The sequence below is a fragment of the Shewanella halifaxensis HAW-EB4 genome (assembly GCF_000019185.1).
In the GTDB taxonomy this organism is placed as follows: Bacteria; Pseudomonadota; Gammaproteobacteria; order Enterobacterales; family Shewanellaceae; genus Shewanella; species Shewanella halifaxensis.
The window spans coordinates 2,767,139-2,824,809 of record NC_010334.1 but is presented as its reverse complement, the minus strand read 5'-3'; the positions used below and the strand labels follow the sequence as shown (position 1 = coordinate 2,824,809).

At 42.4% G+C, this 57,671-nt stretch carries 56 protein-coding genes (2 of these 56 running past the window's edge); 21 read left to right on the top strand and 35 right to left on the bottom strand.

Annotated features, from left to right (window positions below):
* From SHAL_RS12185 to sodB, 3 genes are all read right to left on the bottom strand, one after another.
* Positions 1-573: the start of a YeaH/YhbH family protein gene (locus tag SHAL_RS12185; RefSeq protein ID WP_012277426.1), read on the bottom strand. Its footprint begins 696 nt before the window's first position; only the first 573 of its 1,269 coding nucleotides appear in the window; the start codon lies at positions 571-573; the stop codon falls past the left edge of the window.
* 49 nt (positions 574-622) lie between these two features.
* On the bottom strand, positions 623-2,557 hold the full coding sequence (locus tag SHAL_RS12180) for a PrkA family serine protein kinase (protein ID WP_012277425.1): 1,935 nt from the start codon (positions 2,555-2,557) through the stop codon (positions 623-625).
* Between the two features lie 229 nt (positions 2,558-2,786).
* Complete coding sequence (sodB, locus tag SHAL_RS12175; RefSeq protein ID WP_012277424.1) at positions 2,787-3,371, bottom strand: superoxide dismutase [Fe]; 585 nt, start codon at positions 3,369-3,371, stop codon at positions 2,787-2,789.
* Between the two features lie 225 nt (positions 3,372-3,596).
* Between sodB and SHAL_RS12170 the strand changes: the two genes are divergently transcribed.
* A complete protein-coding gene (locus tag SHAL_RS12170; RefSeq protein WP_012277423.1) occupies positions 3,597-3,938 on the top strand; it encodes a Grx4 family monothiol glutaredoxin in 342 nt (113 codons plus the stop codon).
* 122 nt (positions 3,939-4,060) lie between these two features.
* Here SHAL_RS12170 and SHAL_RS12165 read toward each other — a convergent pair whose 3' ends face one another.
* Positions 4,061-5,317, bottom strand: a complete 1,257-nt coding sequence (locus SHAL_RS12165) for a uracil-xanthine permease family protein (protein WP_012277422.1) — start codon at positions 5,315-5,317, stop codon at positions 4,061-4,063.
* Between the two features lie 176 nt (positions 5,318-5,493).
* Here SHAL_RS12165 and SHAL_RS12160 point away from each other — a divergent pair, with 176 nt between their 5' ends.
* Entirely contained in the window at positions 5,494-6,606 is a 1,113-nt protein-coding gene (locus SHAL_RS12160) for a DUF2066 domain-containing protein (RefSeq protein WP_012277421.1), read from the top strand.
* A gap of 73 nt (positions 6,607-6,679) precedes the next feature.
* On the top strand, positions 6,680-7,390 hold the full coding sequence (hda, locus tag SHAL_RS12155) for a DnaA inactivator Hda (protein WP_012277420.1): 711 nt from the start codon (positions 6,680-6,682) through the stop codon (positions 7,388-7,390).
* Positions 7,391-7,469: 79 nt separating this feature from the next.
* Here hda and SHAL_RS12150 read toward each other — a convergent pair whose 3' ends face one another.
* The 4 genes from SHAL_RS12150 to bepA form a co-directional block, all read right to left on the bottom strand.
* On the bottom strand, positions 7,470-9,407 hold the full coding sequence (locus tag SHAL_RS12150; RefSeq protein ID WP_012277419.1) for a hypothetical protein: 1,938 nt from the start codon (positions 9,405-9,407) through the stop codon (positions 7,470-7,472).
* 242 nt (positions 9,408-9,649) lie between these two features.
* Entirely contained in the window at positions 9,650-10,018 is a 369-nt protein-coding gene (locus SHAL_RS12145) for a DUF2069 domain-containing protein (RefSeq protein WP_012277418.1), read from the bottom strand.
* Between the two features lie 12 nt (positions 10,019-10,030).
* Positions 10,031-10,381 (bottom strand): arsenate reductase (glutaredoxin), encoded by a 351-nt coding sequence (arsC, locus tag SHAL_RS12140; RefSeq protein WP_012277417.1) that lies wholly within the window; start codon positions 10,379-10,381, stop codon positions 10,031-10,033.
* A gap of 76 nt (positions 10,382-10,457) precedes the next feature.
* Entirely contained in the window at positions 10,458-11,915 is a 1,458-nt protein-coding gene (gene bepA, locus SHAL_RS12135; protein ID WP_012277416.1) for a beta-barrel assembly-enhancing protease, read from the bottom strand.
* Between the two features lie 111 nt (positions 11,916-12,026).
* Between bepA and SHAL_RS12130 the strand changes: the two genes are divergently transcribed.
* Together SHAL_RS12130 and SHAL_RS12125 are read left to right on the top strand one after the other, a co-directional pair.
* Entirely contained in the window at positions 12,027-12,242 is a 216-nt protein-coding gene (locus tag SHAL_RS12130) for a sulfurtransferase TusA family protein (protein WP_012277415.1), read from the top strand.
* A 90-nt stretch (positions 12,243-12,332) separates the two neighbouring features.
* On the top strand, positions 12,333-13,454 hold the full coding sequence (locus SHAL_RS12125; RefSeq protein ID WP_012277414.1) for an AI-2E family transporter: 1,122 nt from the start codon (positions 12,333-12,335) through the stop codon (positions 13,452-13,454).
* A gap of 61 nt (positions 13,455-13,515) precedes the next feature.
* Here the strand turns inward: SHAL_RS12125 and SHAL_RS12120 are convergent, their stop codons facing one another.
* The gene (locus SHAL_RS12120) at positions 13,516-14,406 is read right to left on the bottom strand and encodes a LysR family transcriptional regulator ArgP (RefSeq protein ID WP_012277413.1); all 891 of its coding nucleotides are present in this window, start codon (positions 14,404-14,406) and stop codon (positions 13,516-13,518) included.
* A gap of 129 nt (positions 14,407-14,535) precedes the next feature.
* On the opposite strand from SHAL_RS12120, the gene SHAL_RS12115 reads away from it, so the two are divergent.
* Positions 14,536-15,150 carry a LysE/ArgO family amino acid transporter gene (locus SHAL_RS12115; protein ID WP_012277412.1) on the top strand — a complete coding sequence of 205 codons (615 nt, stop codon included), beginning with the start codon at positions 14,536-14,538 and terminating at the stop codon, positions 15,148-15,150.
* Positions 15,151-15,234: 84 nt separating this feature from the next.
* Here the strand turns inward: SHAL_RS12115 and bcp are convergent, their stop codons facing one another.
* Positions 15,235-15,705 carry a thioredoxin-dependent thiol peroxidase gene (gene bcp / locus SHAL_RS12110; protein ID WP_041416414.1) on the bottom strand — a complete coding sequence of 157 codons (471 nt, stop codon included), beginning with the start codon at positions 15,703-15,705 and terminating at the stop codon, positions 15,235-15,237.
* A 21-nt stretch (positions 15,706-15,726) separates the two neighbouring features.
* A complete protein-coding gene (locus SHAL_RS12105) occupies positions 15,727-16,263 on the bottom strand; it encodes a glycine cleavage system transcriptional repressor (RefSeq protein WP_012277410.1) in 537 nt (178 codons plus the stop codon).
* A 239-nt stretch (positions 16,264-16,502) separates the two neighbouring features.
* Between SHAL_RS12105 and dapA the strand changes: the two genes are divergently transcribed.
* The 4 genes from dapA to SHAL_RS12085 all read left to right on the top strand — a co-directional run bounded on the left by dapA (position 16,503) and on the right by SHAL_RS12085 (position 22,838).
* Positions 16,503-17,387 carry a 4-hydroxy-tetrahydrodipicolinate synthase gene (dapA, locus tag SHAL_RS12100; protein WP_012277409.1) on the top strand — a complete coding sequence of 295 codons (885 nt, stop codon included), beginning with the start codon at positions 16,503-16,505 and terminating at the stop codon, positions 17,385-17,387.
* A 3-nt stretch (positions 17,388-17,390) separates the two neighbouring features.
* Entirely contained in the window at positions 17,391-18,488 is a 1,098-nt protein-coding gene (bamC, locus tag SHAL_RS12095; RefSeq protein WP_012277408.1) for an NlpB/DapX family lipoprotein, read from the top strand.
* Between the two features lie 181 nt (positions 18,489-18,669).
* Entirely contained in the window at positions 18,670-19,749 is a 1,080-nt protein-coding gene (locus SHAL_RS12090) for an efflux RND transporter periplasmic adaptor subunit (RefSeq protein WP_012277407.1), read from the top strand.
* Positions 19,746-22,838 (top strand): efflux RND transporter permease subunit, encoded by a 3,093-nt coding sequence (locus tag SHAL_RS12085; protein ID WP_012277406.1) that lies wholly within the window; start codon positions 19,746-19,748, stop codon positions 22,836-22,838. Before SHAL_RS12090 ends, SHAL_RS12085 begins: the two co-directional genes overlap by 4 nt.
* Before the next feature lie 147 nt (positions 22,839-22,985).
* On the opposite strand, the gene SHAL_RS23460 is transcribed toward SHAL_RS12085, so the two are convergent.
* The 14 genes from SHAL_RS23460 to SHAL_RS12015 form a co-directional block, all read right to left on the bottom strand.
* A complete protein-coding gene (locus tag SHAL_RS23460) occupies positions 22,986-23,219 on the bottom strand; it encodes a DUF2897 family protein (RefSeq protein WP_012277405.1) in 234 nt (77 codons plus the stop codon).
* Positions 23,220-23,232: 13 nt separating this feature from the next.
* Positions 23,233-23,970 (bottom strand): 3-deoxy-manno-octulosonate cytidylyltransferase, encoded by a 738-nt coding sequence (kdsB, locus tag SHAL_RS12075; protein ID WP_012277404.1) that lies wholly within the window; start codon positions 23,968-23,970, stop codon positions 23,233-23,235.
* Between the two features lie 68 nt (positions 23,971-24,038).
* On the bottom strand, positions 24,039-25,109 hold the full coding sequence (kdnB, locus tag SHAL_RS12070) for a 3-deoxy-alpha-D-manno-octulosonate 8-oxidase KdnB (protein WP_012277403.1): 1,071 nt from the start codon (positions 25,107-25,109) through the stop codon (positions 24,039-24,041).
* 80 nt (positions 25,110-25,189) lie between these two features.
* The gene (gene kdnA / locus SHAL_RS12065; RefSeq protein ID WP_012277402.1) at positions 25,190-26,374 is read right to left on the bottom strand and encodes an 8-amino-3,8-dideoxy-alpha-D-manno-octulosonate transaminase KdnA; all 1,185 of its coding nucleotides are present in this window, start codon (positions 26,372-26,374) and stop codon (positions 25,190-25,192) included.
* A 201-nt stretch (positions 26,375-26,575) separates the two neighbouring features.
* Positions 26,576-27,190, bottom strand: a complete 615-nt coding sequence (gene can / locus SHAL_RS12060; protein WP_012277401.1) for a carbonate dehydratase — start codon at positions 27,188-27,190, stop codon at positions 26,576-26,578.
* A gap of 250 nt (positions 27,191-27,440) precedes the next feature.
* Positions 27,441-28,289, bottom strand: coding sequence for an alpha/beta fold hydrolase (locus SHAL_RS12055; protein ID WP_012277400.1), 849 nt, complete (start codon positions 28,287-28,289; stop codon positions 27,441-27,443).
* Positions 28,290-28,317: 28 nt separating this feature from the next.
* Positions 28,318-29,019: a M15 family metallopeptidase gene (locus SHAL_RS12050; RefSeq protein WP_012277399.1), complete on the bottom strand. Its 702-nt coding sequence runs from the start codon at positions 29,017-29,019 to the stop codon at positions 28,318-28,320.
* The gene (gene dapE, locus SHAL_RS12045) at positions 29,010-30,155 is read right to left on the bottom strand and encodes a succinyl-diaminopimelate desuccinylase (protein WP_012277398.1); all 1,146 of its coding nucleotides are present in this window, start codon (positions 30,153-30,155) and stop codon (positions 29,010-29,012) included. The genes SHAL_RS12050 and dapE overlap by 10 nt, the downstream gene beginning before the upstream one ends.
* Positions 30,152-30,496 carry an ArsC family reductase gene (locus SHAL_RS12040; RefSeq protein ID WP_190273600.1) on the bottom strand — a complete coding sequence of 115 codons (345 nt, stop codon included), beginning with the start codon at positions 30,494-30,496 and terminating at the stop codon, positions 30,152-30,154. Before SHAL_RS12040 ends, dapE begins: the two co-directional genes overlap by 4 nt.
* Before the next feature lie 172 nt (positions 30,497-30,668).
* The gene (crr, locus tag SHAL_RS12035) at positions 30,669-31,178 is read right to left on the bottom strand and encodes a PTS glucose transporter subunit IIA (protein ID WP_012277396.1); all 510 of its coding nucleotides are present in this window, start codon (positions 31,176-31,178) and stop codon (positions 30,669-30,671) included.
* A 61-nt stretch (positions 31,179-31,239) separates the two neighbouring features.
* Entirely contained in the window at positions 31,240-32,943 is a 1,704-nt protein-coding gene (ptsP, locus tag SHAL_RS12030; protein ID WP_012277395.1) for a phosphoenolpyruvate--protein phosphotransferase, read from the bottom strand.
* Positions 32,944-32,952: 9 nt separating this feature from the next.
* Positions 32,953-33,210 (bottom strand): HPr family phosphocarrier protein, encoded by a 258-nt coding sequence (locus SHAL_RS12025; protein WP_012277394.1) that lies wholly within the window; start codon positions 33,208-33,210, stop codon positions 32,953-32,955.
* 71 nt (positions 33,211-33,281) lie between these two features.
* A complete protein-coding gene (locus SHAL_RS12020; RefSeq protein WP_012277393.1) occupies positions 33,282-33,668 on the bottom strand; it encodes an ACT domain-containing protein in 387 nt (128 codons plus the stop codon).
* Between the two features lie 102 nt (positions 33,669-33,770).
* On the bottom strand, positions 33,771-35,411 hold the full coding sequence (locus tag SHAL_RS12015) for a methyl-accepting chemotaxis protein (RefSeq protein WP_012277392.1): 1,641 nt from the start codon (positions 35,409-35,411) through the stop codon (positions 33,771-33,773).
* 388 nt (positions 35,412-35,799) lie between these two features.
* Between SHAL_RS12015 and SHAL_RS12010 the strand changes: the two genes are divergently transcribed.
* Positions 35,800-36,495: a DUF3334 family protein gene (locus tag SHAL_RS12010; RefSeq protein ID WP_012277391.1), complete on the top strand. Its 696-nt coding sequence runs from the start codon at positions 35,800-35,802 to the stop codon at positions 36,493-36,495.
* A gap of 228 nt (positions 36,496-36,723) precedes the next feature.
* Here the strand turns inward: SHAL_RS12010 and SHAL_RS12005 are convergent, their stop codons facing one another.
* Positions 36,724-37,365 (bottom strand): 3'-5' exonuclease, encoded by a 642-nt coding sequence (locus SHAL_RS12005; protein ID WP_012277390.1) that lies wholly within the window; start codon positions 37,363-37,365, stop codon positions 36,724-36,726.
* A 196-nt stretch (positions 37,366-37,561) separates the two neighbouring features.
* Between SHAL_RS12005 and SHAL_RS12000 the strand changes: the two genes are divergently transcribed.
* Entirely contained in the window at positions 37,562-38,707 is a 1,146-nt protein-coding gene (locus tag SHAL_RS12000; protein ID WP_012277389.1) for a ribosomal protein uL16 3-hydroxylase, read from the top strand.
* A gap of 107 nt (positions 38,708-38,814) precedes the next feature.
* Here the strand turns inward: SHAL_RS12000 and SHAL_RS11995 are convergent, their stop codons facing one another.
* Positions 38,815-39,771 (bottom strand): transporter, encoded by a 957-nt coding sequence (locus SHAL_RS11995; protein WP_223296188.1) that lies wholly within the window; start codon positions 39,769-39,771, stop codon positions 38,815-38,817.
* Between the two features lie 232 nt (positions 39,772-40,003).
* Between SHAL_RS11995 and SHAL_RS11990 the strand changes: the two genes are divergently transcribed.
* Both SHAL_RS11990 and SHAL_RS11985 read left to right on the top strand, forming a co-directional pair.
* Entirely contained in the window at positions 40,004-40,501 is a 498-nt protein-coding gene (locus SHAL_RS11990) for a GreA/GreB family elongation factor (RefSeq protein WP_012277387.1), read from the top strand.
* Between the two features lie 139 nt (positions 40,502-40,640).
* The gene (locus SHAL_RS11985; RefSeq protein WP_150102088.1) at positions 40,641-41,000 is read left to right on the top strand and encodes a hypothetical protein; all 360 of its coding nucleotides are present in this window, start codon (positions 40,641-40,643) and stop codon (positions 40,998-41,000) included.
* 110 nt (positions 41,001-41,110) lie between these two features.
* Here the strand turns inward: SHAL_RS11985 and SHAL_RS11980 are convergent, their stop codons facing one another.
* Entirely contained in the window at positions 41,111-42,646 is a 1,536-nt protein-coding gene (locus SHAL_RS11980; RefSeq protein ID WP_012277385.1) for a DUF3612 domain-containing protein, read from the bottom strand.
* A 150-nt stretch (positions 42,647-42,796) separates the two neighbouring features.
* Between SHAL_RS11980 and SHAL_RS11975 the strand changes: the two genes are divergently transcribed.
* Together SHAL_RS11975 and SHAL_RS11970 are read left to right on the top strand one after the other, a co-directional pair.
* The gene (locus SHAL_RS11975) at positions 42,797-43,312 is read left to right on the top strand and encodes an aldolase/citrate lyase/malate synthase family protein (protein ID WP_012277384.1); all 516 of its coding nucleotides are present in this window, start codon (positions 42,797-42,799) and stop codon (positions 43,310-43,312) included.
* Between the two features lie 131 nt (positions 43,313-43,443).
* The gene (locus SHAL_RS11970) at positions 43,444-44,658 is read left to right on the top strand and encodes an RsmB/NOP family class I SAM-dependent RNA methyltransferase (RefSeq protein ID WP_012277383.1); all 1,215 of its coding nucleotides are present in this window, start codon (positions 43,444-43,446) and stop codon (positions 44,656-44,658) included.
* A 105-nt stretch (positions 44,659-44,763) separates the two neighbouring features.
* Here SHAL_RS11970 and SHAL_RS11965 read toward each other — a convergent pair whose 3' ends face one another.
* The 7 genes from SHAL_RS11965 to SHAL_RS11935 form a co-directional block, all read right to left on the bottom strand.
* Positions 44,764-45,720 (bottom strand): lysylphosphatidylglycerol synthase domain-containing protein, encoded by a 957-nt coding sequence (locus SHAL_RS11965; RefSeq protein ID WP_012277382.1) that lies wholly within the window; start codon positions 45,718-45,720, stop codon positions 44,764-44,766.
* Complete coding sequence (locus SHAL_RS11960) at positions 45,717-46,769, bottom strand: glycosyltransferase family 9 protein (RefSeq protein WP_012277381.1); 1,053 nt, start codon at positions 46,767-46,769, stop codon at positions 45,717-45,719. Before SHAL_RS11960 ends, SHAL_RS11965 begins: the two co-directional genes overlap by 4 nt.
* Entirely contained in the window at positions 46,766-47,857 is a 1,092-nt protein-coding gene (locus SHAL_RS11955) for a polysaccharide pyruvyl transferase family protein (protein WP_012277380.1), read from the bottom strand. Before SHAL_RS11955 ends, SHAL_RS11960 begins: the two co-directional genes overlap by 4 nt.
* Positions 47,838-48,554, bottom strand: a complete 717-nt coding sequence (locus SHAL_RS11950; protein WP_012277379.1) for a class I SAM-dependent methyltransferase — start codon at positions 48,552-48,554, stop codon at positions 47,838-47,840. The genes SHAL_RS11955 and SHAL_RS11950 overlap by 20 nt, the downstream gene beginning before the upstream one ends.
* Before the next feature lie 176 nt (positions 48,555-48,730).
* The gene (locus SHAL_RS11945) at positions 48,731-49,762 is read right to left on the bottom strand and encodes a glycosyltransferase family 2 protein (RefSeq protein WP_012277378.1); all 1,032 of its coding nucleotides are present in this window, start codon (positions 49,760-49,762) and stop codon (positions 48,731-48,733) included.
* Between the two features lie 37 nt (positions 49,763-49,799).
* Positions 49,800-51,548: an ArnT family glycosyltransferase gene (locus SHAL_RS11940; RefSeq protein ID WP_190273599.1), complete on the bottom strand. Its 1,749-nt coding sequence runs from the start codon at positions 51,546-51,548 to the stop codon at positions 49,800-49,802.
* Between the two features lie 128 nt (positions 51,549-51,676).
* Complete coding sequence (locus tag SHAL_RS11935) at positions 51,677-53,731, bottom strand: sulfatase-like hydrolase/transferase (RefSeq protein WP_012277376.1); 2,055 nt, start codon at positions 53,729-53,731, stop codon at positions 51,677-51,679.
* A 577-nt stretch (positions 53,732-54,308) separates the two neighbouring features.
* Between SHAL_RS11935 and SHAL_RS11925 the strand changes: the two genes are divergently transcribed.
* The 5 genes from SHAL_RS11925 to SHAL_RS11905 form a co-directional block, all read left to right on the top strand.
* Complete coding sequence (locus SHAL_RS11925; protein WP_012277375.1) at positions 54,309-55,643, top strand: L,D-transpeptidase family protein; 1,335 nt, start codon at positions 54,309-54,311, stop codon at positions 55,641-55,643.
* Positions 55,636-56,037: a helix-turn-helix domain-containing protein gene (locus tag SHAL_RS11920; RefSeq protein WP_012277374.1), complete on the top strand. Its 402-nt coding sequence runs from the start codon at positions 55,636-55,638 to the stop codon at positions 56,035-56,037. Before SHAL_RS11925 ends, SHAL_RS11920 begins: the two co-directional genes overlap by 8 nt.
* 546 nt (positions 56,038-56,583) lie before the next feature.
* Positions 56,584-56,781 (top strand): Flp family type IVb pilin, encoded by a 198-nt coding sequence (locus tag SHAL_RS11915; RefSeq protein WP_012277373.1) that lies wholly within the window; start codon positions 56,584-56,586, stop codon positions 56,779-56,781.
* 75 nt (positions 56,782-56,856) lie between these two features.
* Positions 56,857-57,423: an A24 family peptidase gene (locus tag SHAL_RS11910; RefSeq protein ID WP_012277372.1), complete on the top strand. Its 567-nt coding sequence runs from the start codon at positions 56,857-56,859 to the stop codon at positions 57,421-57,423.
* Positions 57,424-57,433: 10 nt separating this feature from the next.
* Positions 57,434-57,671: the 5' end (the start) of a DUF8689 domain-containing protein gene (locus SHAL_RS11905; protein ID WP_012277371.1), read on the top strand. 1,085 nt of this gene lie beyond the right edge of the window; 238 of the gene's 1,323 nt are visible here — the first part of the coding sequence; it begins with the start codon at positions 57,434-57,436; its stop codon lies off the right edge, out of view.

Genomic DNA, 57,671 nt, shown 5'->3' with positions numbered 1-57,671 from the left:
TTCTAGCGCTTTTAATTTTGACCTTTTCGTTGAAGTCATAGCCGTTCTTCGTGCGAGTGATGAACGAAGAGAGCGAACAATATTGATATTTGCAGGCACGCCATCATTAGTGAAACCCGCTCTGTACACTTGGTACTCGACCAGTTTATTTAAACGGTTGTTTTGTAGGTTGGGTAATTCAAGATCTTCAAACAATAGCTCCAAATACTCATCTTTCGATATTTGAAATACAAAGTCATCTTGACCCTCACCAGAATCCGATGCCTCGCCAGGGCCCGAACCTTGACCTTGTCCTGAAGGTGGGCGCTCTATTTGGTCGCCCTTTGCAAACTTATCATTCCCGGGGTGCACTCGCTCACGTACGCCACCATTACCCTGATGAAAAGTGGGTTCAGTAATGTCTCGGGTCGGAATACTAATTTTCTCGCCTTTATCAACATCGGTAACGCTACGATGCGTCACTGCGTCGCTGACCGCCTTTTTAATTTGTTTCTTATACCTATTGATAAAGCGCTGTCGATTAACAGTGCTTTTCCCTTTGGCATTGAGTCTTCTATCAATGAAACTTGTCATGCGCACCTCCTAGCCTAATAGGAGGGGAGTAAACTCCCCTCAGGGCTTTCTAAGAAGACTTTCTAACTCTTAAATACCATTCTGAGAGTAGTCTTACTTGTTTTTGGGTGTAGCCTTTCTCCATCATTCGATTCACAAAGTCATCGTGCTTACGTTGATCATCTGTAGAGGTTTTACCATTGAAAGAAATGACGGGTAACAGATCTTCAGTATTTGAGAACATCTTTTTCTCAATGACCGTCCTGAGCTTTTCATAACTTGTCCATAATGGATTAGTGCCTTCGTTATTGGCTCTAGCACGAAGTACAAAATTGACGATCTCGTTTCTAAAGTCTTTAGGGTTACTAATTCCAGCTGGTTTCTCTATCTTTTCAAGTTCGGAGTTAAGCGCTGATCTGTCGAATAGTTGACCAGTTTCTGGATCGCGGTACTCCTGATCTTGGATCCAAAAATCAGCATAAGTCACGTATCTATCGAAGATATTTTGACCGTACTCGGAGTAGGACTCCAAATAAGCTGTTTGGATCTCTTTACCGATAAATTCCACATATTTGGGTATGAGATAGCCTTTTAAAAACTCTAAATAGCGTTCAGCTGTCTCGGCAGGGAATTGTTCCTGCTCAATTTGTCGTTCTAATACATAGAACAGGTGAACAGGGTTTGCGGCAATCTCGGTATGATCAAAGTTAAATACTCTAGAGAGGATCTTAAAGGCAAAACGCGTTGATAAACCTTGCATCCCTTCATCTACACCCGCGTAATCTCGATACTCTTGATACGACTTAGCTTTAGGATCGGTGTCTTTTAGGCTTTCTCCGTCATAAACCCGCATCTTTGAATATATTGATGAATTCTCTGGTGCGATGACACGAGATAGGACACTAAATTGCGCTAAGGTTTCTAGCGTACCAGGTGCACAAGGCGTGTTAGCAAGTTCTGAATTAGATAGCAGTTTTTGGTAAATCCGCACCTCTTCAGTCATTCTGAGACAATAAGGCACCTTAACAATATAGACCCTGTCTAAAAATGCTTCGTTGGTTTTGTTGTTTCTAAAGGTGATCCACTCAGATTCATTAGAGTGGGCAAGAATAATTCCACTAAAGGGCAGGGCTGATAAACCCTCCGTTCCGTTGTAATTACCTTCCTGTGTAGCCGTTAGCAGTGGGTGCAGTACCTTAATGGGGGCCTTGAACATCTCCACAAATTCCATCATACCTTGGTTTGCTCGACATAATGCGCCCGAATAAGAGTAGGCGTCTGCGTCATGCTGAGCAAAGTGTTCTAACTGACGAATGTCGACCTTACCTACTAACGATGAAATGTCCTGATTGTTTTCATCGCCAGGCTCTGTCTTAGCAATCGCGAGTTGGTCTAAGATAGAAGGGTAGACCTTTACCACTCTGAATTTGGATAAATCACCGCCAAATTCATGCAATCGCTTGACGGCCCAAGGCGACATGATTGTTTTTAGATAACGCTCGGGGATGCCATACTCTTCTTTTAAAAGTTGTCCATCTTCATCAAGGTTAAATAAACTAAATGGGTGATCGTTAACAGGGCTACGTACGCCGTTAGCAGTAAGTACATATACAGGTACATCTTGCATTAACGCTTTAAGCTTTTCAGCAAGCGAAGATTTACCGCCACCTACAGGTCCAAGTAAGTAAAGGATCTGTTTCGACTCCTCTAGACCTTGAGCCGAGTGTTTTAGGTATGCGACGATCTGTTCAATCGCTTCTTCCATACCATAAAAATCTTTAAATGCTGGATATCGAGAAATCAGTCGATTAGAAAATAGCCTACTGAGAATGGGATCTTTAGACGTGTCAATGACTTCTGGATCTCCAATCGCCATCAATAAGCGCTCTGCAGCAGATGCATATGCACTTCTATCTTTTTTACAAATGGTTAAAAAGTCTTCTAATGAATATTCTTCATCAAGCTTTCTCTCATAGCGCTGTTGGTAATGCTCAAATATACTCATAATCGGCCCCCAGAAACGTACAAATGGTAAGATTAGAGGTTAATGCACTTATCCTCCTATCTTTAATGTTAGACGTTAAATATGAACCATGTATTAAAAAAGTAAATAAAAACAATAAGAAATAGTTGCATTTGCAATAGTTGCACTTGAGATAAAACTCAGAAACAATAAAAATAAGCAATAAAAAAGGAGCCTAAAGGCTCCTCTCGATGTACCGAAAATTAAATGATTAACCAGCGAAATTTGTGTTAACAAATTCCCAGTTAACTAATTCCCAGAAGTGCGCTAAATAATCAGGACGCACATTACGGTAATCGATGTAGTAAGCATGTTCCCATACATCTACTGTCATGATTGGTGTTACACCTTCATCTGTAAGAGGTGTTGCAGCATTGCTAGTATTAACAATAGCAACAGTGCCGTCAGCCTTCTTAACTAACCATGTCCAGGCACTGCCAAAGTTGTTTACCGCAGCATCCGTAAACTGAGCTTTAAATGCCTCAAATGATCCAAATGCAGCAATGATTGCATCGGCTACAGGGCCAGTTGCTTCGCCGCCACCATTTGGTGATAGACAGTTCCAGTAGAAGGTGTGATTCCAAATTTGAGCAGCATTGTTAAAGATGCCACCAGTAGAGGTCTTGATGATCTCTTCTAGGCTCTTTTGTTCAAGATCCGTGCCTTCAATTAAACCGTTAAGCTTAACAACATAAGTGTTGTGATGCTTACCGTAATGGTAGTTAATCGTTTCTTCTGAGATATGTGGCTCAAGTGCGTTTTGTGCGTAAGGTAATGCAGGTAATTCAAAAGCCATTAGTTTTCTCCGTTAACTCTAGATTGTTATTTTGTGCGTTCTTGCTCACTATGAGATATTTTACCTAATAAAGTTGTGAAGTGTATCATTGTTTATTCAAATTGATCGATTATCTTAATCGATAATTTCTATTAGATATTATCCCTATAAAAAGTAGGTTTTTGTTCTGCTACAGACTGGCGTACAATGGCGCGATTGTAATGAAGTTCTAATCAGGAATAAAAAATGGAAACTGTAGAAAAGATTAAACAGCAAATAGCCGAAAATCCAATTATCCTATATATGAAGGGCTCGCCAAAGTTACCTAGCTGTGGTTTTTCTTCTCAAGTGGCTCAAATCATGATTAATTGCGATGAGCAATTTGCATTTGTCGATATCCTCCAGCATCCCGATATCCGTGCTGAGCTGCCAAAATACGCTAACTGGCCAACGTTCCCACAACTGTGGGTTGAAGGCGAGCTAATCGGTGGTTGTGACATTCTTACTGAAATGTTCCAAAAAGGTGAGCTACAAACGCTTATCAAAGAAACCGGTGCTAAATATAAAACAGAAGACGATCAAGCTTAATATTGATTGTGTCAGTAAAAAGCCCCTAACGATGTGAGTCGTTAGGGGCTTTCTTATATCAATAGTACTAAATATGTGATTGGTATTATTACTTCAACATTTACCAATAAACAATTAGGCCATTATGATTGAGGATTAATTTCTTCACTCACAATTTTCGCATGTGACGCTGCGTTGTCAGGTAGTATGAGGTTCATGGCGATTGCAAGGATACCGCAAAGACTGATCCCGGTTAAGCTAAATGAACCGATACCAAATGCCATGCCACCAATACCGAATACTAACGTCACACCAACAATACTTAGGTTGCGTGGCTCATTCATGTCAACGTGATTCTTAATTAAAGAGCTTAGACCGACAGCTGCAATAGAACCAAATAGTAAACACATGATCCCGCCCATAACAGGTACAGGAATCGTTTGCAGTAAAGCGCCTAACTTGCCAACAAAAGAGAATAAAATGGCTGTAATAGCTGTCCATGTCATTACAACTGGGTTGAAGTTCTTGGTAAGTGTTACTGCGCCAGTTACTTCTGAATAAGTTGTATTTGGTGGACCACCAAATGCTGAAGCTGCAATGGTAGCGACACCATCACCAGCAAGGGTACGGTGTAATCCAGGTTTTTTAAGGTAATCCTTACCGGTTACATTCGAGATAGCTAAGATATCACCAATGTGTTCAACCGCTGGAGCTATTGCGACTGGGATCATAAATAAAATTGCGTGCCAGTTAAATTCAGGTGCGACAAAATTTGGCAACGCTAACCATGGTGCGTCTCTTACAGGTGTAAAGTCTACAATGCCAAAAGCTAAACTTAATCCATAACCGACAGTGATACCGGCTAGGATTGGCATTAGCTTTAATATACCTTTGGCAAAAATAGCGACGGCGATGGTGGTAAATAAAGACGCTAGAGAGATAAGTAACGCAGTATTTTGTTCGATAAGAATAAGACTACCATCACCGCTTTTACCTACAGCCATATTGACGGCAACAGGGGCTAAGCCTAAACCGATTACAATAATCACAGGGCCGACGACGACAGGTGGCAGTAAACGTTTAATGAAGCCACCACCTCTAACTTTAATGACAGCAGCTAAAATCACATAAACGACACCTGCGGCCATTAGGCCACCCATGGTTGATGGGATCCCCCAAGTTTGCACACCGTACATAATAGGTGCGATGAAGGCGAAAGAGGAAGCGAGAAAGATAGGGATTTGACGCTTAGTGATAAACTGGAAGAGCAGTGTGCCGATACCGGCGGTAAAGAGTGCAACGTTAGTATCTAGGCCTGTTAGCAAAGGCATTAATACCAGTGAGCCAAAGGCTACGAACAGCATTTGCGCTCCTTGCAAAGGCATTGTCAGGTTTTTCATTATTTCTCTCTTATTTTATATAAACCTATCAATTATGACTGCTTTCCATGCTGCTGTATGTGATGCAGGTCCAAAAGCTTGCTTTAACTATTGCGGTGGCATATCTCTTTATCTCGGCAAAAGTTATTAGAGATGTGATACAATTTTATCTATTGAGCCGTCTTTGAATCTTAAACATGTTGAAACTCATTTTACGTACTTTTATTACAGTCTCTTTTCTGTCAGGTTTCTCAACGTTTGTTGCTGCAGCCGAGGTTAAGCAACTCGATGAAGGTGTTGTGTCAATCGCCTCTAGAACGACTGCACTTAGAAGCCAAGGGATCAAGCAAGCCTTTGAAGAAGTTATTTTAAAAAACTCTGGTACTCAGAGTGCACTCTTAAATGAAACGATCAAGAAACAGCTAGGTAATGCTAGCTCACTAATGACTCAATACGGTTATTTTGAAGATGATGGAAAGTTATTCTTAAAAGTTAACTTTGACCATAAACATATTATTTCACTGTTACGAGAAGCTGGACTACCCGTTTGGGGAAAACAGCGACCCTTGACCTTAGTTTGGTTAGTTATCAATGATAATGGTCAACGCGAAATAATAAATGATGCGTCGAGAGATCCTAGCCGACAAGTTTTTAATCAAGAGTCAGCGACTCGTGGCGCTCCATTGTTATTCCCGTTAATGGATCTTGATGATTCCATGAAGGTCGGTGTAAATGATATTCGTGGTAACTTCACCGACAATGTGGCAGATGCTTCTCTGCGCTATCAATCAAATTACTTCATCATGGCGACTATCGAGCCACAAGGAAGTGTTTATCGTTACCAGATGAGTCTTTATCCACGAGAGAAATCAGCGCAATCTCTGCAATTAACGTCTGTTATTAATACGAGTGGAGAAACCGCCACGATCGATGAGGCCGTTGCGGCCATTGTCGCTGCCACCAGCGAGTACTATGTTGGTCAGTATGCGATAGCCGACTCAGGAGAGCAGAAAACCACTAAGCTTTCTTTTGCTGACGTAACGGATATGAAGCAGTTAGTTGCTATCGAACGTTATTTAGATCAGCTAAGTGCAATCAAATCGGCAAGTATCGGTCGTATTGAAGGGCAGACGATTGAGTTTAATTTAAGCCTTTTTGGTAATGAAGCCGATCTTCATCGATTAATGGCTCTTGACCCTCGAATTGAAACTGTGACTACGAATAGCCAACAAAACTTGGACTATTCAGCAATCGGTACACAAGTTGAAGCTCATAAAGAGACACAGATCTATTATTGGAAAGGTCAATAGCTCCCAATCAATTGACACACATGCTACCATGTGTGTCTAATATAGATATATTGCGTCGTTGAGAAGCACCTGAGTGAAGTCAAACTCTCCTTTACAGTTATCATTACCAGTTCATCTACCTGATGATGAAACCTTCAATAGTTATTATCCGGCAGCGGGTAATGATGAGCTTATTCAAAGTTTACAAGCTTGTGCCGAGGGTAGAGCAGAAGGTGCAGTATTTTTATGGGGTCCAGAAAAGTCTGGACGTACCCACCTTATGCATGCCGCCTGTGCTCACGCGAATGATCTTGGGCGTAGCAGCTTCTATATTCCTTTAGGGATCCATGCGAGTATTTCTACAGCGTTATTAGAAGGCTTAGAGAAACTCGACCTCGTCTGTATTGATGATGTCAATGCCATTGCAGGGCACCCCTTATGGGAAGAAGCGATATTTGATCTTTACAATCGAATTTCTGAGCAGAAGACTTGCTCGCTTATTGTCAGTGCGAGTGTCTCGCCAAGTGATAGTGGTTTCTCTTTACCGGATTTAGTCTCTCGAATGCAATGGGGGCTTAATTATCAGCTACAACCCATGGCTGATGAAGAAAAACTTGCGGCACTGCAACGCCGTGCGGCGATGAGAGGCTTACAGTTGCCAGAAGATGTAGGTCGCTTTCTATTAAACCGCTTAGCAAGAGACTTAAGAACACTATTTGACGTGTTAGATAGGCTCGATAAAGCCTCTATGGTTCACCAACGTAAGCTGACAATCCCTTTTATTAAAGAGATGCTGCGACTGTAAGTACTTTGATAATTATATAAGATAAAAGCCCAGATATTCATCTGGGCTTTTGCGTTTTCAGAGTCGAGAAAGTTTACGATTAATCGACAGGTTTTACGTGCCTATCACCACTTAAGCGTAGCTCTGGAGAATAGCTTGTCTGAGGTGCGATTCTATTCAGCTGTGGGCCATTAACGGGAGAAATAGTTAAATTATCGGACCAAGATTGGCCTTGCTTCATTTCAATTGGCGCAGGTAAATTGTTCACTAATACAGTGCCATTGAGCTCTGGCATTATTTGGTTGATAACAAACGCCGCGCGGTTTTCGAGTTTTATATCACCAATTCTTCCACGTTGCCCCCAGTCAACCGTTATGCTGCTCGCCGTAGGGTTATCAGGTTTATCGGTTACGGCCACATCGCGCTGTATTGCATATCTATGACTCATTAAAGCTTCCTCAAACAGCATGGCAGCATCTTCGCGCCTGGTCGAGTAGGCATAATAGTCACTGGCTCTATCGGGAGAGAAGAAACTTGTGATATCCGCAGCAGTGTAGGCTTTTTGGCTATCGCTGGCCGTCTGTCCTTTAAAGCTGACCTCTGCCAAGTTTGTCATTTCTTGGCTATTGAGCGGATAAAAAGCAATAAGTTGATCAGAGACTAACTGCTCAGCATCACTTCGACGCAGGTAGTCATCGAGTAAGGTTGGGCCTATAAGATCTCCGTGTACGCTTCTAGGGAAAAAGTCATTGGCATGAGCCAACTCATGGTAAAGCAATGAAGCAAGATCTGGCATCATCTCCTCAGTTGTACGGTCGGTTCGCACGCCTCTAGGTATGACATAGGAGGTGTAACTGTTATTTTTAACGTAACGCCAGGGCATTAAAAAATTCAAATCATTACCAAAGCCACTTCTATAATCTGGAGCTTCATTAATCGTGTCACGTTCCTGTGCCAGTAACCATAGATCATTCGGGTCTAGATAAATTGCCCCCGTTACGACCCAATAAAATGAAGGCCTTACATCATAACTAATGACGATAGCGGTTACTGACTGTAATAGCGTTGCAAAATCACTATTAGGGTCAAGGTTTTCAAGAAAGTGTTCGAAATTCTCTCCCATCCATTGGTGTGAAACTAAGACTCTGTCTAAGATTGCTTGTTTATCGATACCCGGCGTTTGGCCAATCAGTGGCAGACGAGAAATGGTGCAGCTTTGCAGTAATTGATTTGAGTATACGCATGGCTGCAAATCGTTTTTATAGGGGGAGTCGGTATTATAGGCAAAGGTCTTCGCTACTCTTTCATCGAAGTAAGGTGAGGTAATGGCAGCTTCTTTAGTGATAAGAAGTTGCACATCATCTGTTACGGCTTCGCCGTTGATGACTGCCGTCGCTCTAAGCGTGCTAATGGTGTCTACGTTGACACTAGGGGCGGTGAGCAAGGCTTTTTGAGGCGTACTAATGTCGACGGATAAACTTGGACCCGCCGCAACACACCAGCTAATTTGAGAGGGGCCATTTGTGTCAGGGGTGTCGACTCGGAAGCTAACAGAGTTTCCTGTACTGGCTTGATGGTCGACACGAGCAGATAACTGATTTGTACTGGCGGCACCTAAGTTTATCTCTATCGACTCTGTATAATTGACGCCACTCTTGCTGGCTGATAATTCGAATTTGTAATTACCACTTTCACTCGCCGTAAAAGCCAATACAGGGCTCTTAATACTCTTTAACGTTAACGCAGGGCCGGACATTTGAGTCCAATTAAAGGTAAAATCACTCACATTTTGCTCGCTAAGCTTTACGATTATCGCACCAGGCTGCCTAGCGAGGTAATTATCTTCAATATAAAAGGTGACAGCAGATGTGGTTGCAACTTGATTGAGTTCAGTTTGGATATCGCACCTAACTAGGCCATCAGGTATAACGGGAGGCGGCGTGGTATCACCACCCGAGGAGTCATTACTATCACTACTGCCACCGCATGCAGTAAGACCTATGACACAAATCAATGCGTAGCTTAAGGATCGCTTCATGTATTTATCCTTTGTTTTTATTGCGTTCTGCGACAAATTTGGATCTGAATATAGCACAGTGCTTGTTGCATAAACAAAGGGTTGTTTAATGGTTTGTTAACGGTTTGCTGGTGGTTTTTTGAGGGAGGCTTACTTAGTTACACCTATCAAGAATAGGTTATTTAATAAACGGTTTATTTTTTGGACTAATAGCATGAGGATATCACTGACGAATGACAATATATCCGCCAGTGAACAATGGATTATTTTTTCTTTTTCAACCCAAGGCCTAGCTCACGGCCACGAACTCTGGCGTAAAAAGGGAATCCAACCAATAAACTTCCAATCAGCAGGGATTCAACGACGGCAAATAGAGTGTCAGTTTCGGTGACATAAACCAAAGTCAGAGCATGCAACATATAAAGGCATAGTATAAAACTAGCCCAAGCATAGGTATAAGGCTTTCCTGTCAGGATCCCCTTCAGTGGCAACAACAGTGGCACAATCCAGAGTAGGCTAAACAACATGGAGTACTCGCCAGTTAATCCTTGGCGGATGAACCATGCCCCTAACAACATGACCAATGCCATATAACCTGTGCGGCAAAGTTTAAATAGGGTGGTCGAGTTCATTAACTTCCTCGTTTATAGAATAGTAAGCACATTTTCGGGAGGTCGACCTATTACGGCTTTATCATTAGCTAGCACGATAGGGCGCTCAATCAGTTTAGGAGTGTTGATCATTGCTTGGATTAATTGCTCCTGAGTTAAAGTGGGGTCGCTTAATCCCAACTCTTTGTATTCAGGTTCTTTAACTCGCATCATCTCTCTCGGCGGGATATTGAGCTTAGTTAAGATGTCGGTGATCTCGCTTACTGTTAGCGGTGTTTTTAGATACTCAATAATCTTAACTTCACAGTTGTTATCTTCTAATAACGCCAAAGTCTGACGGCTTTTTGAACATCTTGAATTATGATAAATACTTACTTTTGGCATAGTTATTTTATTGTTATTAAATTTTGTGTATATGATACGCTAATTTGTGACCAGAGTCACAAATTAGCTGAGGGTATTATAGCTGTTCCAATGCTCTATCTGCTTGTCTAAACTGTCTGATTCGGGCTTCAATTCGAGCAAGCTGTAAAGCGTCACCCTTAGCTTCTTGGTATGCAAAATTGAGCTGATCAATAGCCGTTTTATAATCGGCAATCAGTGCTAATGACTCTGCCTTAACAAAGTGCTCCATCGTCTTATTGCCGTTTTTCTTGTAAGCCTCATTTAACAATATGTAAGCGAGTTGGTCTTGTTTATCGAGGAAAATTAAGTCCTCTAGTAATGGAATTGCCTTATTCACCTGATTATCTTCAAGGTAGATATTGGCGAGATTGGTATTCACGACCGGAGACGTTGGTTTTAGCTGTTTTTGCGCCAATAAAAGGCTAATTGCGTCCTTGTTTGCTCCCCTTTGATTGAGGAGATCCGTTTTAGTATCAATAAAAAACAGATTATTCGGGCTCTCGGCTAACAGCTCATCAATAATTTTTTCTGACTCTGCATATTTATTTAATCTAAATAGCGCCAATGCCTTGCCATATTCAGCAGCACTTTTGAAGGTATATCGATTATGCTTTAATTGTTTCTCAAAGATGGAAAGCGCAGCTTGTTCACTGTAGCCTGAAAACCTAACTTGAATTCGTGCCTTAGCCAGTTGGAAGTTTAGGTTGTCGGGTATATGCCTTAATGGATAACGCTCAGCGCGAATACGGGCCTCTGAAATACGTGACTCGGGTAAGGGGTGAGTCAATAGCATTTGCGGTGGTTTAGTTGTGAAGCGATATCGGGTGGCAAGTTTACCAAAGAAGTCGGCAGCCCCATTTGGGTCAAAGCCTGCATCGACCATGACCTGCATACCGATGCGGTCAGCTTCTTTTTCATGTAGGCGAGTGTAGTTAATCTTCGACTGGGTGGCTAATGCTTGAGTCGTTGCCAATGCCGCCATACCCGCTTGTGGAGAGGCGATGGTTAACAAAATTGCCCCTAACATACCAGCAATGGTTGCTGGGGATGTTTTCTGCTGCGCTTCAATAGATCGTGCTAAATGGCGCTGGGTAACGTGAGTAATTTCGTGACCAATCACCGAGGCGAGCTCGCTTTCGGTGTCGGCATTAAGAAAAAGTCCGGTATGTACACCGACATGACCACCGAAAAATGCAAATGCATTAATCTCATCGTTTCTTAATAAGAAGAAGTAAAATGGGGTTTTGACCCCTGTAGCATTAGCAACTAGCTTATTACCTAGCTCTGTTAAATATTGGTTTAGCACCGGATCATTGAGCATCGGCGCAGAACCACGGATCACGCGCATATACGCATCACCCACTTGAGTTTCTTTTTCTAAGCTGAACGTATTTACAGCCGCTGTACCCAAGTCAGGTAAATCGTTATTTGCATAACTAACAGGTGAACTCGTGCATAAAATAAAAGAGAGGGCACCTGCAATGACGGATTTAGATAATGTTAATTTACTCAAGCGGATCCTTAATTTGGGCTATGCTTCTGTTATCACCTAGTCACAATGCTTGCTTGTGGTTTGCGTCGCTTATTAGGATAATAGTCTTAGATTGGTTATAGCAAGTTCATTATGATTATTATTGATTTAACACCATATCGTTGTCCGTTGCCGTTAGTAAAAGTTAAACTTGCTCTAAAGCAACTTTCTGTGGGTGACTGCATTCTTGTTGTATTATCTGACCCCGGCTCTAGGCAAGATGTTCCCCGTTATCTAAAAAAAGCGGGTTATAGTCATGCCGTCGTTGAAGATAATGACACTATCATGTCGTTAACCGTGAATAAGTAAAAGAGACTTTATACAATTTTACAGTGAGTGAAATATCATTTTAGTGATGGCTGCAAGGGATTAAAACGGTCGTCGAACTAGGGAGTTTGAATGTTATCAGTTTTAAGCCGTTGGTATAAAGAACGTTTTAGTGATCCACAAGCCGTAACGTTAGTGCTTATTTTGTTAGGATTTGCACTGGCAATCTATTTTGCAGGGGGCTTGTTAGCGCCATTATTAATTGCATTAGTGCTAGCATTCTTATTGGAGTGGCCCGTCGCACAGATGGCCCGAATCGGGATCAATCGCCCTACAGCTGCCTCTTTAGTTCTGGTACTGTTTATCGGTTTAATGCTGTTAATTAGTTTTGGCCTGGTTCCGAGTCTTTGGCGCCAAGGGGTGAGTCTAATGGGGGACTTACCGAGTATGATAGACAAAGGCTTAAACACCGCTCAGCTATATATCAATCAATATCCCCAGTTTGTGAACCCAAGTCAGCTAGATACCATGGTCGCCGAGCTTAAGAAGATGCTCGATACTCAACATCTACTCGACATTGGTAAGCAGATTTTGGGGTATTCGGCGTCGCTTTTAGTACTGATGGTCTATGCGATTTTAATCCCTTTATTAGTGTTCTTCTTTTTAAAAGATAAAGATGAACTGATAAAAGGCAGTAAACGCTTCTTTCCTACTAATCGAGATTTAGCGCGTAAAGTCTGGAGTGAGATGCACCAACAGATTTTTAATTACATTCGCGGAAAAGTCATCGAGATTGTTATCATCGGGGTGGTCAGTTATATCTTCTTTGCTGTAATGGATCTGCGTTATGCGGCACTGCTCGGTGTTTTGACAGGGCTGTCGGTACTGATCCCCTATGTTGGTGCGACATTAGTGACACTCCCTATAGCCTTAGTCGCATTTGTTCAGTGGGGAATAAGTCCTGAATTTGGCTATCTAATAGTGGGTTACGGCATAATTCAAGCCTTAGACGGTAATGTATTAGTACCGATTTTATTCTCGGATGCTGTCGATCTACATCCGGTATTTATTATTGCAGCTGTGCTGATATTTGGCGGTTTATGGGGCGTTTGGGGGGTATTCTTTGCGATTCCGCTGGCCTCCTTGGTCAAGGCGGTGATTAATGCTTGGCCAGTACCAAACGCACAGGGCTTACAGCAACAAGACTCTGCAGCGCTCAATTTATCGCAAGCCGTAGAGCCAGAAACGAAATAGTTGTGGCGAGATAAAGTAAAAAGGAGCTCAATGCTCCTTTTTATTTGGGCTGAATTTTTGGTTACGAATTCAGCACATGCTTTGCACTTGCCGCTAACGCACGATAAATCACACTAGTTTGTTTTGCTTTTATATTCCAATGTTGCCAGTAAAGCGGCACATGCATTCGTTTATCTGGGAATATTTCGACTAACTCACCGTTATCTAGCAGAGCTTTAGCCTGAGGCTGGGCGACTAAACCATAACCTAGTCCCATTTTTATCGCCTCTAGAAAGCTTTCGGAAGAGGGGATCTTGTGCTCTCGCCATCTCTTATCTTTGATATCAAAATAAAAGTTTAAGAATTTATCATGCAGTTTATCTTTAGTTGAAAATACAACTGCCGGAGCTTGGGTGATGTCATTTACGGTAAATTCTGAAGTAAAGTAAGTTTGGATAAATTGTGGCGTGGCGACGCAAAGGTATTCCATGTTGCCAAGAAACTCACTACTGCAGCCGGATAGCGCGGTTTGCGTAGTCGTTACACAACCCACGGCTTCACCATTTTTGAGTAAATGGTGGGTGTATGCCTCATCATCGACGATTAACTCCAGCAGCCATTTATGCTGTTTGAAGGTATCGGCTAAAGCGGGCAAAAACCAAGTCGCTAAACTGTCGGCATTGACTGCTATTTTCACGATTGTCGGTAAAGAGGGATCATCAACATCCATTTCAGATCGTAGCTCACTCTCAAGTAACTGTACCTGTGCATAGTGGCGCAGTAACCGCTTTCCGGTTTCAGTTGCTCTGATAGGGTTTGATCTGACGAGCAGGGATTGGCCAACCTTTTCTTCTAGCTGTTTGATCCGTTGAGATACGGCAGATTGACTGATGTATAGGTGTTTTGCCGCTTTATCAAATCCCCCCTGAGAGACGACAACGGATAGCGCCTTAAGGTGTGCGTAATCAAACATGTTATTTTCCTTCATAACCGATAAACAGGTATAAGTTTAACTTATACATTATTAGGTTTATTAGTTGTACTTATTTGTCGGTGACGATTAAGCTTGCGACCAATAAATTGAAGTCGTTTTGAGGTTGGCATGCAAACAGCATTTATACAAGGAATGGGGATAGGCGGAAGCCTAATTATGGCGGTAGGCGCACAGAACGCCTTTGTTTTAAAGCAAGGACTTAAGCGTTCACATTCGTTGCCTATAGCTGCAATTTGTTCATTTATCGACGCGATAATGATCACCGCTGGTGTTGCGGGTCTTGGCCACCTCATTCTGGCTTTTCCGATAATTAAAGATATTGCCAGTTTCGGTGGGGCCATATTTTTGCTTCTCTATGGCTATTGTGCACTAAAGTCATCGTTTAGTGACAGTAGAATGGAGAGCGATGAAGCGCTCGCCGCGGATACATTAAAAAAAGCGGTATTAACGACTCTCGCAATTAGCTTGTTAAATCCACACCTTTATTTAGATACCGTTGTTTTACTGGGGAGTATTAGCGTGCAATTTGAGGGAACTGAAAAGCAGTGGTTTGGTGCTGGCGCAGTATTGGCATCATTTGTGTGGTTTTTTAGCTTAAGCCTAGGTGCTAAATATTTGAGCCCAGTGTTTCGAAAGCCTAAAGCTTGGTGTTATCTCGACAGGTTCATCTGCATTACTATGTGGTCCATTGCTGGGGCGTTAATGTATCCATACCTCTTTTAACTAAGTGTCTATAACAAAAAAAGGAGCCATAGGGCTCCTTTTTACAATGTGAACGAACAACTTATCAAGTTAGTTTGATAATGGTTAGCGACTCTTTAAATGAGCGAGGATAACTTCATGATGATCTTTCGTTTTAAACTTATTGAATACATGTGCCACTTTGCCGTCTTGACCAATCAAGAAGCTTAAGCGATGTATACCGTCATAAATTTTACCCATGAACTTCTTTTCACCCCATACGCCAAAAGCGTCGGCAATGGCATGATCTTCATCGCTAAGTAGAGAAAAGTTAAGCGACTGCTTATCTGAAAACCTAGCAAGCTTGGCCACAGGATCGGGACTTACCCCAAATACTGTAACACAGAGGCTATTGAGCTCTTCTTTACTATCTCTTAACCCACAGGCCTGTACCGTGCAACCAGGAGTCGAAGCCTTTGGATAGAAGTAAACCAGCACTGGGCCAGTTTTTAGCGCCTCAGTTAAGCTAACGGTTTCGTCTTTTTGGTTTTGTAGGGTAAAAAGCGGCGCAATATCGCCAACGGTTAAGGTTTTCATATTTTTATCCATTCTGAAAATTTAACTTTCAACGCCTTGCATACGCTCAATGGTACATTCTAGAGTTAGCTCGGCTGCTAGATCATTTAAGCTGACTTCGAGTTTATCTAAGTCGACTTTTTCTGGCACATTAATGGTTAGACTAATGTTTTGTGTTGGCTCGCCAGTCGCATCTTCTTCCGCATGAGATTTAACTGCAGCCAGATCGAGCGACCTGTCCGCTAAAAATTGTGTTATTTTTCTCATTGTTCCACGTTGGTCATGACCGCTGAAGTTAACTTCTAAACGGGAGATATAGTTTTGTGGAGTATGTTTTGAAGTACGCTTCATTACCGTTAATAACTCAAGTTCAACACTTAAGCTCGGTAATGTGGTTTCCATCTTAGTAATCGACGCCCACGAACCTGAAAGCATCATAATTAAGGTAAATTCATTACCAAACAGTGCCATGCGACTATCAACGATATCGCAGTCACACTCACTAGCGAGTCGTGCAAACTTACTCACAATACCTGAGCGATCGGCTCCCATTGCAGTAACGACCAAGTGATTGGACATTTCATACCCCATATTCTTATTGTTTAGGCTGAAAAATAGACGATGTGATGACGTATTTTCCTTGTGGTCAGTCATGCTATCACAAGTTAATCAGTTTGCGATCCTTGTCATTGTGATCCTCTCACTTATTTAATATGTTTCAAGTTGATGATGAATATGCTTAAGTCTTGCGTTGTAGTGCTTGTTTTTAGTGGATTGCATCAGTACCATAGCCAGTCCTGAACCCTTGGGGAATACACATGATATACGGAAGCATCGTTGCCTTAATCACACCAATGAATAGTGATGGCACAGTAGATTATAAGAGTCTTGAAAGTTTAGTTGAGTACCATATCGCCCAAGGTACAGATGCCATTGTTGCCGTTGGCACAACCGGTGAGTCTGCAACACTGCCTGCGAAAGAGCATATTGCTGTTGTCGAACAAACGGTAAAATTTGCAGCGGGTCGAATCCCAATTATTGGTGGGAATGGCGCTAACGCAACGGCAGAAGCGATTGAGTTAACTAAAGGCCTCACAAATACAGGTGTGGCTGCAATGCTAGGTGTTACACCTTATTACAACAAGCCAACACCAAAGGGGCTTATTGCACACTATAGCGCTGTTGCAGCGAGTACCGATGTACCACAAATCCTATATAACGTACCAGGACGCACCGCTGTCGACATGCTGCCAGAAACCGTAGCTCAACTCGTCGGTGTAAAAAACATTATCGGTGTTAAAGAAGCGACTGGCGATCTGTCTAGGGTTAAAGAGTTACGTCGTTTATGTGGCGATGATTTCTTGCTGTATAGTGGCGATGATGCAACAGCAAGAGAGTTCCTAACACTTGGTGGCAATGGCGTTATTTCTGTTGCGAACAATATTGTTCCAAAACAGTTTAAAGCTATGTGTGACGCTGCGCTAGCGGGTAATATTCCTGCTGCATTAGCTGCTGAAGAGTCGATTAAAGAATTATTTAGCGTACTGTTCTGTGAAGCCAATCCTATCCCAGTAAAATGGGCTGCTCACCGAATGGGACTGATTAGTAGAGGTGATATTCGTTTACCTTTAACTGAACTTTCTACAGAGTTTCATGGTCTGTTGCTAGAAGCGATGAAAAATGCCCGAATCGAGGTTGAATAATAAATGCTAAAGCAAATATCTCCACTTATTTTAGTTGCAGCTGTTACTGCATGTAGTACGCCAATTGACAGAAGACAGGCTAATGACACGGATCAGAACTATCAAGATCTCGTGGTCGCGCCTGAATTAGTGATCCCAGACGGATTGAATAAACCAACTTATAGTAAGGAATATGACATTCCTGCTGTAGGCAGTAAGGCTGACCAAAGTTTAGTTGGTCGACAGCTTGATATTCGACCACCACTGCAAGTGCTGCCTATGGCCGAGGGGACGCGTGTCGAAGAGGGCAGTGACAATATCAAGATCGTAGTTGAATCGATTGATAATGATATTGATCTAAAGCAAGAGTTATTTAATGTTTTAAAAGAGTACTTTGCGAGTAAGTCTATTCCACTGCGCAGTGAAAACTATGAGCAAGGCACGCTGGAAACTGATTGGATCGAAAGTTCGCAAGTGATTGAATCTAGTTTTTGGGGAAGTGACAAAGTTTATACGCTAAAACAGCGTTACTTGTATAAGGTTGATGTTCGTCCTCATGGGCGTAGTGGCAACTTGATGATTGACTTGATTGAACATGAAGAAAGCTATGATGGCGATCGACAAGATATTCTATTAAGCGGAGAAGATAAGCGTCGTTACACTATTGATAGATTGAATGACTCAATCAGTTATATCAGTATCGAACGTGCTAAAGCGCTGAAAGCTAAACGCTTGAAGCAAAGTCTCGGCATAGATGTCAATCTTATTGCAGATGCTGAAGAACAAGCTTATTGGTTAGCCGATGCTAAGTTTAAACGTACTTGGGACCGCTTACGTATCGTGTTACCAGAAATGGGCTTTGAAATCGTCGATATGGACAGTAACAAAGGACTATTGTACATCAATGTGACTGATGATTCAGGCTTCTGGAGCTCGTTATGGAGTGAAAAAGAGCTACCGATTGAAGCGGGTTCTTATCGTATTGAACTTAAAGACGGTGTTGATGATAAGACTGAAATACATCTCTTAAACGGCAAAAACGAGCCACTTTCTAACGAAGTTGTTACTGCCGTTTATGATGGTTTCTCTGAATTGATGCAAGAAGATCGTAAAGTGCGTTAATCAAAATTATTAACTGCGAATTATTAATTGCAAAAGGAGCCTCAGGGCTCCTTTTTTGTTTGTGATGAAAAGAATTGGATGTAACTCAGTTGTATAATTTGTAAGAAAAGGTAAAACGTATTGAAGCAAATCTGTGTCTCGGTAAACTAACGATAATAAAAAGTAGTTTGTTAAGGCAATCATGAAAAAAATAATAATAATCCTTACATTGCTAGTAGTCGGCGCATATTTGTATTTTCAGCAACCTCCAGCAGAACAAGTAAAAAAATCTCGACCTATACCTAATGTGGTTGTTACTAAGGCTGAGATACAGCCGATACGTGACGAAGTAGAAGCGCTGGGAACGAGTAAGGCTAACGAGTCAATTACTGTTACGCCAAAAGTCACTGAGGTGGTGACAGAAGTCAATTTTAATGATGGCGAGTTGGTCCAGAAAGGTCGTTTACTGGTTCAACTTCAAGACAGTGAGCAGCTTGCGCGTGTTACCGTCGCAAAAGTAAAAGTCAAAGATCACCAACGAGAACTTGAACGCATTCGCACCTTAGTCACCAGCCAAACAATTGCAGAGCTTGAGCGCGATAGGTTACAAACCTTAATCGATACCGCCAAAGCAGAGCTTGCACAGGCACAATCGGCTTTGAAGGATCGCCGTATTAGTGCCCCGTTTTCAGGTGCGTTAGGATTACGTCAAGTCAGTGTCGGCGCGCTCGTTTCTCCTGGTAACGCCATTACTACTTTAGATGACATCTCTGTTATCAAATTGGATTTTTCAGTGCCTGAGCGCTTTTTACAAGCCTTAGCGCTAGGTAAACAAGTTGAAGCTACTGCAGTAGCATTTGACGGTGAAGTGTTTGAAGGAAAGGTGGTGTCAATTGATAGTCGCATTAACCCTAAGACACGCGCGGTAATCGTTCGCGCCAAGATCCCCAATCCAAAGCAAAGGCTCCTTCCAGGCATGTTGATGAAAGTAAAACTGATTAAGACGAGCCGCGATGCACTCATATTGCCAGAATCTGCCATTATTCCCATTCAAGATAGGCATTATGTCTATGTGGTCAATGACGAAGGCGTTATTGAACAAAAACAAGTGTCTTTAGGCCTGCGTAAGCGTGGTTGGGTCGAAATTATTGACGGCGTAGTACTTAACGAACATGTCGTGATCCGGGGGCTTTTAAAAGTACGTCCTGGCGATAAAGTCAAAGTGACCTTTAGCGAACGTTTTAGTTTTCTTAAGCAGGCGAGTGTGGAGCCTGTCGTATGATCTTAACTGATATCTCGGTTAAGCGACCGGTTTTCGCTTCTGTTATTAGTATTTTATTGATTGTTTTTGGATTAGTGGCGTTTGAGAAGCTGCCGTTAAGAGAGTACCCCAATATTGACCCTCCAGTAGTCTCAATTCAAACTAACTATCGCGGCGCGAGTGCTGCAGTAGTCGAAAGCCGAATCACTCAATTAGTCGAAGACAGAATTAGCGGTGTTGAAGGTATTAAACACATTAGTTCATCGAGCAGTGATGGCCGTTCAAATGTCACGTTAGAGTTTGATGTTGGGCGTGATATTGAGGCGGCCGCCAACGATGTGCGAGACAGAGTCTCTGGTCTACTCAATAATTTACCTGAAGAAGCCGAACCGCCAGAAGTTCAAAAGGCAAATGGCGGTGATGAAGTCATCATGTGGCTTAATCTTGTGTCAGAGCAGATGACCACACTGCAGTTAACCGATTATGCTAGGCGTTATCTGATTGACCGTTTCTCGGTTATCGACGGCGTAGCGAACATGCGTCTGGGTGGCGGTAAGGTATACGCCATGCGAGTTTGGATTGATAGACAAGCGCTAGCGGCAAGGAACTTAACCGTTGCAGATATTGAGTCTGCACTGCGTTCGGAAAATGTCGAACTGCCAGCGGGTAGCGTGGAGTCAAAAGAGCGCCACTTTACCGTAAGGCTTGAGCGCAGCTTTAAAACATCTGATGATTTCGCTAATTTAGTATTAGCTGAGGGGGAAGATGGCTACCTTATTAAACTGGGTGATGTCGCAAAAGTTGAAATAGGCTCAGAAGAGGAGCGTATAACCTTTAGAGGTAACCGCGAAGCCATGATTGGCCTAGGTGTATCAAAGCAATCAACCGCTAACACTCTCGATGTTGCTCGCGCGGCGAATAAATTGGTCGATCAAATTAATCCAACATTACCGGCAGGCATGGAGATAAAACGTTCTTACGATAGCTCCGTATTTATTGAAGCTTCGGTCAAAGAGGTTTACCAGACGCTGTTTATCGCCATGTTTTTAGTTATCGTGGTGATTTATCTCTTCCTTGGCAGTGTGCGCGCCATGCTTATTCCTGCGTTAACCGTGCCAGTGTCTTTAATGGCAACATTTATTGTGCTGTATGCACTGGGTTACACCATTAACCTATTAACCTTGTTAGCCATGATTTTAGCAATTGGAATGGTGGTTGATGATGCCATTGTGGTACTTGAAAACATCCATAGACGAATAGAGGAGGGGGACTCGCCGTTAAAGGCAGCTTTCCTTGGCGCCCGTGAAGTGGCGTTTGCTGTAGTGGCCACCACCTTGGTTTTAGTTGCGGTATTTATGCCAATCACCTTCCTAGAGGGGGATTTGGGTAAATTATTTAAAGAGTTTGCAGTTGCCATGAGTGCGGCGGTCATTTTCTCAAGTATTGTGGCGTTAACGCTTAGCCCAATGATGTGCTCCAAGGTGCTTAAGCCTTCAGGGCAAGACTCTTGGCTGGTGCGACAAATCGATTCGGGAATGGATAGCCTGTCTCGTCATTATCGCATGATTTTATTGAAGGCGATGAAGCACCCGTTTTTAGTGTCATCACTGATCCTCGTTGCACTCGTGAGCAGTGCGTTTTTGGCCAAACAAGTCCCGCAAGAGTTTGCGCCAAGAGAAGATAGAGGCTCAATGTTCTTGATAGTCAATGGGCCACAAGGTGCAAGCTTTGAATATATTGAGTCCTACATGGATGAGATTGAAAACCGCTTGATGCCATTAGTTGAGTCTGGAGAGATCAAACGATTACTCATCCGCGCACCGAGAGGCTTTGGCCGAAGCGCTAATTTCTCCAATGGTATGGCCATTATCGTGCTTGAAGATTGGGCGGTTAGGCGCAGCGCATTTGAAATTATAGGCGATATACGTGGGCGATTGTCAGACTTAGCAGGAGTGCGTGCTTTTCCTGTCATGAGACAGGCCTTTGGCCGCGGTGTGGGTAAGCCTGTGCAATTTGTATTGGGCGGACCAAGTTATGAAGAATTGGCGAGATGGCGTGATATTATTATTGAAAAGGCTAAAGAGAATCCTAATCTTGTCGGTTTAGATCATGACTATAACGAGACTAAACCTCAACTTCGAGTGGTGATCGATAAAGACAGGGCATCAGATCTCGGTGTGTCTATTTCTCACATTGGGCGCACGCTGGAGTCGATGTTAGGTTCTAGGCTGGTCACAACCTTTATGAGAGACGGTGAAGAGTATGATGTGATTATTGAAGGTAATCGTGATAATCAAAATACTGCCAATGATCTTGAAAACATCTATGTTCGCTCAGATAGAAGTAAAGAATTGATCCCTTTATCAAATCTGGTACATGTTGAGGAATTTGCCGATGCAAGCCAGCTTAATCGCTACAATCGTATGCGTGCCATTACTATCGAAGCAAATCTGTCCGACGATTATAGCTTAGGAGAGGCGCTAGACTATCTGAATGATTTAACCCATGAATACCTGCCAGCGGAGGCTATTGTGAGTTACAAAGGTCAGTCATTGGATTATCAAGACTCAGGTAACTCTATGTATTTTGTTTTCATTTTAGCGCTGGGGATTGTGTTCTTAGTATTAGCCGCGCAATTTGAAAGCTATATTCACCCATTGGTGATCATGCTGACAGTGCCGCTGGCAACGTTGGGAGCATTAATCGGTCTCTGGTTAACGGATCAGAGTCTTAATATCTACAGCCAGATAGGCATTATCATGCTGGTGGGTTTAGCCGCTAAGAATGGCATTTTGATTGTAGAGTTTGCTAATCAATTAAGAGACAAGGGCGTTGAGTTTCAACAAGCGATTATACAAGCATCTAGTCAGCGACTCAGACCTATTTTAATGACAGGGATCACGACCGCTGCAGGAGCTGTACCTCTGGTGCTTTCAGAGGGAGCGGGGGCTGAAACCCGCTTTGTGATTGGTGTGGTTGTGCTATCTGGCATTACGCTCGCAACCTTTTTTACCTTGCTTGTGATCCCGGTTGCTTATTCTTTATTAACTAAGAATACGGGCTCGCCAGAGATGATAGCTAAGCAACTTGAAAAAGAACTAGCTGAATAACGTTAGTCGTTTGATTGCTGGCTTCATACCGTATTGAGTCTGCTTTCAAATCAAAAGAAAAGGCGCTGATAGCGCCTTTTTTGTGAGTTTTATTCGAAGTGTCTATTATTACTTGCCTATTATGACTTGCCTATTATGACTTGCCTATTATGACTTGTCAGTCTTATCACTCTGGCTAGATTGGCCATTAGTAGGTTTATCAATACTTGCCGTGGTATCACTGCTTTTATCACTTTTTTCGTTTTCAGAAAGTTTTTTGCCGTGATGGTTTTTACCAAATTGCGTCATCTTGTGTTTAGCACTGTACTTTAAGACCGCAAGATTACTGGCGATCACTCCGAGCACCAATAAAATTAATAAACCCACTTCAAGATCTGACATCACTTAACCTCAATTAGTCAACGGCAAGTCTGGCTTCGCAGATACGGATATCTTCCGGTGTATCCACTTCCGGTGAATCGAATGCGCTGATGGCAACTTTGATTTTGTAGCCGTATTCGAGTGCTCTAAGCTGTTCAAGTTTTTCGAGATCTTCTAGGCGGCCAAGTGGCAGCTTAGCGAAAGTCTGAATAAATTTACGCGTATATGCGTAAATACCGAGATGCTTGTATACCGGGTAATCGCTGCTCTCTCGACCAAAGGGAATCGTTGCACGAGAAAAATAGAGGGCATTAAAATTGTTATCGAATACCATTTTCACATGGTTTGGATCATTAATTTGAGCTTCGTCTCTAATTTCAACACCTAATGTCGCCATATCAAATTCGCCTGGGTGGCGCTCACAAAGGCTAACAAGTTGTTCAATAGAGATGGGGTCGATAAGGGGTTGATCGCCTTGCAAGTTAATCACAAGATCGTCATCAGCTAGCCCTAGTTGGGTGATTGCATCGTCGATACGGTCAGTACCCGATGCGGCATCTGCACCTGTCATAACAACTTTGCCACCAAAACCTTCTACGGCGTTTTTAATGCGCTCATCATCGGTGGCGACATAGATGTCTTTAAGCCCTTTTGCTAAAGCAGCGCGCTCGTAGACATGCTGGATCATTGGCTTGCCGTTAATAGGCGCCAATGGCTTGCCAGGGAAACGGCTAGAGCCGTAACGAGCAGGGATTAATAAGGTTACATTCATTCAATTTACCTACTTAAAAAAGTATCATGGGCTTCTTTTTGAAGCCCATTCTATGCTTACGCTAGAGTTTAGATACGACGAAATAGTTTAGTTAGCATCTCGTCGGTGACTTTTTCTTCCCAGCCTTCACCGTAAACATTATCCCAAAGTGGGCCCATGCTCTTGGTGACGGCAACCATCTTAGCAATAGTTTCGTCAGGAAGATCTTTACAGATGTTCTTCGGCAGAACGATATTGTGCTTGTCCATCATCTGACGGAACTCAGCAACACCTTCTGGGTAGAACTCTTCAAGTACATCAAATGCTAAGCAATTACCGAGCCCGTGATGGTAGCCTAGTACATAGCCTAGACCATAAGAAACCGCATGACATGCGCCAACTTGGCTATAGGCAATACTCATACCGCCCATATAGGACGCCATCATCAGCTTGTCATCTTTTTCTTCATGATTGTCTATGAAGACTTCACGACAAAGCGCCATCGATTTCTCGGCAAAGGCTTTAGCAAATTCGTTTAAATAGGTGCCTTCTAGTGATTCAACGCAGTGGATATAACAATCCATGCCTGTGTAGAACCACTGGTCTGTCGGCACGCCAGCGATTAGTTCAGAATCCATAATGATCTGATCAAACACTGTGTAATCAGAGTTTAAGCCTAACTTGCGTACTGGGCCGCAAAGTACAGCCGTACGGGACGCTTCGGCACCTGTTCCCGAAACGGTTGGAATACCAATATGGTGAATGGCAGGGTTCTTAATCAGATCCCAACCTTGGTACTCGGCGCTGCCGCCTGAGTTGGTTAGCATCAGCGATACCGCTTTTGCGAGATCCAATGTCGAACCGCCGCCAAGGCCGATAACACTGACGGGTAACTTGCTATTAAAGGCTTGAACTTGCTCGGTTAAAGCATCAACTTGTTTTGTCGTGGGTTCGTCATCCACATTGACATAAATGAGTAAGTCTTGTGCTTTGGCTGGAACACGATGACCTAATGGTTTTGATTGATGTGCATCATCAACTAAAAACACCACAAAATCATCTTCTAGCTTACGCTCTTCTGCTAGCACTTGATCTAGCTGAACAAATGAACCGCGACCAAAAATCATTTTTGGTACACATTTGAAATTCTTAAAACTCATTCCGACATTCTCCGTTGGGCCATTAATTTAAAATGTGCCATCGCGTCGAAATCCTCGGCGCGACGGATACTCGTTGTTGCTTAAACGAAAGCGCGTTTAATATTTTCGATGCGCTGCTTAATTTCTTCCTCAGTCCATGACAGCTTGATAAGCATTGAGATAGTACGACTCATAATTGCATCAGACTTAGGCACAGACACGTTAGTATAATCCGGTCTGTCTTCAATAAGTGTTATCGGCAGCGCAGAAGGAGATTTAAGCTCCTGGATATGCTTCCAATTTGATAAATAGTGCCAGTTGTTGATATACCAGTAGAAACAACCATCGACGCCATTTTCAGCCAATTTCTTATTGATCTCGATAGTACGCGCTTCAGTTGGCATAAAGAAGGTTAGGAAACCTGCAGAATCACCTTCAACATCAGGGATCTCGCGAAAAGACACTTCAGGGATCTCAGCCATCGCATCTTTAATGAGCTTTTTGTTGCTACGTTGAATGTCGATGATCTTGTCCAGCTTACGGAGTTGCGCCAGTCCCATAGCCGAGTTCATCTCAGAAATACGGAAGTTAAGGCCCATAATTGGGTGGCCTTCGGCGCCGCGGTCATTACCCACATGGTCGTGGCCATGATCTGAAAACATATGGGCATAGTTGTAGATGGTTTCGTTGTTGGTGATGACGGCGCCGCCCTCACCACAGGTGATAGTCTTTACCGAGTCAAAAGAGTAACAGCCAACATCACCAATAGTACCGAGTGCTTGACCTCTGTAACTACCACCAATGGCTTGGCAAGCATCTTCGAGTAGCACTAAGTTGTGCTTGGCACAGATGGCTTTTATCTCATCCATTTTAGCCATAGAGCCGCACATATGAACTAAGTTAACCGCCTTAGTTTTTGGTGTGATTGCCGCTTCGATACCTTCTGGAGAAAGACATAGTGTTTCATCGATCTCGGCAAATACCGGGACAGCCCCCGCCATAAATACGGCTTCAACTGATGCGACGAACGTAAACGGCGGCACGATAACTTCGTCACCGGCACCAATACCAGCTGCAGCCATCGCCGTTTGTAAGGCTGCTGTACCACTAGAGACTAAATGCGCATGCTTGGCATTCATCTTTTCGCATAGCAAGGCTTCCATTTCACGGGTTTTCCAGCGGTCGTTGCGCATATGATCAAAGTTATAACGGAAGGTAAAGCCATTCTCCATTACATCCGCGACTTCTTGTTTCTCTTCAGGACCAAATAATTCAAAACCAGGCATGGATATTTCCTTAGTGTTCACTGCGCTAAATTACGCCAAAAATAAATAACCGATTATAACTGTGAAGGGGAGGTAACTGCGAGAATTCTTACGATTTTTCTCATATTTGGTAAAAATTTAGTAACGATTGCTAAAAAAAAGGGCTATCTCAGCAAATCGCTTGAGATAACCCTTTTTATTATGTTTAAAAACTAGGCGTTGCTAGCTATCTTGTTTAGCGGTTTCTTTATTAACGGTAACATCTAAATCGGATAGCAAACCGTTTTCTACGCTGTAGATCCAACCATGGATGGCGACATCTTGACCTCTTGCCCACGCTTCTTGAACAATAGTGGTGCTGGTTACGTTGGCAACCTGTTCCATAACGTTCAGTTCGCACAAACGATCGAAGCGCTCAGACTCGTCCATATTATCAAGATCAGCGCTATGCAAGCGATATACATCGCGGATATGACCCAGCCAGTTATCGATAAGACCTAATCTGTCGGTGCCCATCGAAGCTTTAATGCCGCCACAGCCATAGTGGCCAACAACCATGATATGCTTTACTTTGAGTACTTCGACAGCGTACTGCAGTACAGATAAGCAGTTTAAATCGGTATGAATGACCATGTTGGCGATATTACGGTGGACAAAAACTTCGCCTGGCATCAAGTCAATGATCTGATTGGAAGGGACACGACTATCGGAGCAGCCTATCCATAAATACTCAGGCGTTTGCTGTTTGGCTAACTGCTCGAAAAATTTAGGATCTTCTTCTAAGATCCGGCCTGCCCAGCGACGATTATTTTCAAAAAGCGGTTTTAGTAGTTTCATTTGGGCCTTATATTTGCTCAGTTAATATTAACTAAAGTGCAGGCTAAGTTTATCACTGTTACCTAACCTTGCTGGTCTATTCAGTACTATAGAAAAGTAATCTTAAGTAATTGTTAAAAGTGTTGCTGCAAATGAGGTTGCGTTGCAATATTCCTGCTTGTGCGTTGTCATTAGGTTGATTTGAACATGTGTTGCTGAAGCCTAAGCACTGAGTCAGATCTATGAGTTTGAGCGCTGAGTCCTGGCTCATTTATGCTCGTGCATTAGCGGATAAAAAGCTGCTAAGACGTTGATTGATAAATTCGGCTTGCTCTAAGGTTGAAATATGGCCGCAATCGGGAATATGTACGTATTCGCTACCATCGATGGCATCATGCATCAAATAGCCTTCTAATACGGTGCGCGCTTTATCTTCGACTCCAGTCATGATTAAGCAGGGAAGTGTTAGTAAATGCACATCATCCATGGTATCGCGACGGCCGAAAATCATTCTGCCTATCTGATATAGGTTGTCGATATTACTGCTGTCAAAATGTTTTAGCTTTTGTTTGAAAACTTCGACCAATTCGGCGTTGGGATGATTTGCAAAAAAAAGAGGCGTAATCGTGTCGATGATTTTGTCTGAAATGATTTGTTCATTCTTGATGACTTCGAGCATGGCATAATATTTATCGCGGGTGATCTCTGGCTCATATCCGATAAAACTACCTAACATGACGAGGTGTTGTACTCGCGTAGGAGCCTTAAGGGCAAGCTCCGCTCCCCACATTGCGCCAACAGATAAGCCTATCACAGAAAATTTATCTACGTTTAGTTTATCCATGAGCTCAAGCATTTGAGCTGCAATATCACGCAGGTTGCTTGTTTTTGCAGGTAAGTTAGCCGATAAACCATGGCCCCATAGATCTGGCACTATACAACGATAGTTTTGACTCAAGTGGGCTATCTGTGGCGCCCACATCTTGGCATCCCAAAGATAACTATGGCCCATTAATAACACGGGCCCTTGGCCAATATCTAGATAGCTTAGCGTGCTACCGCCAATGTTGAGTTGGTGTCTGTTTGCTGCAAAATTGTTGGTTAAGTCGGTAATGTTCACAGTGTTATCTCTAATATGTGTGAATAAATCAGGTTTCAGTGAGTGGCTGTTTCAGTGTGGGTACTGGAGCGACACGTAACACATACTCATTAACGAGTGGCGCTATGCGCTCGAGTATTTCGTCTTTGTGTAAAATATCACAACAGGCTAAGACTGTTTTTACTGAGTCTATATCGTAACTATTGATATAATCTTTTGAAATTGGAAAGTAGCTTAAGTGCCACGGTTCTGGGCTCACGCCACTTAATCCCTGTTGGTAAGGTAGGTAAAAGCCGTATTTTTCTGCGTGGGAGTGTAACCATTGGCTTAACGCTAAACAAGGTCCACCGTGCTGATATTCAGCGGGTACGAGCTGTAGCTCCGGCTTTTTTATACGATTGCCATCAAATATATCGATATCTGTACCCCAGTGGTGTCTAGACATACCCGGTAGAGCAGACCATAAAAGTATGGTATCGATTAATTCGTTTGAACAGAGACTTTCAATTGATACAGGCTTAGAGGCTTTGTCTAATACAGCCCGTCGACCACTGGCTTTGGCATTCCAAATTGATAGCTGCTTATCAAAGTCTCGATACCCTGAGCAGATCTGAATATCAATACCTGCCGTTGACGCCGCTTGCTGCATGTTAAAAAATGCAGCCGCAGTGTTTGCTTCTAACAGGTATCCTAAGCATTCGACTAAGTGTTGATCCTCAAGGCCGTATAGAAAGGGATGTTCTACTTGCACAGCAGGTTTTCCAAAATGGCTTCATAACAATCGGTGAGTAACTCAAGGTCTGATACTTTGACACACTCGTTCACTTTATGAATGGTAGCATTAACAGGGCCAAGCTCAATAACCTGTGCCCCGGTTGGAGCAATAAAACGACCATCTGACGTGCCACCCGATGTTTGTGGATCGGTATTCGTTCCAGTAACTTTTTTGATTGCAGCTTTAGTTGCTTCTAATAAAGGTCCATCGCCAGTTAGAAAAGGCAAGCCATTGAAGACCCAATCGATATCGTACTCTAAGCCGTGAGCATCGAGAATATTGAGCACTCGCTCTATTAATATTTCGGCGGTAACTTCGGTGGAGTAGCGAAAATTAAACATCACCTCTAAAGCACCTGGTATAACGTTTGATGCGCCTGTACCGCCGTTGATATTTGCGATTTGAAAGCTAGTCGGCGGGAAAAACTCATTACCATTATCCCATTTCATTCTCGCAAGCTCATCTAGCGCAGGAGCGGCTTTATGAATAGGGTTATCAGCAAGGTGTGGGTAAGCCACGTGCCCTTGAACTCCTTTAACCGTTAAATTACCTGTGAGACTGCCTCGGCGCCCATTCTTAACGATATCACCTAGCTTATGGGTGGATGAAGGTTCTCCCACGAGCGACCAGGTGATTTTTTCGTTACGTGCTTCAAGGGTATCGATGACTCGAGTTGTGCCATTAATAAAAGGGCCTTCCTCATCACTGGTGATCAGAAAGGCGATTGAGCCTTGATGATCCGGAAACTTTTTAATGAAGCGCTCGGTAGCCACCAGCATCGCCGCCAATGAGCCTTTCATATCTGCAGCGCCGCGCCCATGAAGATAATCATCAATAACAACTGGCTCAAACGGTGGTGTGTGCCAACGATTTAGATCTCCAACTGGGACAACATCGGTATGGCCTGCAAAACAAAAGACGGGAGATTGCGTGCCTCTGCGAGCCCACATATTGGTGGTATCTTCAAATACCATTGACTCAATATTAAAGCCTGCGTCGGCTAATCTGTCAGCCATGAGTTGCTGGCAACCTTCATCTAAAGGTGTGACCGATTGACGAGAAATAAGGTCTTTGGCTAATGAAAGTACTGGAGAGTCTGTATTTTGGCTCATAGGTTGAACCACGTTCGATAGTCAGCTTCTTTAAAACCCACCTGGACTTGTCCATTCATCGCTAAAACGGGGCGCTTGATCAAGGTTGGGTATAGTGCCATCAAGGCTACAGCCTTCTTCTCATTGATGTCATTCTTTTCAGTTTCGGTAAGATTTCTATAACTGGTACTTCTCTTATTGAATAAGGCTTCCCAGCCGATTGCACTGACCCATTGTTCTATTTGCTCTGTACTGAGCCCATCTTCACGAAAATCATGAAAAGCAACTTCAAGTTGATTAGCTTCAAGCCATTTACGTGCTTTACGTACAGTATCGCAATTCTTAATTCCGAAAAGTGTCAAAAGGGTACTCCAATCTGTTTTTATAAGTTGTTTGCATTGTGTCATTGCTTTTGGCTCTGCTCAAGGGGGAAAACCCTTGTTGAGTGTTATTCAATGCTTGATATGAACTCTGGTTTGCGTTGATGAAAAAGCCTAATAAAAATTAGGCTTTTATTGATAGTACGGTAAGGGCTTACAGTCTTACTGAGAAAATCACGTCTTTACCAGCTTCTAAATGGCCATGATTTTTATCAATGCCTTGAATGTCTTCCATATTGGCAATAAGCACAGGTGTGAGTAGGCTATCGGCATGCTCTTTTAAGTAGTCGATATCAAACTCTAATATTGGATCGCCCATTTTAACTTCTTGGCCTTCTTCGGCTAATCGTTTAAAACCATTCCCCCTTAGCTCGACGGTGCCAATGCCAAAATGTACAAATATTTCGAGCCCTTGTGTTGATTCAATGCTGAATGCATGGTTGGTTTCGAAAATTTTCCCTATGGTGCCGTCAATCGGAGCCAATATTAGGTGGCCTTTAGGCTCGATAGCCAATCCGTCACCGACAATTTTTTCTGAGAAGACGGCATCAGGTACCTTTTCGATGGCAACGATTTTACCACTCACCGGAGCGTACACATTGACTACGCCTGCTATGTCGTTCTGTCCTGAAATAAGGCGTCTAATACGGCTCAAAAATCCCATCTAATTTGCCCCTTGGAATCATCTTTTATATTGAATAAGGCTAATGTCACTATTATAGCTTTTAAGGTCGACTATAAATGTAACGTTTTAATTCTTCGATTCTTTTTATTTTTAGCGCTTGTTTGGCTAGCGTCAAGCATGTTTGATAACTTATATCACGTAATGCCGACTTAACCTCTAATATTGAACCTAAATTAACGCTGAGCTCGTCTATCCCCATCCCGACCAGCAAAGGCGCAACATTTGGATCGCTTGCTAATTCACCACATAGAGAAACTGTGATGTGATTTTCCTTGGCGATATCTATGGTAGTTTGGATAAGATTGAGCACCGCAGGGGAGAGAGAGGGATACTCTTTGGTCAGTAATGGATTGCTTCTGTCCGCTGCCATAGTGTATTGAGTGAGATCGTTTGTGCCGATACTGATAAAATCGAGCAGAGGTAGCATCGACTCGAGGTTAAGTACGGCTGCAGGCGTTTCGACAACGATGCCATAGCTAAGCTCACCAAAGCCTTTCTCCTCTTCAATTAGCTTCGCTTTACACTCTTCTACGTAGCTTAGCAATTGCTCTAACTCTTCAATTTGATTGATCATCGGAAACATTAAGCGTACAGACCCGTGATTGGCTGCCCGTAAAATAGCACTTACTTGTGTCTTGAACAGTTCTGGATGGGCCAAGCTATATCGGATCCCCCTTAAGCCTAGCGCCGGATTATCTTCAATTAATGTTCCAAGGCAAGGAAGCTCTTTATCTGCGCCGACATCTAATGTTCGTAGGGTAAACGTTCTACCTTCCATTAAATGCAGGGCATCGCAATATAAATGATATTGAGTTTTTTCATCGGGCAAAACACTGGTATTCATTAACATGAATTCAGTTCTAAATAAGCCAATCCCTTCGGCGCTTACATCGGTTAAATGACTAACCTCGTTTAGGTTACCGACATTAGCTAATAAAGAAATGCCATGACCGTCAAGGGTTTCAGTGGGTAAGTCTTTAAGGGTAAGTAATTGTTGTTTACGCAGAAAATCTTGTTTCTTTAATGTTTGTAAATAAGCAATCTGTTGTTGGTTAGGGTTAATAACCAACTCACCTTCATTGGCATTTAAAACAACTTGGGTACCGTTTTTTATCTGGATGGCTTCAAATTGACAACTTAGCAGTGCAGGGATCCCAGCACTACGGGTCAAAATTGCAGTATGGCTTGTTATTCCCCCCGTATTGAGTACTACACCGGTAATATGTTCAAGCGGTAGCATGGCAAATTCGGCAGGAGTTAAGTCTTGAGAAAATATTATTGTATCTTGTGTGAGTTGACTTAAGTCGAGATGTTGCGCGCCGTTTAAACGGGCGATTAGCCGGCTACCGAGACATGACACGTCTTGAGCTCGATTGGCTAGATAGGGATCATCTAATAACGCCAGCTCTGAGGCTTGCTGCTCGAATACCCGCTCTATCGCAAATGCAGCGCCGATCTGCAGACTCGAGATGCTATGTTCAATCTGTTCTAACAGATCCTCATCGTCCAATATGAGCAGATCGGCTTCAATTAACTCAAAGTGGCTGGTTTCTGGCTGCAACTTCTCAAGCCCTTGAGCTAAGTGCTGTTTTTGAAGTTCAAAAGCGTGCTTTAGTCTTTGTACTTCGATGGGGACATGGGATTTAGGAATTAAACGGTAATCAATCTTTTCGTGATGTAAATTGAGATGTAACGCTTGGCCAAAAGCGATACCCGATGAAACAGCGATCCCCGTAATCGACATAGGACACCCTTAACTTAATGTAATGAGTAGTTCTGACACTTCTTCAACAGCTTGTTGTGCTTGCTCACCTTCAGCGAAGACTTTGACCGATACGCCATAATAAAGCCCTAAGGTTTGCAGTTTAAATAAGCTTTTAGCACTCGCTTGCTTACCATCACATTCGACGGTGATATTACAATCGAAAGATTTTGCCTTTTTGACCAACAACGCAGCGGGCCTTGTATGGATCCCATGCTTAGCTGTGATGATGATGATCTTTTCATACATGGATATAGAACTCTCACTCGATGAAATACATAGTGTATTTTCTGCTACAGACTAATCTAAGAAAAAAACAACTAATAATCAATAATTTGGTAATTTTTCTTTTTAAGCGCCTTCGTCGCCGCGTTTAAGGTCTCTTTTTTGACTAAGATATAGTCGGTATCGAAGGTAGAAATGGCAAAAATACTGATTTTTTCTTCAGCAAGGGTGCTGGAAACACTGGCTAATATGCCTGTCATTGAAAAGCCTAATGGGCCGATGACTTCAAGACAACGCCAATCATTTTCCTGCTCTATACTGTCGAGGGTTAACTCTGAGGTGACGACAACGGAGATCTCATCCTTGGTTTTACCGATGAAATACATCTCTTGTTGAAAGATATCTGCCGCGATCACGCAGTCAGCTGAAAAGCTATGGATAGTGTAGAGCTCTGGGTGGATAGCTAAGGTCATGCGAGCCATAAATTCAATTCACTTTAAGAGAACTTTTCATAGAATTTAGCTTAACATAATTTGCAAAGGGCGTGAGGGGCAATTACCGCCCCTCGGGTTCGTAGTGTTATATTACTTGACCTTGAATTGACCGAGTGTGCGAGCGCAATCTTTACTGATATTTTGCAGTGACATAGCAGCATTGTGGTTGCTCTCATTTGCTTTGACTGACACTTCAGTTAATTCGGTTATGGCGCAGATGTTACGGTTAATCTCTTCAGTGACGATAGATTGCTCTTCTGTTGCACTGGCAAGTTGGGTGTTCATGTCGCTAATATGTGCTATCAGACTGAGAATGTCAGACAAGGAGTCACTTACCTCTTTGGCTTGGGTCTGAACTTGTTGAGACTGACTTTGATTTTGCTCATTACTGGCAACAACACTATTTACACCCGATTGGATCTCTTTAATGATGTTTTGGATCTCATTAGTTGAATCCTGAGTACGGTTAGCTAAGGCTCTAACTTCATCCGCGACGACCGCAAATCCTCTGCCATGACTACCTGCTCGGGCAGCTTCAATTGCGGCATTAAGTGCCAGTAGATTAGTTTGATCGGCAATACCTCGAATAACATCCAAAATGTTGCCAATCTGCGATGATGAGCTACCCAGAGCATGAGTGATCTGCTGAGCACTTTTAAGTTCATCTGCGAGATGCTTAGAGTTATCAAGCGTGGCGTCCATCATAGACATACTCTGTTGGGCTTGATGTTTTACACTATTAGCCGCTTCTGCCGCTTGGTTGGTGTTACTGGCCATTTCTTGAGTGGTCGACAGCATCTGGTTGATTGCCGTTGCGACACTTGAGGTTTCTCTATGTAGGTGCTCGACACTATCATTGGATTCTTCAGCGGCGTTGAGTAAGCGCTGAGCATCTAGGTCTAAATCATCGCCTATAGGTTGAAGCTCTGCGACCATATCTCTAATTTTGATAACAAATAAATTAAATGCTTCGGCAAGCTCCGCGACTTCATCTTTACCTTTGGTTGGTAGCTTCTTGGTTAAATCACCTTCTCCTTGAGCAATATCTTTCATTGCGCTAATCGCTTCTTTTAAGGGGGCAGTAATAGAGATGTTGAGAACTAAGAAGAACAAGAAAATAGGGATAGAGATCATTAGCATGATGATGAGGTAATCGAAAGCCATTAAATACATGACATCGTCAATGTCACTCATGTAACTTCCTGTAATAACCGTCCACCCCCAAGGCTCATATTGTCTAACTTCTACAAGTTTAGGTTCCAATTTTCCGGTCGTGGGGTTAGGAAAATCGATTTTCGCTTTAGCGACGGCTTGATTTTTTGACTCATTCAATAATGTGTCGAGGTTTACAGCTGCTTGAGAGTGAGAGAGTGAGTTTACGTTTTTAGAAATAGAGAGAGGATCTGCACCGTTAGCGATAATGGTATGACTACGATCTAATATGATGAAATAGCCATCGTTGCCAAAATGTATTTGGTTAATAAGCTCTGTTGTCGTTGCTTGTGCTGTCGCTAAGCTGATCTTTTGAGCATCGACTTGCTTTTTATTTGCTTCAATCAAACTAATTGCTGTGTTGATTTGACCGTCGTTTTGCAACCATTTCTGCGCCACAAGGTTATTGTACTGTTCGTTTATTGAAAAACTGGCGAAGCAAACTGTGCCGATTGCTGCCAGCATTAGCATTAAAATTAAGCGTTGTAGAATCGTAAATTGTCTGAGTAGAGCGATCATATCATTATTATTCTGCTGACGAATACGTGAGTTAAACTTACTCTTTATGCCATAGTATGGGAACAGTAAGGCTCTGTTTATTTTAAAAATGTTAACTCTATCTTTTCATCACTCTAGATTAATTTTGCTTGATGGCGTGGATATGTAAAGTCTGTTTCAAGGCGTGTATATCATAATCGTATCTGTAGGCCATATTACTCAGCGATTAGGGTTAGGTTAAGTAGAGAGTGACTCGAAATAAGCTATTTATTTTCAACCTTAACGACCGACTTCTATGGCTAACTGTCATTTTGATTTGTTCTAAAATTCATTTTGTTCACGGGTTTTACTTTGTTTTGTTAATGTTGTGGGGCAATATAATGTTGACTTCTTTTAAAAGGTTTTTTTTATGCAATCTACAGTTTCTGTTAGCACCGACGATATTTTATTAAAGCTATGCCACTCTGTATCTCATGTGCTATCAAGCACCACTCATAGCCAAATTACCCATGCCGGTATGGTTCAATCAATTACTCGAACCTGTTTAAAACCCGATTTAGGATGCTTTTCAATTTTTGATGGCGGATTTTCAGGACTTGTGGTGATCAATTTTTCTGCACCGGCGGCAGTAGAAATCTATCGCGAATATATGTTGAACATGGGCATGCCAGAAGCTGAGTTAGCGCTTTCTCATACTTCTGATGAAGTTGGTAATGTCATGGGCGAGCTGATGAATCAGATCTTGGGCGATTTTATTAATAAAATCAGTAAAGAATTGCAAACGAGCATTAGCCAAAGCCAGCCTAAGATGTTGACCATTAATAAAGAGCTGACAATCTCTATCGATACCAACTTAGATGAAGCAGTAGCAAGAAGGGTGTCATTTAAGACTCAGCGTAATCATGTTTTCTACCTTGAGTTTGCGATGGATAAGACTGAGTTTATCAAGTTAAGTGAATTTGAAACTGATGAAGATTTTGACTTAGATGAACTGCTTGCTGAGCATGGGCAGTTACAGGGAAAGGCTGCAGGTGAAAACAGAACAGCAAAAGTCACGGTAGCTAATACTGATGCCGATGACTTACTCGACGAGCTAGGCATTTAGACCTAACTATTTAGACCTAACTAATTAGACTGAGTATGTAAACTAGATTTTAAGATTAGGTATTGAAGTGTTGAACTGGCTCATCGAATTGATTTTGCTTGCGATGAGTGAAGATGGCCAGAGTATACCGGTTAGCATCATGTTAGATTATCAGTTTTTAACACTTGGTTTAACACAGGCATTAAAAATACAGCACTGTCTAATCTTACGATTAAACAGTGCTGTTTGTTAGCGCTGGCGTGCTAAATATTGGCTAACGCTAGCTTTGCTTTGTTTGGCAATGGCTTGTAATAAGGAAAAGTCAGCTCGCTTGATCTGGTAATCTGCGTTTAAATCTTCAAGCATGACTAGCCAAAGATCGGCGGTCATTTCACTATCGGCTAAGGCTCGGTGAAACACACCATCATGTTGGATATTTTTATAATGGATTAAACTGCCGAGTTTATGATTCGGCGCGTCTTGATATAACCTGCGTGCAATTAACATAGAGCAGGCAAATTGCCCAGGATAATTGCAGTTAACTCGACTGAGTTCGGCATCCAAAAAGCGTTGGTCGAATGAGGCATTGTGGGCGACGAGGTTGTAATCACCGATGAAGTCTGCAAATTGAGTCATCACCGTTTCACATGACTTCGCGTCACTCAACATCTCATTACTGATCCCCGTGTAGTTCTCGATAAAGCCACTAACTCTAAAACCTGGGTTCATTAGTTGTTGAAACCTATCAATGACCTTGCCATCTTTAAGCATGACAGCACCGATTTCAATTGCTCGATCACCTTGATTGGGAGATAGACCCGTGGTTTCAAAGTCGAGCACTATTACGGTGTCGGCAGGCTGAATTGGGCGTGAGTGGGTTGTATTGGTCAAGTTGAATCATCATCAATAAAGTTTGTTCGATATTGTATTGATCCTTAATAGACAGTCAATCAAGTTATTGCCCCATTTGAAGCTTTAGGCTGATTAGTCCTATAGCTGTACAAATTAAGCATGTTTCATGATCTAACTGAGTTTATTTTTTGCGTTTTTTTGCTAGAATGCGTGCAAATTTTAGTGAGTATGCAACATGCAATTAGATATAAATGGCTTAACCCCCGAACAGTTTCTTAAAGAATACTGGCAAAAGAAACCATTAGTGATCCGCCAAGGATTTAAAAACTTTCAAGATCTGTTGTCTCCAGATGAGATGGCAGGACTAGCTTGTGATGAAATGGTTGAATCTCGCAGAGTCTATAGAGAGAAAGGGGAGTGGCAAGCTGAATTTGGCCCATTTGAATCTTATGAGAATCTTGGTGAAACAGATTGGACCTTGATTGTTCAGGCGCTTAATAACTGGGTGCCAGCGGCAGAAGATTTACTAAAATGTTTCGATTTTATTCCTCGCTGGCGTTTAGATGATGTCATGGTTAGTTACGCTGTGCCTGGTGGTGGGGTTGGCCCGCATATCGATCTATACGATGTGTTTATCTGTCAAGGCTCAGGTCGACGTAGATGGCGTGTCGGGGATATTGGGCCTCATAAAGAGTTTGCAGCGCACCCAGCCTTGCTACACACCGAAGCGTTCGAGCCTATCATCGATGTCGAATTGCTGCCTGGTGATATTCTGTATTTGCCACCTGGATTTCCTCACGATGGCGTAACGTTAGAGCCTTCAATGAGCTTTTCTGTTGGTTACCGTACGGCTTCTGCAAAAGATATGGTGAGTGCACTTGCTGACCACCTCATTGATAAAGAGATGGGTGCTCAGCAAATAAGCGATCCAGAACGTAGCTTAAGCCAGCACTCTGGCTTGATCGATGAGCAAGACCTAGGCCGAATTAAGCAGCAGCTTGTTGACACCTTGGACGACACGCTAATTAGTGAGTTCAGTGGTCGTTATCTAACACAATCTAAGTGCGAACTGGATCTGCCTGAGGCTAACTTAGGTTTCGACGTTGAAGATATCAAGACTATCATTGCCGAGCAGCCTTTGATCCGTTTAGGTGGCTTACGTTGCCTCTATTTCGCTGCAACCTTAGGCTCAGGTGTTATGTACATCAATGGTGAGCAAGTTCAGTTTGCTGAAGGCCGCTCAGAGGTTATCGAAGCGCTCTGTAACAAACAGATGCTTACCCTTGAAGACATCCAAACATGGTTTGATGATGACGCCGTTATGGTGCAACTAACAGAGTGGGTTAATGCCGGCTACTGGTATTTTGACGATTTAGACTGAGCGTAACAGTATTATCCATAACTAGCGCGAATAGATATAAATAGGAGCCCAATTGCAGTTAAGCGATTGGGCTTTTTATTATCTAACGATAGTTTAGAGAGGGGAGATTAAAAACGGTATTGCCATAGCGCACCAAACGTATCGAAATCGTTACCCACTTCAGTAATCACTCCGGTATTAGCGTAGAGCTTGACGCTGTGATGGACGCTAACGGGTAGCGAATAGGTTATACCGAAACGAGAGTTACGCTGATCATCTGATGACGCAATGTTATCTTTTCTCGTTTCTCCACCAAAAAACAGATTCGCGTTCAATGAGACCCAATGTCCGCGGCTAATGTTATAGATAAGATGCCCCTGAAGCGTATACTGGGGGGCTTGCTCTAAGGTGGTGTCATTAAAGTATTCATCATTATCACTATATAGTCGAGCCGAGGCGATGAGGTCGTAATACCAGCGGCCAAGCTTATGTGACATTCCTATCCCTGGGCGCAAGACCCAGCGATTCGTCCCAGCATTGAGAAGTTTACCTGAGTCGTAACTGCCAATAGGCAAAGTGATCTGCATACTGGCGCCCACAACAATACCTTGCTGCCATTTTGAGAAATCTTTCGCCTCTAATGCTGGTGCACCATAAAAATTCCAGGTGAGGCGCATCGTAGGGTCGCCATATCCACAGCGATCGGCTTTTAATAGTTCACCATTATGCATGGCGCTGCCTTCATAGCAGACTCGTGTCGCTGACACATCGAATTTTGAAGAGCTTCCTGCTAAATCGAAGGTGTGTGCATAGCCAACGACGGCAGCGTCGATAGTTAAGTTGGCATCACTTATTGGTGCTGATGGCGCAGGGGATACCTCTCCTCGAGAGCGAACTATGCCTGCAGCGATAAAGTTCATACCGATAGGAATATTAGTGTAGCTGCGAGGTTCAAGATCTTGCGCCAAACCCGGTGTACAGACCAGTAACAAGGGAGGCAATATAACCCAAAGCCACCTAACTATGTGGTAGGCAAGGATGTGGGTTAATATCTTACCCCAAATCTGGTTGTATTTATTCTTCAATCTTATTCCTTTACCTGCGCTAATGAAGCACTGGTCTTTTCAAACTGATTTAATCCGTTAAACACTGATGAAATTTAGAGTAACAATCCGAAGTATTTAACACTAAGTTAACGAATTCACAGTGTTTATCAAGTGGATTTTGTCGAGAGAGTAAAATATTAATACGCCATCTCTGCGTGGCTTTGGTACTCTTAGTATAGCGACAAGTTTATACTCAGGATAAGTAAGAGAAGTGTTATCTATTAATCAGTTGCATCACCTCATTCGACAGGAGCTTGAAAACGCTCTCGGCAGTGCCGTTGCGGCAGCAAAACGCGCCCATGACACGGCAACTGACACGGAGAGTATTGCTAAGAGTAAGTACGAAACCTTTGGCCTAGAAGCATCCTATCTCGCCCATGGACAGTCGGTGAGAGTGGCACAATGCCAAGCCGATGTAAGAGATTTTGACGCCTTGTTTACTCGGTTAAGTGGTGTTTCAGAGACCAGAGCACCTAAGGTCGGGCTTGGAAAGCTGGTTGAGCTGATGGATGCAGACGGTAAAAGCCAATATCTATTTGTTGGACCCGGTGCAGGAGGTTTAAAGGTGACCTGTGATGAGTACTCGGTTATGATCGTTACACTTGCGTCTCCGCTAGGCAGAGCCATGATGAGTAAGCTTCAAGGAGATGAGTTTAGTTTACAGGTTGCGGGTAGCCGTCGCGATTATGAGATCGTCATGGTGAGTTAGCACTGTTCTCGGTAGATGATAGTATTTGGTCTATGAACTTTGGGGATTTAATACATCAGATTGGAAGAGTGATGGACGTTAAATATTTGGATCTCGCGTATTATATTTTATCGGCAGATTGTGTTTAAAGGAGTGACTTATGGCAGCAAAGGGGCGTAACGTCGCATTGGTATTGGCAGTGTCTCTTTCCATGATGGGATGTAACATCGCCAATCATGGATCGTTTGTGACTAATACTTACCAAGATAAAGCGATTACTGACAATCTCGTCAAATTAGGGCCTGTTTTTGGAGAGAGCTGCCAAACTCAGTTTTTGTACATTTTTCCAGTCGGTGATAGTGTTTCCTCTCCGAAGGCTATTGAAACCGCTAAAAGTGTCATTCAAGGTACCGTGATAATCACCGATGTGACGATAGACGATTCACTTTCTTTTGGCATTGGTTACTCAAAGCAGTGTATTAAGGTTCAAGGAGTGGCGTTCGGAGCGCAGGCGCTTTAGTGAATATTAAGATAAACAGAATACTGCTACTTCTGTTTATCTTTTTACTCACAACAATTTCGGAGCCAGTTAGTGATAAACCGATTAATATTCACTCTCACTGCTAATCATTAGTTCTCGCTGCACTGAGATTTTCCCGCTTGATAACAACTAGGTTGTCTCGGACAAACCGCCCCCCTTGAACAAATCAATCTTGCTTCGTTTTGAATGCCTCTCTCAATCCAATTGATATTTAAAATTTTCGCGACACTCATTAAATCTTTCTTAATACTATTAGGCATCTCAACGGAGCCACTATTGGTTGCACAGGATTGTTTAAGCTCAGCAGCTATCGCTGAGGCATTGCCGCCTTGGGCGTCAATTGCAGGATTGAGATCGATTCCCGCACATAGCACATGATTGTTACCAGCCATATCTTCCACTTTTATCGACTCACAGCAGTAGATCCTAGGCTTTTCTGCTACATCCAAGATTGAGATCTGAGCAGAAGTGCCAACTTTAGGCTCGTTAATCATCCTAAATACGGCCCAGTGCTGGCAAGGGTCTTCAACAATTCGCATATTTCCCCAAGGCAATGGAATACCGTTACCTCGGTAGACAGCCTTTAATTTTCCCGGTGCGTAGGCATCGAAATAGTGCCAGTGAGGATAAGGAGACACAACGGTCATCCGGCGCATTGCCACAGATGCCGAGATGCCTAGTGATTTATTAACATTGATTTCATAACCGTGGCGGTCCAATAGCTGTCTGAAAGGCACTTTTGGACAGAGTAGCGCACCAGCAAAAAAGCTAGATTCGAAGTCACGCCATGCATGTAAGATATCTTGTGCATTAAGGGGGGATGAAGTTGGGATCATTGATTCATCGTGAGACGTCGTGTGGCGTCTCCCCGCGGTCAATACACACTTTAAGCCATCTTTATTGTGTAACACGCAATGGCCGATATGCACGGCTAAGTCATACTTAAGCCGTGTCGGAAATGACTTAAGCATTTTGTTTAGATAGATTGTGGAAGGCGGCTCGAAAAATGAGGTTACGACGTGAGCGGTACTGACACCCATCTCATCAACAACCTCTTGAGGCGCTCTGTCCACCCACTTAAGTTTTAACCCCAGAGACTTAGCGATATCTTTTAGATCATCTAAGGCGAGCGGTAGGCGCTTATGGCCGACCTCTTCTGCAGCCCGCTCTAGATCAGGAAAGTGATTTTGATGGTGCTCTTGATGCGCTCGGATCAAAAGGTGGGCAAATTCTCTTCCTGTGGTGCCTGTTTGCGATAACATTTCAGGGATCGCAATTTGTAAAATATCATTCGAAAAAAGGAAGCTTGGCTCCAATGCCATGCCACTAATTCCGCCTCGACGCCCTTTATCGGGTGTAATGGCATCGTCTTCTGGCACATCATCGAGAAACCAATCGATCTCTTTTTGAAACACTGTGGCGATGACGGCAAGCATGCCTGAGCTAGGGACTCTTTTCCCACGTTCAATCATAGACAAATATGACACAGACGGTGCTGACTCTGGATCGACACGCACACAACGCGCAGAAAGATCTTCCATAGTGAGGTGGTTTCGCTTCCTCAAGTTTCTTATCTTGGTACCCAAAAAATGTGATTTTCTGATCAAGCTTTGATTATTTTTCATCTTGTAAAATTCACAATGTAAAATTTTTATTGTGAAATTGTAATAAAATTTACACTAGACTACAAATCAAGCAATCGGAAAACGTATTATTTTTTGACTGCGGCTGAAACGGATAACGACCCACAATTTTAAACGTAAGAGGACAGGGCCATGAATATATCAACAATCAATAGTACTCAAGTAAATCAAAATAACCATTTCATTGGTGCCAGCCTTGTTGATGTGAATGTTGTCGAACTGGCAGCTAGCAATACAACGGCCCCCTGTGCAAAAGCATTTTTAGATGCAAAGTTTCCATTGGCTAACGGCTCACATAAAAATGCCCGTAGCTATGTAGTTTACTATCAGCAACTGTTGATCTTTATGGCCGATGGCACACAGACGGGTTTGCGTACGCCTAAGCAGTTTGTGGCTCTGAACGGCCATAAGAGTGAGCCTACAGCTATCTTATTAAAAGATAATGGTACTCATGTAGAATTAAGTTTTGATAGAAAGAATGAGGCGACCAGTCAGGACTTAGCAAACATTAGGGATATCCAGCTTGAAGGCCACGATTATTGGATAAGCCTAATTAATATTGAAGATACAGCCACTACCTCCGTAATGCAAAAACGAACGCGCGAATTTACGGCAAAAGATGGCAGTGATTATCAGCTTAAAAGCTAACCTGCTCAGAAAGTCTTAATGTTATAACTCTATTAAGCCGCTGCCTTGTGTAGCGGCTTTTTACTATTAGCTTGCGTATTGACTACTTTGCTCCTATGATCGCAGCGTTTTCTTTTTAGGGTAACTTTTTAATGTTGAAATCTCCGCTTTCTCCTAGCTCAAATGAACTTGTGATCAGTATTCTCGATCTTGTTTTATCAGATGGTAAACCGTTAGATCGCGCCTATTCTCAGCATTTTTCTGGTCTAAAACTCGAGCCTACTGAACAAGGGCGTATTACCTTTGTCGTTGGAGATATTCTTAGAAGGTTAAACCTTTACTGCTTCCTTTCAGATGTAAAACCTGAAGAGATGGCGCGGTTAGGCACTCGTTTATTGAATGTGTGGCACCTCTTTAATGAATTACCTTTGCCGAAAATGCAGTACTCGTTACAAATAGACCCTAAAGTATTAGCGACTCGTATCGAAGAAGCGAAAGCGCAGCCCGTATTATGGGACGGTTGCCCAGACTGGCTAAATGAGATGGGTCAGAAGCAGATGGGAGATGCGTGGGCTGCAGAAAGAGCGGCGTTAAACAAACCTGCAAAGCGTTTTTTACGTACCAATATTTTAAAGTGTACACGTGAAGAACTCGCAAATGCACTGCGCAAAGAGGGCGTGCAAACCGTTAATGTCGATGGCGTAGATACCGCTTTAGAGGTCACTTCTGATTCTGCACTGTTTAGAACAGAAGCGTTTAAAAAAGGCTGGTTCGAGCAGCAGGATGCGGGTTCACAGCTAGTTGCGTTAGCACTGGATGCAAAACCTGGAATGCGAGTCGTTGATGCCTGTGCCGGGGCAGGAGGTAAAACTTTATCAATTTCAGCACAAATGCAAGGTAAGGGCCGTTTACTGGCAATGGATGTCGAGCAGTGGAAACTGGACAATCTTAAGCAGCGTGCACGTCGCGGCGGCGCTCATAATGTTGAAACCCGCATTATTGCCAGCAGCAAGACCATTAAGCGTCTAAAGTTGACGGCAGACAGAGTGTTACTCGATGTACCTTGTTCTGGCTTAGGCGTATTGAAGCGTAATCCAGATGCAAAGTGGCGTGATACTCCTGAGCGTTTACCTGTATTGGTTGAATTGCAAAAGCACATTCTTCAGAGCTATAGTCGTATGGTCAAAGTTGGCGGCATGTTGGTTTATGCAACGTGCTCGATTATGCCGGAAGAGAACCGTGATCAAGTCGATGCGTTCTTAGCTGAAAATAAACACTTTAAGTTTATTGAAGATGAAACAATTAGCCCGGCCGAAACGGGTTTTGATGGGTTCTACTTGGCTAAATTAGAGCGTATTGCAGAATAGTTTTACAGCTTCATATATTAAGTTATTCCGCTAATGACTCGGTCATCGACTCATTAGCGTGATTAACGCTTATCGGTATCCTAGTGTGAGTTTATCCTGCCGATGTCACACCGTTTTAATGCAAAACCGTTCGGTAATGCAATAAAAAATACCGATAAGCATAAATGCACAGTAAACCACAAGGCGGGTTAGCAGCGATATAATCAAGCCATTGCTAAAATCTAAGCCTAAAAATACTGCAAGCGCACCACATACAAGCTCTGTAACCCCCCAATTACCAGGCAAAATCCGCACAGTTCCACTCAACTGTAATACGATAACGTATAGAAATATGTAGCTTGCAGGATGGGAAAGGCCGATGGCTAAAAAGCATTGCTGCATCCAAATAAATTGTAGGGCCAAGGTGAGGAGATTCATTAAGGTCAGCTGTTTGAGAAGGGAGTGACTTTTAAAAGACAGTGTAAAACTATTGCTAAAGTCCCTTGCTCGATTAGCCAACCAATTGGACTTGATGAGATAAAACTGACTTTTGCACAGCACTAGTGCTGCAGGGACTGCGAGTAAAGCAAGACAGAAGCTCCCCAAGATAACAAACACTTCGATTGGTAGCTGCGGTGTAAAGAGATTTAGAATCGTTAAGGCGATAAACCCGACGACGAGTACCACAACGGTTTCGAGTAGACTATAAGTTGCAGTAACACTAAGAGAACTGGCATAGCTAAAATTAAATCGCTGTTTAAGTTGGTAGCTGCGGTAAAAGAGTGCACCTTGAGGTACATGTAAATTAATAAATCGTGACATAAAAAATATTTTTAACCATTCATACCGTGAAATCTCGCCTAGGTTAAGTTGTTTTAAGATGGCTAATACTTTTTCAGCATAAATCACGTTTATGATGAGCGTCAGTCCTAGCATGGCGCTTAAGTGCATAAAGGAAAAATCGGTAATAACATTAAGGCTGTCTTTATGTTGAAACAGATAGTAAAAGACTGCGCTCATCGAGAGTAGACCGATGCCATATTGGATGTATTGTCTGCTTTGCCTAACCCAAGTCTTCATCATAAAAGTTGGTTTAGTCTGGCCAAGACAAGATCGGGACTGAGTTGAGTTAAGCATCGATATTGAAAGGGGCAGTTTATCTTGGAGCTTGTTCCCTCAAAGGGATATTTTAGACAAGGGCTGCACGCGAGGCCTAAGCGAATGACATGACCATGACTCCCATATGGCGCGGTACGGGAGTGTAACGCAGGGCCAAAAATCGCAAGGGTCGTGATCCCAAGAGCGTTAGCTATATGGCCGAGCCCTGAATCTGTAGATAGGAAAACTTGGCAGCGCTCAATGAGGGCACCGACGTTACTCATCGATTTCTCTTCCACCACTTTATTCATTAGAGGCTGCCTTAAATGGGCATAAATCCCGTCAACATATTGTTTATCATCTGGGCCGGAGAAAAGTAAGCATCTCGTACCTTGTAGGTTTAGTTGATTGATTAAATCTGCGAAGTGCTGTTGTGGCCACCTTCTATACTCCTCTGATGCTTTACATCCTGCATGTATCCCAATAATTGGCGTTGTTGGTTCCCCCCAGCTCTGCAGCAGCTGTGACGCATAGTGCTTATTTTGCTCAGGGATAATCAATTGCATTGGAGAGACTTGGGTAGGAAGCGGTAGTTGTAATTGTGAAAGTAAGTTGAGATTTTGCTGCACATCATGCAATGCTTTATCGCTTTGAAGTGGCAGGTTCGAAAGAAAGCTTAGCGCAGACAACGGACCTTTTGGTGGGCGATGGGCAATTCGCTTGCGCACGCCAATGATAAAAGGTAATAGATGGAACTGGAATCGATTTGATGGAAAACAAGCGATAGAGGTGGTATAGCTGTTGTGATACAGGGTATGAACTAGGCGTATTTTTTCACCAAGGCTAGAGGGCAAGGTGTAAATATTGCTAATCCTGTCATCATCAGGGTATACGTCAGCCATGGTGCTGCTACCAAATAATATATCGACTTCATATTGCTCACTCGCCAAAATTTCGTTAATCAACGGGCTTTGCAAAATCGTATTGCCTATCCCTGAGACCGACAAGATAAGTAAGCGGGTCTTGGTCTTCATATATTAAGGTAATCTCTAAGCGTTGGCAGGAGTGCTAATTGCTTTTGTGTTTCTAGCCGATTGGTTTCAATAGCCTGATGTAACGTCTCAAGTTCTATCCGCGCCGATGTCGCTAAGGGGGGAATAGTTTTGAACTCCTGATTGAATTGATGAACGGAGACAAAATCTGATATTTCGGGGTAGCTTTTACCTATGATCTCCATGGATTGAGTCACAACCTCCGCCTTCTCAGTGGTATAAACAAGTTGTGCACTGGCGCCATGGATAATCGCTGGGATAGCGCCATGAATACGCGAACCAAAATAGCTTTTTGCACGAGAATACAAACTAAATAGCGCCTCATAGTCGGTAGCATAATATACGTTGTCCTTGCCAAACAAAGCTTCGGCGGCCGCGATCTCTCTGTTGTCATGAACGGTGACTATTTTGGGGGAAGGCAGACGATTAAAGTAGTCGATAAACAGGTTATCGTAGGTCTGCTTTAATTTGTTTTTGTCAGCAAAATTGAGTGCGCCGCCACTTAGCAGTCGTTTTACGACTAACAGTGGGTGTTTTAACGCAAGCTTGGGATCGCCATCTAGTGAATATTGCTCTCTCCAACCGACAATATGAAGCTTAGGTAAGGTAGAGCCAGGCCTTGTAGGCTTAAAAAAGCAGGGGTCTAGCATTAAATGGCAGTTAGTAAAGCCCAGTTCCTTAAACGCTTGGTAGGCAGCCTTATCACGTGCGATTACAATTTCGCATAGACCAGAACGAGCAATTTTTCGCATCAATTCGTACTGCGCTGAAGTGACAAAGTCTTTGGTTCCAACGCCAATGATTGATAGTGGGATTGAATGGTCTAAGCAATATTGGTAGATTTTCTCGTTGTTAAATATCCACTTAGGGGTTCCGGCAACAATGAAATAATCCATTAAAGGTAGATTAACTTTTAAGGCGTTCGCATAGGAGTTTGTTATCCCAAACCCTCGGTTCCACCAAAGTACACGCACGTCTTCTTTTAATTGAAGCAGTTCGTTTACCCCATCACGAATATAGTCATCTCCGCAATTCCATAAACTAGAAGTACTAAAGAGTATTGTCTTCATCTTTTTGTAAGTAAAAAATAAATTGATATGTAAGTTCAATCGCAGTGACATTAATCACTGCGTTGGCTAGGTATTTGAGCTTTTGTTGTAAAGTTTGGCTTGTGTCTAAAGAGGGGCCTGGATCCCGTTGAACGTCGATAACCTTAAAGCCTTGTGCCATAAACATCGAGCGCCATTCTTTTAAGCTACGAGGTTTCTCATAAACTTGGCCTGTGCCGTGATTAAACCAGAAGTAGGGGCTTGTACTATTTGGAACAATAAAAATGGCGAGTGCATTGGGTTTCAATATTCGAAAACTCTCGGATATCGTATGATGTGGTTGCTTTAGGTGTTCGAGCACTCCAAAGCAGGTGACAAGTTCAAAAAAATCGTCACCGAAATCGAATGAACCAGACTCTTGGCTTGAAACGAACTGCCCGTGAGGAACATTCTGTCGTGCTATCGTGAGGGCTTGCTCGCAAATATCGACGCCATAGGTTTGATAGCCCTGTTCAGATAATAACTGACAGATAAAACCCGCGCCGCAGCCAATATCTAAGCTTGCCCCTTGATGGTGCAGACGTTGAAAAGAGCCATGCTTAAGCCATTGCTGGTAGCGTTGATGATCAACAGGGAAGGTCGCCTCGGCGTTATGTTGATACGCGGTGTCGTAATAACACTTTATATCTGAATATTTTGGCGCCTTTGATTTTTCCATTGTTGTTTTAATGAGTTACTCCTATGCATTCCATTTGAGTATAGGTAGGATAAGTTGAGTTCGCTAGAAAAAGTCACAAAACATAACCTCTTCTGTTCACTTAATCTGTGGTGCATCTAATCTAATTTATTGAGTCGCTATTCTGTGCCACGAAAGCCGCTGTGGATTGGTGAGTATTAATCATTACACGCTTTTTTTCTGGTTTTTCTCCCTTGTGGTGTGACACGGTATTCTAAATTGCGATTATATTTTTCATGGTTAAGTTGAGATAGTTGCTCATCAAATCTCGCCATTTGTTGGAGCATTTTCTCTGATAGCTTACGATTAAAATTGATCAAATCTGCGATTAAGCCCACTAATAGAGTAATCACACCTAATGTCATGAGTGTTGAGCCCAATATGAGTGATTGCATATGACCGTCACCACTGCCTTGCATATAGAAATAGATAAATCGAAAAATGGGTATTATTCCGATAAAAATTGCGATAAGACCTAGGGAGAAAAATACTCGCAGTGGGCGATACATGGTGTACATTCGCAAGAGTGTCGTGACCGACAAGTAAAGGAACTGTGGGATTGATTTAAACAGACGAGACTCTCGTCGTTTGGGATTGGTATGGATAGGAATGGATTTAATGCTCATACGCTTTGCACTCGCTTGAACTAGCATCTCTAAGGTATAGCTAAATTCTGAAACGATATTAATTTGCTTAGCTGCGCTTCGAGAAATAGCACGAAAACCACTGACAGCATCGGTAATATCGAGTTTAAGAATAGATCTGACAATAAAGCTACCTAAGACCTGTAAATACCTTTTAAATAGTGAAAAGTGGGGGTTTTTAAAGCCGCCGCGGTCACCGACGCTAATGTCGGCTTGGTGATTAATAATGGGTTTAACTAAAAGTGGGATATCATCTGCCCGGTACTGGTTATCACCGTCTATGTTAACGATAATATCGGCACCGTGTCTCAGGCATGCTTCAATTCCAATGTGAAATGAGCGTGCTAAACCTTTGTTTGTGGTGTTGGTGACGATGTAATCTGCCCCAGCTTGGGCGGCTATTGTAGAGGTGTTATCGGTTGAGCCGTCATCGATAACGAGTACTTCAATAGTGTCAATTCCGTCGATGCTCTGGGGAATGGCATCAATTACGTCACGTAGGTTGTCAGCTTCGTTAAAACAAGGAATTTGCACAATTAATTTCATTTCCAGATCCCTTTCTAGATGAACTTAAAAATTACCGTTAAAACCCTGTGAAAATCGGTCGGTAACCGGATGGTAAAGGCGGACGATATAGATGGTTTCCCCAGCGAAAAGTGATCTCTTGACCTAATAGAGTCGGCTCAGCGATATGCTTACCAAAGGCTAAGTAAACCGTTTCTCCTGGAGATAGCCATTGTTTGTCTATTACCGTGGGTTGAGTACCTTCTAGGGTGTATTCACCGGGGATACTAATCATAAAGTCAACGGTATCAGCCTGTAAGTATAGATGCTTACCAGCAACATAAAGTGCCCCCCAATGGGGAATGTAGTTTTGCTCTAGGGCCGTTAGATCTTGATGAAGCAGCTGTTTCGGTAATGGCTCTGCTAACTCGGCTAAACGAGCATGATCAAGAAAGCGGTTATTGGCGATTAAAAATGTTGGCTGTTGCCGTTCTATTGAACTTTTCAAGATAGGCCGCTGCTCCTGAATATAAGAGTCCATCCCCCAGCTACTCATAAAAAAACCGGCTTGAGGATAGGAAGAGATCATGGAGCAACAATCAATATAGCTTGTGGGCGAAGGGAAAAGTGTATGCACTAAGTCAACAAATTCCTGCTGTGATTGTAACGGTTTCTTTTTTGGAAGAATAAAACCATGGTAGCAGATGCTTAATGCCATAAAGAATAAGATACAGCTGGTCACCACGGTTGTTTCTTTGCTGCTTCTTGAGTTTAGTTTTAGCCCATCCCACGCCAAGCCACATAACACTGTCGCAGGGGCTAACATAAATGAATAGAAGTAGGGAAAGGCATTTCGGTAAAAAAAGATGGTGCAGAGTGGGAAGGTAAAGCTGAGCAAAATAAGCTGATCTTGTCGGCTTAATCTCTTCTTCGGCAATAGAGCGACACATGCAATCTTTACACCGTAAATCAATGTTATCCAGAAAAAAAGATCATAAAGTAGAGAGTATTTTAGATAGAAAAATCCCGGTAGGAAGGTCGCACTTTTTATTGTTTTATCAAAACTGCGGCTAACGGTATCGGCTGCAGGAGAGTCTGTAAGGTTGAGAAGCGCTCCATGGTAAAAATATAACACCACAAAAACCGCTAGAGCCACGACTAAGACCGTAGCGACCTGATAAATCATCTTGCTTCTAGTCTGTGAGTCGCAAAAAAGCGCGATGGCAATTAACCCAAAGGTGGGTAAATACAGGAGGGATTTGATGCTTATGAGTACCGCAATCGCGATACATGCTCCAGCCAAAACGAGACGTTTAATTTCCAACTTCTCCGATAAAACAAGCGCTAGGCTAGCCATTAAGAAAAAGGTAACGATAGGGTCAGAACGAAAACTTGCTCCCATTCGTATGTTAAAAGAAAACGCAAAATAACACAGCACGGCAAATATTGCTGCTGCTGGGCTGAGCATGCGCCGAGCGATGCGGTAAATGAAAAAACCCGTTATTGACTGAAGTATCACTAAAACTAAACGCGCAGCTTTAATTTGAGTGACTTCATTGGAGGAAATCAACTTAAGCCAGTTAAAGAAGTGAACATGAAAGGTCTGAAGCTGGGCAGAAAGTACTCCGTTCTCATATTGATATACGAAAGATAAGTAATAAAACTCATCCCAGTTAACCTCATAAAATAGGGCTACATGAATACGAGCGGCAATTGCAAACGCAAGTAGCAGCGATAGACCTCGTATTTGACTGAGCCTGCAGCATTCACTCCCTATGCCAGTAGGGGCGGGCTTAGCATAAGAGACATTAATTTCTTTGCTTGTCAAAAGGTTACCTAAATAAAAAACCATCTTGAGATAACTGTAGTACATATTTTTATAAAACAGCTAGCTACAGCTAACGTACCTGTCTTGTTCCCTGAAAAATGAAGTAATTGCCGCTCAACTGTTGGACATTAATTGAGTGAGTTACGACTAATATTGACTTCGGTACAAACTGCGTGTTGATCAAATCCTGGATCCTCTTTGTATTGAGAGCAAAGCTCTCTCATCATTGGTCGCCAATTAAAATCACCTTGGTAGTTATCAGCGTCATAAATTTCATTTGTTTCTGTGTTTAAAAGCACGGGAGAGTTGTAATCGGGTAGTAAGCTTAGCTGCCACTGTTGGTAGTAGATTGCCCGCTGTTTTTTGGCTATCAGCTCTATGTAGTTTTCAGTGCGCATGTAGGCTTTACCATCACTTCTAACTTCATAATTTGAAGCGGTCTCTGACATGACCTCTTTCTTATCAATAAAGCTCTTATTAATGGACTTTACCGGGACTGAAGACTCAACAAAAACATATCGCTTAGGCGATACTTGTTCTGCTGTCCAAGGGAGCGTTATCCCGTCGGAATCGGCACCTTTAAACCTCGAAACAGATGCTGTTGAAATGTTTAACGTACTCACTAACGTAGGGACGATGTCTACCAGTGAATAAAGCCCTTCGATTTTTTGTGCGGGAGAGGTGATAGTCGAATTATTGAATTCAGCCCGAGCCAGAAGAATAAGGGATTGCTGCTGGTCCAAGATATTTGTGCCATGACCCCAAGACTTTGTCTTAGGGAATACCTTGGGACCTTGTGGCGTGGGCGTCTCGAAACTGGGCAGTTTAAAGCTCTCACCATGATCGGAAATAATATAGACTATCGCATCGTCTAGCATTCCTTTCTGTTTTAAGCGAGTAAAGAGATCAGCAACTTGTTTATCAACGCTTTTTAACATCTCCTTATACATATAGTGATTGTAATTTCCGTCCCAATTTTCTAGAGGCTCCGATATAAAATCTTTAGAGGTATATGGCCAATGCAATTGACAATAGTGTACGGCAAGAAAGTTGGGGTTTTCATAATCAAGGCTCTCGATGACAGCCTTATTAAATGCAATAGGCGAGTAGGCTTTACCATAGGCCCTATTGTTGTATAGGTAAGGCAGTATATAGGAGGAGTAGGGGTGCATGAGTAGAATATTTAGATAGGGGAGATCGCCTAACCCCGATATGAGAGCATCTGCGGCACCAGCCTTGGGTCCTACTGTATTATCAAAACCATAGCTAGAATCAATTTGGTTAAAGCGACGCTCATCAATAGCATAGGTCGTGTGGTAGCCTCTCTCCTTTAATAGTTCAATTATAGGAAGTGTTTTATTTACCATTTCTGGTGGGGCTAAATTAAATCTAACGCCATTATTAATCGGATACTTACCGGTAAGAAGACTCATCCACGCAACGTAAGTTCGTCCCTGTGGGGTATAAGCATTTTTGTATATCGTCATGTTATCGAGTAAGCGATTCAAGTTAGGGGCAACTTGAGGTGCTGCTCCCATGTACTTCAAATGGTCTGGCCTAAGACCGTCGATGCCTAAAATAATAATATTTGGATCTTTTTGAGGCTGTACATTTGTCTGATTGATTGAGAGAAAGGGGATGAAGAGTCCTACCGTAAATAACAGAGAGATGGAAAAAACAACTTGCTTTGAGGTGAAAGTGGCTAAGCCTCGATAGAAACTGATAATTAAAAACAGTGCCAACCCTCCCCATATAAGAGGTTCGCTGACAGGCGTATGCCTAAAGTACGAAACTAATGAGGTAGGGTAAAAATAGGAGTTAATTGCAATCAAACAGGTAATGTGGAGACCAACAAATAGCATCCAGTATAGATCTTGCTGTTTTTTTCCCTCTATAGGTAACCAAGGGCAGCGGGTTGAAACGGTTATTACTGCAGCCCAGATGATGTGTATAGCGATTAGAATACAGAAAAAAAATATAACGTCGTAGATCAACCCGTATGCAGATAGGGACTGGCTATCTAAACTATTCATTGTGGAGGCTAAAGACATTACGGAGTAGGTTTGAAGCGAGGATTTAAAGTTAAACAGAATGACGGTAAACAATATTAAAATAGCAAGCGTTCTAAAGAACACCCTTAATAACTGTGTTCTGGATTCGTCAAAACCATAGTCATCGCTCATTTTCGCTCCTTCTGTGAAGCGTTGTTACTGCTCGCTCTTATGGGGTAATCAATATCTGATGATACGAAGTTATGCTCTTTTGATGCCGGCCAGCCCCCAAGAATAAGATATCGTTCTGCTAAACTTGAGCCTGACGGGTTGCTAGTTTTAATTTCTTTGGTGAAAAGGTAATCCTTATACATAGCATTAGCGTTTAACAATAGTAAAAGAGTGACGCCTATCGTTAATAGTGCAGATGTAAAATTCAGCCCTTGCCCCCCTAGTTTCATTACATTCTTCCTCGTTTTTAGAACATGAACAGACGATTGTTTCAAGTACAGAACTACTTGAGTATAGAAGAATATAACCAAAAAACTGAATATATTATGAGCCTTAGTTTAACCTCAAAAATTTGATAGAAAGCCTTATGCAGGCAAAAAAATCGCATTAACACCTTGCCAAAACGTTATTTTTTGTACTAAACCTAAAAATTAGTTGTTCACTGAAACTGGGACTTTGTTTTTTGACTAGTCTCATTCTTTATTCTGTTTCGGCTTCATGATTGTTAATTCTTTTATTGTGTTAGGTAGGAGTCCACTTGTTAAGCAGACTTAAATTGGTTGTATACCATCTACTTATTAGCCTTCTAATAATACTTTTTCCGGCGCAAGTCCGTGCGGAACCCTCTTTTAATGAGATTACCCGCAACTCTGAAGCCTCTCGCCAACTGAGGGCGTTAGCTTTCGACCTTAATGCTGGTGAAAGTGTTAATGAGTTAATGAATATGGTTAATTTAGCAAGACTTTTAGATAGGCAAGTTTTTTGGGGGAGCTCTGAGCATCAATCCTTATCTGTTGAACAGTACTTGAATTTAGTTGAGCGTAAGGACATCCAGAGTTTAAGGAAGTTAATCAAGCACTATAGGTCGTTAGAGCGTTATCAATGGCCGACTGTAGCCCCTATGGAACTAAGGTTGGGCTTAAGAACGAAAGAGGTCGCAAAACTCAGGTGGATATTGACTCAAGTTGGAGATATTACACCTTACTCTATACCAGCCTACCGCGAGAGCATTTTTGACCCGAGTGTTGAAGCGGGCCTAAAATTATTCCAAAGAAGACATGGCCATGCTGTTGATGGCAAGTTGGGATCCCAGACTTTACTATCGCTTAATACAGAGCCATCTATAAGAGTGGCTCAGCTACAGAATGCTTTGAAGCAGAGGTTGAAAAGGTTCGATGAAGCAAAAGATTATGTTTTGGTTAATCTAATGGATCATACCTTACGTATTACAAAAAACGGTGTAGAGCAGCTAGTTATGCCGGTAATTGTGGGTAAACCTACCAGTAAAACGCCTGAGTTAAACACCACGATAAGTGTCATTACGGTGAACCCATCCTGGACACCACCAGCGAGTATTATTTACCAAGATATTCTTCAAAGCGTTGATAAACAGCCCAATTATCTAAGAAATAATGATTTCGCATTTAAGAGTAATGAGACTAAGCATATTGACCATAATGTGGCTGGGATGGATCCAAAGAGTTTAAAAAACAAGTTAAAGAAAAGTGTACTTGTTCAACTTCCTGGTACAAAAAATGCGCTGGGGAAGTATCGCTTTACGATCCCTAATTCAGATGCGATTTTTTTGCATGATACACCAAGTAAGCATCTGTTTAAAAGGCAAAATAGAGCTCTAAGTCACGGTTGTATCAGGCTTTCTCAACCCGCACTTTTTGCACAGTATCTAATTAATAAGGAGCCTGCAGAGACAAGACTCAAGTTTAAAAACGCAGTAAAAAGTAAACAGACCAGGCACTTTCGTCTCACGAGTCAGCTTTCAATCGATGTGATTTATCAAACTGTATGGATTGATAAGGATGGGAGCTTACAGGTAAGAGGTACTATATTGGACAAAGGAGCGAAAAATGGATAGTTTTTGTCATGATAATGCAACGTTAGCAAAGTTTATACGCAAAGAGAAGAACGCCAGAATGAAGCTTAAGTTGTTGGCTGTGTTACATTTTCAAGATGGAAAATCAAGATACCAAATTGCAGATTTTCTAAAAGTCAGCCGTACGAGCGTTAACCGTTGGATTAGCCTCTACCTATCTAATGGGCTAGAGGGGTTAAAGGATAAACCCCACAGCGGTAGACCAAGTATTCTAAACCAAAAGCAACTTTTGCAACTTAAGAGTTATGTCGACAATAAAAATAATCATGGAGGAGAGGGGAAGTTGACTGGAGGGGATATTCAGTTATACATAGAGAAGCAATTTGGTGTTAAATATGAAATATCGAGTGTGTATAAATTGGTCGACAGATTTTAGGTCTCTATCTTTCCCTATCGATTATTCCAAAATGACTAAATGGATTCTAATAAATGAGTGCTTATTTAGTTTTGGAACTATTTTAATTCTTATAAAATTCTCATCGCTAACAAATAATCTACCAAGCCCTTAGTTTTTCTGCTGTAACGACGGTTATAAGAAATCAATATGGAATAATAAAATGGCCTGATTTTACAGTATGTTTACTTTTCAATAATGTGTAAAAGCAAATGATTGAATACCACTAATGTTATTTTGTCCAATCTCTTCCGGTATTTTTCCGTCTAGAATACGTGAGTATTCAAATATATTCTATGTCAAATGGTGAGCTGGTGACATAAATTGAGTCATACTTTTTATGTTTGATAAATCTTAATTTGGTGAATATAACTAATAAGTAGACCAATAAATTATTCCACATGGAGAGTTAACTAGGCCTTTGCTACCTTTATATACAGCGTTACTTAGCAATGAACAAAATTTTGCGTTTGTAGCCGAACTTGTTTTAGCTTTTTTGAGACTGGACGAACATAGGTGGATAATATTATGGATATCAAAAGTTTACTAAAAGAGTTTATCGAAGATGAAAGCGGTTTAACCGCAGTTGAGTATGCCATCGCTGGTGGATTGGTTGTTGGCGGCATGATCGCGGCGTTTAATACTTTAGGTGACAATGCTACAGCTAAAATTGATTGTTTAGCTTCAGCGGTTAATGGTGCGAGCACAGACTGTACAGCTCCTTAGACTTTGGAAGAGCAATCAGATTGAAGATTGCTCACTTTAGGTGAGTAATCTTTTGATGAAAGTTAAGGGAATAATATGGCTGATTATCAATTGTTACTTCAAGTTGTCATCGCTGGCGTATTTTTTATATTAGCGATTGTTGTGGATTTAACAAGGGAGAAAATACCTAATTGGCTGTGCTTATTTGCAATTTTTTGTGGTTTTTTGGTCAATGGCTATTTTGCCCACTTGAGTGGGTTAATGATCTCATTTATTGGTTTTAGTCTTGCGTTTATTATTTTATTTCCAACCTTTATTTTTAAAATATTGGGTGCTGGTGATATTAAGCTAATGATGGGGATTGGCGCGTTAATGGGGCCTCAGCTCCTAGCCTGGAGTATCGCCTATGGCATTATTGCTGGAGCTGTAACCAGTATTTTACTCATAATTTGGAAATCAGGATTTTCAGGGTGTATTAAAACATTTAAAAGATATTGGGATTGCTTCTATTTAAGAACGTATTTTAAGCCTGAAGAAGGGGAGGCTGCTGGTCAAAGAGTGCCTTATGCACCCGCATTAGCAATTGGTTGGGTATGGGCATGCTCATTAAACCAAGATATTACGCATTTATACACTTCTGTTAGTCACTCTCTATTTTCTTAGGATATGCGGCATGAATATAACTAGAAAGGAGCAGGTTCCTGAATCTATGACTCAAAATGGCCCTGTTCTGCAAACGGAGTCGCTACTCGCACCACGCCCTAAAACAATCAAAGAAACAGGTGTTTCGGAGGCCTTACTCCTCGACTTGGTGGCCAAACACCTTTTGTCTGCAGGTGTGCTAACTAAGGAGCAACTTGTTAGCTTGATTGGCGTGACGGGTGGCATCATTCAGCATTTATTAGATACCG

Coding starts and splice junctions, on each gene's coding strand:
- SHAL_RS12180 (WP_012277425.1), bottom strand. CDS start 2,557: ATGAGTATATTTGAGCATTACCAACAGCGCTATGAGAGAAAGCTTGAT.
- sodB (WP_012277424.1), bottom strand. CDS start 3,371: ATGGCTTTTGAATTACCTGCATTACCTTACGCACAAAACGCACTTGAG.
- SHAL_RS12170 (WP_012277423.1), top strand. CDS start 3,597: ATGGAAACTGTAGAAAAGATTAAACAGCAAATAGCCGAAAATCCAATT.
- SHAL_RS12165 (WP_012277422.1), bottom strand. CDS start 5,317: ATGAAAAACCTGACAATGCCTTTGCAAGGAGCGCAAATGCTGTTCGTA.
- SHAL_RS12160 (WP_012277421.1), top strand. CDS start 5,494: ATGTTGAAACTCATTTTACGTACTTTTATTACAGTCTCTTTTCTGTCA.
- SHAL_RS12150 (WP_012277419.1), bottom strand. CDS start 9,407: ATGAAGCGATCCTTAAGCTACGCATTGATTTGTGTCATAGGTCTTACT.
- SHAL_RS12145 (WP_012277418.1), bottom strand. CDS start 10,018: ATGAACTCGACCACCCTATTTAAACTTTGCCGCACAGGTTATATGGCA.
- arsC (WP_012277417.1), bottom strand. CDS start 10,381: ATGCCAAAAGTAAGTATTTATCATAATTCAAGATGTTCAAAAAGCCGT.
- SHAL_RS12130 (WP_012277415.1), top strand. CDS start 12,027: ATGATTATTATTGATTTAACACCATATCGTTGTCCGTTGCCGTTAGTA.
- SHAL_RS12125 (WP_012277414.1), top strand. CDS start 12,333: ATGTTATCAGTTTTAAGCCGTTGGTATAAAGAACGTTTTAGTGATCCA.
- SHAL_RS12120 (WP_012277413.1), bottom strand. CDS start 14,406: ATGTTTGATTACGCACACCTTAAGGCGCTATCCGTTGTCGTCTCTCAG.
- SHAL_RS12115 (WP_012277412.1), top strand. CDS start 14,536: ATGCAAACAGCATTTATACAAGGAATGGGGATAGGCGGAAGCCTAATT.
- bcp (WP_041416414.1), bottom strand. CDS start 15,705: ATGAAAACCTTAACCGTTGGCGATATTGCGCCGCTTTTTACCCTACAA.
- SHAL_RS12105 (WP_012277410.1), bottom strand. CDS start 16,263: ATGTCCAATCACTTGGTCGTTACTGCAATGGGAGCCGATCGCTCAGGT.
- dapA (WP_012277409.1), top strand. CDS start 16,503: ATGATATACGGAAGCATCGTTGCCTTAATCACACCAATGAATAGTGAT.
- bamC (WP_012277408.1), top strand. CDS start 17,391: ATGCTAAAGCAAATATCTCCACTTATTTTAGTTGCAGCTGTTACTGCA.
- SHAL_RS12090 (WP_012277407.1), top strand. CDS start 18,670: ATGAAAAAAATAATAATAATCCTTACATTGCTAGTAGTCGGCGCATAT.
- SHAL_RS12085 (WP_012277406.1), top strand. CDS start 19,746: ATGATCTTAACTGATATCTCGGTTAAGCGACCGGTTTTCGCTTCTGTT.
- SHAL_RS23460 (WP_012277405.1), bottom strand. CDS start 23,219: ATGTCAGATCTTGAAGTGGGTTTATTAATTTTATTGGTGCTCGGAGTG.
- kdsB (WP_012277404.1), bottom strand. CDS start 23,970: ATGAATGTAACCTTATTAATCCCTGCTCGTTACGGCTCTAGCCGTTTC.
- kdnB (WP_012277403.1), bottom strand. CDS start 25,109: ATGAGTTTTAAGAATTTCAAATGTGTACCAAAAATGATTTTTGGTCGC.
- kdnA (WP_012277402.1), bottom strand. CDS start 26,374: ATGCCTGGTTTTGAATTATTTGGTCCTGAAGAGAAACAAGAAGTCGCG.
- can (WP_012277401.1), bottom strand. CDS start 27,190: ATGAAACTACTAAAACCGCTTTTTGAAAATAATCGTCGCTGGGCAGGC.
- dapE (WP_012277398.1), bottom strand. CDS start 30,155: ATGAGCCAAAATACAGACTCTCCAGTACTTTCATTAGCCAAAGACCTT.
- crr (WP_012277396.1), bottom strand. CDS start 31,178: ATGGGATTTTTGAGCCGTATTAGACGCCTTATTTCAGGACAGAACGAC.
- ptsP (WP_012277395.1), bottom strand. CDS start 32,943: ATGTCGATTACGGGGATCGCTGTTTCATCGGGTATCGCTTTTGGCCAA.
- SHAL_RS12025 (WP_012277394.1), bottom strand. CDS start 33,210: ATGTATGAAAAGATCATCATCATCACAGCTAAGCATGGGATCCATACA.
- SHAL_RS12020 (WP_012277393.1), bottom strand. CDS start 33,668: ATGGCTCGCATGACCTTAGCTATCCACCCAGAGCTCTACACTATCCAT.
- SHAL_RS12015 (WP_012277392.1), bottom strand. CDS start 35,411: ATGATCGCTCTACTCAGACAATTTACGATTCTACAACGCTTAATTTTA.
- SHAL_RS12010 (WP_012277391.1), top strand. CDS start 35,800: ATGCAATCTACAGTTTCTGTTAGCACCGACGATATTTTATTAAAGCTA.
- SHAL_RS12000 (WP_012277389.1), top strand. CDS start 37,562: ATGCAATTAGATATAAATGGCTTAACCCCCGAACAGTTTCTTAAAGAA.
- SHAL_RS11985 (WP_150102088.1), top strand. CDS start 40,641: ATGGCAGCAAAGGGGCGTAACGTCGCATTGGTATTGGCAGTGTCTCTT.
- SHAL_RS11980 (WP_012277385.1), bottom strand. CDS start 42,646: ATGAAAAATAATCAAAGCTTGATCAGAAAATCACATTTTTTGGGTACC.
- SHAL_RS11975 (WP_012277384.1), top strand. CDS start 42,797: ATGAATATATCAACAATCAATAGTACTCAAGTAAATCAAAATAACCAT.
- SHAL_RS11970 (WP_012277383.1), top strand. CDS start 43,444: ATGTTGAAATCTCCGCTTTCTCCTAGCTCAAATGAACTTGTGATCAGT.
- SHAL_RS11965 (WP_012277382.1), bottom strand. CDS start 45,720: ATGATGAAGACTTGGGTTAGGCAAAGCAGACAATACATCCAATATGGC.
- SHAL_RS11960 (WP_012277381.1), bottom strand. CDS start 46,769: ATGAAGACCAAGACCCGCTTACTTATCTTGTCGGTCTCAGGGATAGGC.
- SHAL_RS11955 (WP_012277380.1), bottom strand. CDS start 47,857: ATGAAGACAATACTCTTTAGTACTTCTAGTTTATGGAATTGCGGAGAT.
- SHAL_RS11950 (WP_012277379.1), bottom strand. CDS start 48,554: ATGGAAAAATCAAAGGCGCCAAAATATTCAGATATAAAGTGTTATTAC.
- SHAL_RS11945 (WP_012277378.1), bottom strand. CDS start 49,762: ATGAAATTAATTGTGCAAATTCCTTGTTTTAACGAAGCTGACAACCTA.
- SHAL_RS11935 (WP_012277376.1), bottom strand. CDS start 53,731: ATGAGCGATGACTATGGTTTTGACGAATCCAGAACACAGTTATTAAGG.
- SHAL_RS11920 (WP_012277374.1), top strand. CDS start 55,636: ATGGATAGTTTTTGTCATGATAATGCAACGTTAGCAAAGTTTATACGC.
- SHAL_RS11915 (WP_012277373.1), top strand. CDS start 56,584: ATGGATATCAAAAGTTTACTAAAAGAGTTTATCGAAGATGAAAGCGGT.
- SHAL_RS11910 (WP_012277372.1), top strand. CDS start 56,857: ATGGCTGATTATCAATTGTTACTTCAAGTTGTCATCGCTGGCGTATTT.